We start from the raw sequence: 57,671 nt of genomic DNA on the forward strand, positions 1-57,671 counted from the left end.
CCCCGCCACCCGCCCCCAATGGCCCGCGCAAGCGGCGACTGTGGCGGCCGATGCTGATCATGATCGTGGTGGTGCTGGTGATTGTCGCGATCATTGCCGGGGTGAAGTTCGTGCAGATTTCGGCACTGATCGCCCAGTCCAAACAGCCCTTGCCGGCTGCTGTGGTGACGGCCATGCAGGTGCCATTTAGCGAATGGCAACCCAGTGTGTCGGCGGTGGGCTCGATGAAGGCCGTGCGCGGCGTGGATGTGACCACGGAAGTGGGCGGCATCGTGCGCACCATCGGGTTCAAACCTGGCCAGGAAGTCGAAGCCCAGGCACTGCTGGTGCAGTTGAATGCCGACTCGGATATCGCGCAACTGCACTCGCTGGAGGCCACCGCCGACCTGGCAGTGATCGTGCTCAAGCGCGACAAGGCGCAACTGGCGGTCAACGCCATCTCCCAAGCACAAGTGGACACCGATACTGCCGACTTGAAGGCCAAGCTTGCCGCCGCCGAGCAGCAGCGCGCGCTGGTGGCGAAAAAGACCATTCGCGCACCCTTTGCCGGGCGCATCGGTATCACCAGCGTCAACCCCGGTCAGTACCTCAACCCCGGCGACAAAATCGCCACGTTGCAGACCTTTGATCCCATCTACATCGACTTCAGCGTGCCGCAGACGCAGATGGAGGCGATCGCCATTGGCCAGGGCGTCGCAGTAACGGCTGACGGCCTGTCCAACCAGACGTTCAAGGGCCGCATCAGCACCATCGACACCCAGTTCGATGCCACCACGCGCAACGTCACCGTCGAAGCAACCGTGGAGAACCCCAAGCAAAACCTGGTGCCCGGCATGTTTGCGCGTGCAGTGGTCAGCTCGGGCGCCACCCAACGCTACCTCACCGTGCCGCAAACGTCGGTGACCTACAACCCGTATGGCACCACGGTATTCATTGCCACCTCGAGCAAGAACGACAAGGGTGACGAGGTGCTCACCGCGCAACAGACCTTTATCAAGACCGGGCCGACCCGTGGCGATCAGGTCGCGATCCTGTCCGGGGTCAAAGAAGGCGACCTGTTGATCACCAGCGGCCAGATGAAGCTCAAGAACGGCTCGCCGGTGAAGGTCGATAACAGCGCCGCGCCGCTGAACGACCCGGCGCCGACTCCCCAAGAACATTAAAGGTGTCCCATGAAGCTTACCGATACCTTTATTCAGCGACCGGTGTGGGCCATCGTCGTCTCGCTGTTCATTTTGATCCTGGGGCTGCGCTCGATCTTTGAATTGCCGGTGAACCAGTGGCCGCGCACGGAAAATACCGTGGTCACCATCACCACCTCCTACTACGGTGCCGACGCCTCCACCGTCGCCGGTTTTATTACCCAGCCTCTGGAGTCAGCGATTGCCCAGGCCCAAGGCATCGATTACCTGGCCTCGTCGAGCATCACCGGCATCTCGACCATCACCGCCACGCTGCGGCTGAACTATGACGCCAGCAAAGCCCTGACCGAGATCAACACCCAGGTCAACTCGGTCAAGAACCAGTTGCCGGCGCAAGCCCAGGAACCGGTGCTGACCATCGCCGTGGGGCAAACCACGGACGCCATGTACCTGGGTTTCTACAGCGACACGCTGCCGACCAATAACATCACCGACTACCTGGTGCGGGTGGTCAAGCCCAAGCTGGATTCGATCCAGGGCGTACAAACCGCCGAGATCCTCGGCGGGCGCCAATTCGCCCTGCGCGCCTGGCTGGCCCCGGACAAACTGGCGGCGCATAACGTCACCGCGCAAGACGTGTCGACGGCGCTGGCCAACAACAACTACCTGTCGGCCGTTGGCTCGACACGCGGGCAAACCGTGACCGTTGACCTCACCGCCGGCACCGATTTGCACACGGTGGATGAGTTCAAGCGGCTGGTGATCAAGCAAAAAGGCGATGCACTGGTGTACCTGGACGATGTGGCCACTGTCACCCTCGGCGCCGAAAGCTATGACAGCAGCGTGGCGTTCTCCGGCAAGCGCTCGGTGTTTATCGGCATCAAGGCGGCGCCCACCGCCAATATTCTTACCGTCGCCAGCAGCGTGCGCGAGGCCTTCCCCGAGTTGCAATCGCAACTGCCGGCCGGTGTGCGCGGCGAAATCGTGTATGACTCCACCGCGTTCATCAACACCTCGATTTACGAGGTGGTGAAGACCCTGGTCGAGGCCATGATCATTGTGTCGGTGGTGATCTATCTGTTCCTCGGCTCTTTCCGCGCGGTGATCGTGCCCTTGGTGGCGATCCCGTTGTCGCTGGTCGGCACTTTCTTTGTGATGTACCTGCTGGGGTACTCGATCAACCTGCTGACCTTATTGGCATTGGTATTGGCCATCGGCCTGGTGGTGGACGACGCGATTATCGTGGTGGAAAACGTCGACCGGCATATCAAGGAAGAAGGTAAAAGCGTGCTGGAGGCCGCGCTGGTGGCGGCGCGGGAGTTGGGCGGGCCGATCATCGCGATGACCGTGGTACTGATTGCCGCCTATGTGCCGATCGGGCTGCGCAGCGGGCTGACGGGCGCATTGTTCAAGGAGTTCTGTTTCTCGCTGGCGGGCGCTGTGACCGTGTCGGCCGTGGTGGCGTTGACGCTGTCACCGATGATGACCTCCAAGCTGTTCAAGTCCGGGCAGGAGGAAGGTCGTTTCGCGCGCAAGCTCGATGACTATTTTGATTGGTTGCGCAAGCGTTACCACCGTGTGCTGGCGGGCGGCCTGAATATCTGGCCGGTGCTAGTGACTTTTGGCTTCGTACTGTTCTTGCTGGTGGCCGCCAGTGGCATGACCGCCAAGAGTGAGCTGTCGCCCACCGAGGACCAGGGTCTGGTGTTTATGCAGATCAAAGGCCCGCCGACCGCCTCGCCGCAGCAGATGGAGCGGATTGCCGACCAAGCGTTCCAGATCGCCAATAAAGAGCCGGAATACGCGCAGATGTTCCAGCTCACCGGCCTGCCCGCGCTCAACCAGGGCCTGGGCGGCGTGTTGCTTAAAACCTGGGACGACCGCACACGCTCCCAGGCCCAACTGATTCTGGATTTGCAGCAGAAGTGGAACCAGGTGCCGGGCGCCACCATTGCCGCGTTCCCGTTGCCCTCGCTGCCAGGCGCTCAAGGGCTGCCGGTGCAGTTTGTGATCACCACCACCGACTCGGTGGAGAACCTCAATGAAGTAGCACAGGCGGTGATGGCCGAGGCACAGAAACAGCAGCTGTTCTATTTCTCCGACATGGATTTGAAGCTCGACAAACCTCAAGCCAAGCTGGTGGTGGACCGCGAAAAAATCGCCGCGCTGGGCATGACCCAAGCCGACGTGGGCGCGGCGCTGTCCGCAGCGCTGGGCGGCAACTATGTGAACTACTTCTCCACCGCCGGGCGCTCCTACAAAGTCATTCCCCAGGTGCTGCAAGTCGACCGCCTCAACCCGGACCAGATCCTCGACTACTACATCCGTACGCCCTCGGGCAGCATGATCCAGGCGCGCACCGTGGCGCATATCGAGACCTTGACCCAACCGGAATCGATCAACCACTTCCAGCAACTCAACTCGGCAACGCTGTCGGGCGTCAGCGGCGTGGCCCAGGGTGAGTTGCTGGCCAAACTCAATACCATCCTCACCAATGTGGCGCCTTCGGGCTACACCTCGGATTTCTCCGGCGAGTCGCGCCAGTTTATCCAGGAGTCTGGCGGCTTCGTCGGCTTGTTGCTGTTCTCGATACTGATTGTCTACCTGGCGTTGGCGTTCCAGTTCGAGAGCTTTCGCGACCCGGTGGTGATTCTGTTCTCGGTGCCCCCGGCGCTGTTCGGTGCACTGGCGTTTATCACCATGGGCTACGCCTCGATCAACGTGTACACCCAGGTCGGTTTGGTGACGTTGCTGGGGTTGATCACCAAGCACGGCATCCTGATCGTGCAGTTTGCCAACGAGTTGCAGCGCGCCGGTCACAGCAAGCGTGAGGCAATTGAAGAAGCGGCGGCGGTGCGGCTGCGGCCAATCCTGATGACCACCGCCGCCATGGTGCTGGGCGTGGTGCCCTTAGTGTGGGCTTCGGGCGCAGGCGCTGCGGGGCGGCATGATATGGGCCTGGTGATTTTCAGCGGGTTATCGATCGGCACGTTGCTGACGCTGTTTATGGTGCCGGCGATGTATATGTTTATTGGCGAGACGCATCACAAGGACGTCGAACAACCGGGACCCGTGCCCGTGGCGGTGCCTGACCACAGCCGGTAACCTGAGCGCTCACCCACGCTGACCACCGAGGCGGCACTTGGATTATTTCGCTGCACTCACCGCCTTTGTCGAAGCCGCCGAAGGCAATAATTTCTCCCGGGCGGCCGAACGGCTGGGCATCAAGGCGTCCACGGTGTCGCGCTATGTGAAGGATCTTGAGCAGGATTTGGGCATCGCCCTGTTCAATCGCTCGACCCGCACGCTGCACCTGACCGAAGGCGGCCAGACGTTCCTGCTGCACGCCCGTCGTGTGCTGGATGAGTTGGAGCAAGCCAAGGCGGCGACCTCGGCGCTCAACCAGCAACCGCGTGGGGTGCTCAAGCTTAATTTGCCGCCGGCATTTGCCCGTCACCATATCCTGCCGGTGTTGAACGTTTTCCTGGCGCGCTACCCGCAAATCAAGCTGGAATTGGTGCTGGATAACGCCCAGGTCAATCTGATTCACTCAGGGGTAGACCTGGCCATAAGGATTGGCGCCCTGCCTGACTCTACGCTCAAGGCGCGCAAGATCTGCGCCGGAAAGTACTTGCTGGTGGCCAGCCCGGCGCTTTGTGCGCAGCACCCGGCGCCGGCGACTCCGGCGGACCTTGCCGGCCTGCCAGCCATCCTGGGTACGCATGATGTTGCCTTCGAGGCTGGTGGTGAAGTGGTGCCGCTGGTCTATGGCGACTGTATTCGTATCAACGACCTGGACGCGCAGCTGCTGGCTGCACGCCAAGGTCTGGGCTTTGCGTTGCTGCCTGATTGGCTGGTGAGCAAAAGCATTCAGGCGGGTGAGCTGCAGGTCTGGCTGCCTCACTGGCACATCCTGGGGGCTGAACAGGCGTTTGCGGTGTGGTTTGTCTACCCGCCCAAGCGAATCGTGTCGTCCAAGGTGCGGTGTTTTATCGACTTTATCGTCGAGCAGTTGGGCGAAACGCCGTATTGGAAATAGGGTGTTTCTGTGGGGGTTGGCTTGCCTGCTATGGCGGTTTGTCGGTGTACATATCCGTTGCTGCGGTAATGGCCGCCTATGGTTCCGCTCTTACAGCGGGTCACTTTTGGCAAACGCCCCAAAAGTAACCAAAAGGTCTGTGCCCCACCACTCGGTGCCTCGCTTAGGCTCGGCATGCCCTCACTCCGGCTTGAATCCGTGGGCCGCCGCGATGGGCCATCCTTGGCCCAGCGCGGCTAACCCGGCGTCCTGCCGGGTTACCCACGGATTCAAGCCTGCGTTCGGCCATCGTGGTTAACGGGGCGTCTCAGATCAAAATCGAGATCAAGATCTACAGCACGGCGGCCTGAAAGCCGACCTGAGTGGTTGAAGCAAGAGCCAGATCAAGTGCTAAGCAAAAGCCTCTCTAACTGATGCAACGCAGTTAAAATGTGGGAGCGGGCTTGCTCGCGAATGCGGTGTATCAGTTACAGATAAATTGACTGACCCACCGCATTCGCGAGCAAGCCCGCTCCCACAATTGACCGCATGCAGTTCAGAACATGTGCTTTTCTGTGGGAGCTGGCTTGCCTGCGATGCAGACACCTCGGTACATCAGCCACACCGAGTTGATGCTATCGCAGGCAAGCCAGCTCCCACCTTTGACCGAGTATGGCTCTGCTGTTGCTGTTGCTGTTGCTCCGGCTCTTACATCCTTTTCGATGACGAAGTCAGCGGTCTTTTGATCTGCGCTTTTGATTGTGATCTTGATCTGAAATCGCCCCGTCAAACACGATGGCCGGAATCTGACAGGGATTTGGGGGGTAAACCGGCAGGGATGCCGGTTTAGCCGCGCTGGGCCAAGGATGGCCCATCGCGGCGGCCCCCCAAATCACTGGCGGATTGCGGGCATGCCGAGCCTAAGCGAGGCACCGAGTGTTGGGGCGAGGACTTTTTGGTTACTTTTGCGTCCTTGCAAAAGTGACCCGCCGTAAGGGCGGAACCCTAAGTAGCCATCACAAAAACAACGGATATGTACACCACCAACAAGCCGCCATCGCAGGCAAACCGTCTGCCACATTTTGACCGACTACTGTCAGCTAAAGCGGATATCCAACGCCCGCAGGTAAGTTTGCAACCCGGCATCCTGAATCGGGATCAAAAATGCCTCGGTGTCCGATTCATTGAAATGCGCATGCCAGTAACCCGGCGGCGTCACGAACGCCAGCCCCGGCGACCAGTCCACCCGCACCGGATTACGGATCTGGCCATCAGCGTCCAGCTCCGTGCCCACCAGCGAATAGCAACCCTTGGGGCAGTCGATAATGAAGTCCAGCGCAATCGACTGGTGCCGGTGCGGCTTCTGGATCGAACCCGCCGGCAGAATGCCGTACATGGCCCAGAGCACATGCGTGACGGTTCGGGTCTGGGGGAAATTGCGGTTGCCGAGCAAAATACTGATGCGACTGCGGTCCTGGGCGCGTGGGTCATCCGCCGCTTCACGCAGTTTCTGGTTGGCCAGCGCGGCGGGATACAACGTTGGCACAAAGCGGTCACTGCTGCGGGTCACCCCCAGGTAACGCAACAGCGGTTCATCATGCACGTAGTACAGGCGCGCATCCTGTGAGGCACTGAAACGCGCGGGCTGCAGGCCCGGCAGCGCGATAAAGCAACCGCTGGACCATTGAATGTCATGTTCGCCCTGAACCACGCGGCCCTCGCCTGCGATGACATAAAATACCTGGGAGGTCGCATTGGGGTGCAGCTCCAAGGCATCACCGGCGTTCAACCGGATAAAGTTGGCGCACAACCCCGGCCCGGTCGCCGGACCTTCACAGCCCAGCGCATGGCTGAGGTCCAGCGCAACCACCCGTGAGGCGCCGCTGTCGTACAGCGAGGCCGGGAAGCTGTGGTAAGGAATCCGGGTAATCAGGTTGGCGCTGATCGGGTTGGCCGCCTTGCTGTACTCGAAGTACTCGGCGTCCACTTGCTCACTTGGCACTGCATCGGTCAGGTCGGGTTTGAATTCGCTGTTCATGATTCACCTCAGGCTGGGCGGGTTTGAATCCACTATAGGCAGTGCGCTTGCAGGGATTAAGCACTCAGCCGGCACAGCAGTTGTGCGGGATGGGGCGGCTTTGCCCTGTGACGGTGCAAACGGCCTGTCCAGTGCCTGAGCGTGAACCGATGATCCATGCGTTCGGCGTGTATCTCATGCTCAAACGTCATAATCCCCGGTTCGTGTGCGTGGTAATCTTGGCGCCACCACGAATAGACATTGATCGTCACATGACGATGACCAAAGCCAGGAAAGAACATGCCAAAGATTTCTCACTCAGCGTTGCGCCGCAACTTCCGTGAACTGCTTGCAAAACAAATCTGCGTTGAAACCGCTTCCGTCTTCGACCCCATGTCCGCGCGCATCGCCGCCGACCTGGGGTTTGAAGTCGGTATCCTCGGTGGTTCGGTCGCCTCGCTGCAGGTACTGGCAGCCCCCGATTTTGCGTTGATCACACTGAGTGAGTTCGTTGAACAGGCCACCCGTATCGGCCGCGTCGCCCAACTGCCGTTTATTGCCGACGCCGATCACGGTTACGGCAACGCCTTGAACGTCATGCGCACCGTCGAAGAGCTTGAGCGTGCCGGTGTGGCCGCGCTGACCATTGAAGACACGCTGTTGCCGGCGCAGTTCGGGCGCAAGTCCACCGACCTGATTTCCGTCGAGGAAGGCATCGGCAAAGTGAAGGCAGCGCTTGAAGCGCGTGTCGACCCTGAACTGTCGATCATCGCGCGCACCAACGCCGGTGTGCTGCCCACCGAAGATGTCATCGCCCGCACCAAGGCCTACGAGAAAGCCGGCGCGGACGGCATCTGCATGGTTGGCGTCAAAGACTTCGACCACCTTGAGCAAATCGCCGCCAACCTGACGGTGCCGTTGATGCTCGTGACCTACGGCAACCCGCAGCTCAATGACAGCGAGCGTCTGGCGGCCCTGGGCGTGCGCATTGTGGTGGCCGGCCACGGCGCTTACTTTGCGTCGATCAAGGCCACTTACGACAGCCTGCGCGCCCAGCGCAAGCTGACCAGCAGCACGTCCAACCTCAGTGCTACGGAGCTGACCCACACCTACACGTTGCCGGAAAGCTATGTGGCGTGGGCTGAAGAGTTCATGGACGTTAAAGAGTAATTGCCGCGACGGTGCTGATTGTTGCAATCAGCACCGGATGCACGCGGTGCGGGCTGCTTCAATCAAGCCTCCAGCGTTCCCCGCGATTATTGCCCGTGCCTTTGTAGCCGCCGTCTCCATCTGGCTCCCAGCCGCCTCCCGCATTCAAGCCCGTGCCGATAAAGCCACCGCGACCATCGGATTCAAGCCCCCTGCCCTCGTTCTTGCCGGTGCCTATATAGCCGCCGCGACCATCGGACTTGTACCCACGCTTGCGGTACTCGCCGGTGCCTTCATACCCGCCGTTACCATCGGAGCGCCAACTGGCGCCTGAGGCCTTGCCGTCGCCACGGAAATAGCCTTTGCCGTCCGACCGATAATCCTCACCGGCGTTAAAACCTGTGCCCTTGTACCCGCCCGATCCGTCCGGGCTGAACCCTCGGCCATTGTTGTAGCCGATGCCTTTGAGGCCACCGTCATCGGCGGGAATGTACCCTTTGCCGTTATTTTTACCGGTGCCTCTGAGAGAACCATCCTTTTGCAACTCATAGTCACCGCCCAGGTTTCCCCCGGTGCCTTTAAGGCCGCCACGGCCGTCCGGCTCATAGCCGTTGCCCGTGTTGATGCCAGTGCCGATAAAACCTTCGGCCGCCAGCGCTGAGGCACTAAGCCCGAATAAAACACCAGCGAGCAGGATGTATGACGCTTTTTTCATGAGGCCTCTGGTCCTTTCAGAGAGGATGATGGGCGCCATGATAGGGCATGGGTTTTGCGCCGCAACTGCAACGCAAGTAAAACAGGCAACCAATAACTTGTGGCGAGGGAGCTTGCTCCCGCTGGGGCGCGAAGCGTCCCTGAAAAACGGGCCTGCTGCGCAGTCCAGCGGGAGCAAGCTCCCTCGCCACGGTGATGGTGTTGCGCCTTGAGTCAGTCATTGGCGTTGGGATTTCCCACGTCCACCTTCTCGCAGTGTGTCTTTCACGTCACTCTGGAAAAGATTATTGGAGCGCAAGTGCAACCGTCTTGTTACAAACAAATAATTAGGCGCGCGCAAGCATATCGCCACTATTGATGGCGACTTAGAAGTATCAATATGGATATATATTTATTGATATCAGCTTAAAAAATCCGCCGCAGAGCCTGCGGCGGCAAACCAAAGGTTTTTGTCGAAGCAGAGCGGCTAAGACCTGATCAACGCTACACCCGTCGAAAATTAAAAGAGGTGAAGTTTAATTAATCGAGTTTAATCCTCGACGCCGCTGCAGGCCGCGAAAAATATGATAAAAATCAGCCTCGACAACCACGTCGAGCAGAATAAAAACAGCACTACGCTCACCTGAAACATCTGCCATAAAACCTTAAACGCTCTTCAAGCCTGCGGTGTTTCTGTGCACGCGTTAATTATTCCGGGGAAGTAATAACATGATCAAACAGTGGAGCCTGTTAACACTGGCGGTGTGCGCCAGTATCAGCCAAGTGGCCCTCGCCGAGTCGGTCAGCGACCAGGCCGATTCCAAAGGCTTTATCGACGGCAGTAGCATTACCGGGCTGTTGCGCAACTATTACTTCGACCGCGACCGCCAAAGTGGCAAGGCCGACAACCGCGACTGGACCCAAGGCGCGATGCTCAACTACGCCTCGGGCTTTACCCAGGGCACCATCGGTTTTGGCGTAGACGCTTACGCCTACGGCGCGATGAAACTCGACGCCACCCACGCCGATGCCGGCACCGGTGAGTTGCCAACCAACCGCAACGGCGACCCGGAAAATGGCTATGGCTCCGTGGGCGCTGCGGTGAAGATCAAGGTCTCCAAGACCCAGCTCAAATTCGGTGACATGCAACCCACCGCGCCGGTATTCGCCACCGGCGGCACGCGCATTCTGCCGCAGACCGCCACCGGCTTTGACCTGACCAGCAGCGAAATCGCAGGCCTGGACCTGGAAGCCGGGCACTTCACCAGCACCAACAGCGGCATGACCAGCAACCATGACCACGATATCTACGCGACCTACGCCAACGTGGCGGCCAACAGCGCAAGTTTTGTCGGCGGCAAATACACCTTTACGCCATCGTTGAGTGCAACCCTGTATGCGGGCGAGCTGGAAGACATCTGGCGCCAGTACTACACCAACCTCAACTACGTGATCCCGCTGGGGCATGACCAGTCACTCGCGCTGGACGGCAACCTGTACCGCACCCTCGACACCGGCAGCGCCAAGGCCGGGGCCATCAACAACACCACCTACTCGGTGGCGGCGGCCTACTCGTTCCTGGCGGCGCATACGCTGACGCTGTCGTTCCAGAAAGTCCATGGCGACACGCCGTTCGACTACATCGGCACCGGCAACAATGGCGCGGGCGAAGGCGGCGACTCGGTGTTCCTGGCCAACTCGATCCAGTGGGGCGACTTCAACGGGCCGGGCGAGCAATCGTGGGGCATTCGTTATGACCTGAACATGGCCAGTTATGGCGTACCGGGCCTGAGCTTCATGACCCGCTACGTCAACGGCTCGGACATCAACGGCACCCACACACCCACCAACAGTGCCTATGCCGGCGACTATGGCGCCGACGGCGACCACCACGAGACCGATGTGGAGGCCAAATACGTGCTGCAAAGCGGTCCGGCGAAAAACCTGTCGTTTCGTGTGCGTGACGCCATGGTTTCATCCAACGCCGACCAACGCGACGGCAAGTTGAATGAGCTGCGGGTGATCGTCGACTATCCGTTTACCCTGTTGTAATCAGTCTCGGCTCAGCCGCTCGCGCATCCCTGCGCTGGCGGCTGAACCGGCCTGCACCACGCAGCGCTCCCACCCCACCACCGCGCCTTCGGCGGTTGCCATCATCGGCTCCAGCAACTCCCCGGTCTCGCGCTCCACGACCTCCACGCTGCGGCCGTCTTCGGCGTAATGCCGATTGCCCCATGCCACCAATGCCATCAGCACCATGCGAAAGTCCTCGCCCTTGGCCGTCGGTACGTATTCGTAACGTGGCGGCCGCTCGCTGTAGGCGCGGCGCTCGAGCATGCCGGCCTCCACCAAGCCATTGAGGCGGCGCGTCAGCATGTTCGGCGCGATGCCCAGGCTGCGCGAGAACTCATCAAACCGCCGCAAGCCATGCAGCGCGTCGCGCATGATCAACATGCTCCACCACTCCCCTACCCGTTCAAGGCTGCGGGCGATGGGGCATTCGTCGCTGATAAGGGATTTGCGTTGCATGGACGTTCCTGTGTGCGGGTGCAAAGTTGTGTGGCACCATGTTACTTTCATGTTGATAGTGACGTCCACAGCTGTGTATCCCTCAAGCAACAGGAGTCGATTGATCATGAGTAAACGTATCGTCGTGACCGGTATGGGCGCGCTGACGCCGCTGGGGTCGAGTGTGGAATCCACCTGGCAACGCCTGTTGAATGGGCAATCGGGGATTCGTCGTCTACCCGAAGAATTGATCGGTGACTTGGCCATCAGCATCGGCGGCCAGGTGCAAACTGTGCTGCAAGACCCCGAAGCCGGGTTTGACCCCGATCGACTGCTGGCCGCCAAGGAACAGCGCAAGATGGACCGCTTTATCCTGTTTGCCCTGGCGGCAGCGGATGAAGCCTTGAAGCAAGCCGGTTGGGCGCCAAAAACGCCGGAAAAGCAGGAACGCACAGCCACCATCATTGCCTCCGGCGTCGGTGGCTTCCCGGCGATTGCCGAGGCGGTGCGCACCACCGACAGCAAAGGCCCACGGCGGTTGTCGCCGTTTACCATTCCGTCATTTCTGAGCAACATGGCCGCCGGGCATGTGTCGATCAACTATGGCTTGAAAGGCCCGCTGGGCGCGCCGGTGACCGCCTGCGCCGCAGGTGTACAGGCCATCGGTGACGCGGCGCGGATGATCCGCGCCGGAGAAATCGACGTGGCGGTGTGCGGCGGCGCTGAAGCGGCGATTCATCGAGTCAGCCTCGCCGGCTTTGCAGCCGCACGGGCATTGTCCAGCGACTTCAATGCCACGCCGGAGCGTGCTTCGCGGCCGTTCGACCAGGCGCGTGATGGTTTTGTGATGGGTGAAGGCGCCGGCATCCTGGTGATCGAAGCGCTTGAACACGCCCTGGCACGCGGCGCGCAGCCCATTGCCGAACTGGTGGGTTATGGCACCAGTGCCGATGCCTATCACATGACCGCAGGCCCCGAAGACGGCGATGGTGCACGCCGGGCGATGGCGCAGGCGTTGCGTCAGGCCGGTATCGAGGCGTCACAGGTGCAGTATTTGAATGCGCACGCAACGTCGACACCCGTGGGTGACAAAGGCGAGCTGGCAGCCATCAAGACTGTGTTCGGCGCCAGTGGCCACCCGGCCATCAGCTCGACCAAATCCGCCACCGGCCACCTGTTGGGCGCCGCCGGCGGCATTGAAGCGATCTTCACCGTCCTCGCCCTGCGCGATCAGATTGCGCCGATGACACTTAACCTCGACAACCCCGATGCGCTGGCGGACGGGCTGGACATGGTGCGCGGTGAGGCGCGGCCCATGCCGATTGAATACGCGCTGTCCAATGGCTTTGGTTTTGGCGGCGTGAATGCCAGCGTGCTGTTCCGGCGCTGGGTGTAGTTTGCCCCTGCCGTAGATTTCGGGGACCATGGGCGCCTTTCTGTAACCGCCAACAAGAGGCGCCCATGGCCAACCACGACCTGTCTTTCACCCCCGACCCGGATGCCGACTCCATCTCCAGCGACGTCATCGGCTTCAATGGCATCCTGGTTTCCACCCAAATCCCGACGCACGCCGATGGCAGCCTGGAACTGGGCGATATCACCCTGCAAAGCGAATGCACCCTGCAAGCGCTGAAGGTCGCGCTGGAGAAGGCCGGCAGCTCCATGGATCGGGTGATGCACCTGACCATCTACCTCACCGACATGGCTGATCGCGCAGCATTCAACGAAGTCTACAAGCGCTTTTTCGCCAAGCCCTGGCCCGTTCGCGCCGCCGTTGGCGTGGCTGCCTTGGCGGTAGAAGGCATGCGCGTGGAAGTCACCGCGATGGCCGCCAAGGCCTGAGTTATCACCCGAAATACACATCTAATGTGGGAGCAGGCAAGCCAGCTCCTACATGGCAGCCCTGTGGTAGATGCCGGTCAGGCATTTCACAGCTACAATGCGCGCCTCAACCGTGACAAGCCTGACTAAAAAAACTATGTCCTTGCCCAAGCACCACCTGGAATTGCTCAGCCCTGCCCGTGATGTCGCCATCGCGCGCGAGGCTATCTTGCATGGCGCCGACGCCATCTATATCGGCGGCCCAAGCTTCGGCGCACGCCATAATGCGTGTAACGAGGTGAGCGATATCGCTCAACTGGTCGAATTCGCCCGCCGTTACCACGCCCGCGTGTTCACCACCATCAACACCATCCTGCATGACAACGAGCTGGAACCTGCGCGCAAGCTGATCCATCAGCTCTACGACGCCGGTGTCGATGCCTTGATCGTGCAAGACCTGGGCGTGATGGAGCTGGATATTCCGCCGATCGAGCTGCACGCCAGCACCCAGACCGATATCCGCACCCTGGCCCGCGCCAAGTTTCTCGACCAGGCCGGTTTTTCGCAGTTGGTATTGGCCCGTGAGCTGAACCTGCAGGAAATCCGCGCGATCGCCGATGAAACCGATGCCGCCATCGAGTTCTTCATCCACGGTGCGCTGTGTGTGGCGTTCTCCGGGCAGTGCAACATCTCCCACGCGCAAAATGGCCGCAGCGCCAACCGTGGCGACTGCTCCCAGGCCTGCCGCCTGCCGTACACCTTGAAAGATGACCAGGGCCGCGTCGTGGCCTTTGAAAAGCACCTGCTGTCGATGAAAGACAACAACCAGAGCGCCAACATCCGCGCGCTGGTCGAAGCCGGTGTGCGCTCGTTCAAGATCGAAGGCCGCTACAAGGACATGGGCTATGTGAAGAACATCACCGCCTATTACCGCCAGCGCCTTGATGACGTGCTCGAAGACCGCACGGACCTGGCCCGTGCCTCCAGCGGCCGTACCGCGCACTTCTTCCTGCCTGACCCGGAAAAAACCTTCCACCGTGGCAGCACCGATTATTTCGTCAGCGACCGCAAGATCGACATCGGCGCCTTCGACACCCCAACCTTCACCGGCCTGCCGGTGGGTGTGGTGGAAAAAGCCGGCAAGCGCGACTTGCAGGTGGTCACCCATGAGCCGCTGTCCAATGGCGACGGCCTCAATGTGCTGATCAAACGTGAAGTGGTGGGCTTTCGTGCCAACATCGCCGAAGCCAAAGGTGAGTTCGAGGAAGATGGCCAGAAGCGCTATCGCTACCGCGTCGAGCCGAATGAAATGCCGGCCGGCCTGCATCAGTTGCGCCCCAATCATCCGCTGAACCGCAACCTCGACCATAACTGGCAACAAGCGCTGCTCAAAACCTCCGCCGAACGCCGCATCGGCCTGGCCTGGGTGGCACGCCTGCGTGAAGACCAGCTTGAAGTCACCGCCACCAGCGAAGAAGGCATCAGCGCCAGCGTCACCCTGCCCGGCCCGTTTGGCGTGGCCAACAAGCCGGAACAGGCGCTCGACACCCTGCGTGATCTGCTTGGCCAACTCGGCACCACCGAATACCACGCCACACACGTCGAGCTGGATGCGCCGCAGGCGTTCTTCATCCCCAACTCGCAGCTCAAGGCGTTGCGCCGCGAAGTGATCGAAGCGCTGACCGCCGCACGCGTTGCCGCGCACCCGCGTGGCGGGCGCAAGGCCGAAACCTCACCGCCACCGGTGTACCCGGAAGCGCATTTGTCGTTCCTGGCCAACGTTTACAACCAGAAGGCCCGCGACTTCTACCACCGTCACGGCGTCAAGCTGATCGACGCCGCCTTCGAAGCCCACGAAGAAACCGGCGAAGTGCCGGTGATGATCACCAAGCACTGCCTGCGTTTTTCGTTCAACCTGTGCCCCAAACAGGCCAAGGGCGTGACCGGCGTGAAAACCAAGGTGGCGCCGATGCAGTTGATTCACGGCGACGAAGTGCTGACCCTCAAGTTCGACTGCAAACCGTGCGAGATGCACGTGGTGGGCAAGATCAAGGGGCATATCCTTGGGCTGCCGCAGCCGGGCAGTAAGGTGGAGCACTTCAACCCGGAAAACATCATCTTTCAGGGCACGCACTAGCCCTTGAGGCGCGGGGCCACCACCAGCCCCGCTGCAACCCCGCTGCCGCCAGCAGGATTGCGGCCACACCCAGCCATTGCAGCCAACCCAGGCGATGGCCGAACGCAATCCAGTCGACAAAAATCGCCGCAATCGGATAGATAAACGACAGTGCACCGGTAATGGCGGTGGGCAGTTTCTGGATCGCGCCGTACAACAACACGTACATCAAACCGGTGTGTACCACGCCAAGTGTCACCAGTGCAGCCCACGCATTGGTTGACACCGGCAGGCTGTTCCAAGGCACCAGCGGCGCGAGTAACAGAGCGCCGGTTGTCACTTGGATCAACGCCATCAAATGCGGCGGTACTTCCTTCAGGCGTTTGATGATCAGTGCAGCAACCGCATACAAAAATGCCGCACCCAGCGCCAGTGCAATGCCTGTCAGGTAACCAGCGCCACCGCTTTGCTGCTCGCCATGGGCCGTGACAATCGCCAACATGCCGAGGAACGCCACACTCAACCACGCCATTTTCTGCACGGTGATTTTTTCACCGAGAAACACCGCAGCCAACATCACCAACATAAACGGCTGCACGTTATACACCGCCGTGCTGATGGCAATTGACGCGTGGGAATAGGAGTCGAACAACAGCAACCAATTGCCGACGATGGCCACACCGCTGAGCATCGCCAGGCCGAACTTGGCCCAGGTGAGCAATTCCAGTCGCAAGTAACCCAGCAGTGCGCAGACCAGCAATAGGGCCAGTGCGCCGATGACGCAACGCCAGAACACCACTTCGATCACCGACACGCCCGACACCAGCACAAACCAGCCGATAGTCCCCGAAATCAGCATGGCGGCGACCATTTCCCACGACCCGCGACGGATAGATGTGTCCACGATGAAAGCTCCTCAAGTGAGGCGCAATTATGGCAATCTGCTGGTCAGCGGCTCCAGCGACTAAAAAAGGCAAAAACCTTTATTCACCTTTTGTTATTAGGCAGACAGCATGATTGACACCATCGACCAGCAACTGATCGGCGCCTTGATGGACGACTCGCGCCTATCGCTCAAGGCCTTGGCGGGTATTACCGGGCTGTCCTCGCCCAGCGTCGGCGAACGCTTGCGGCGGCTGGAGGAGCGCGGCGTACTCACCCACTACACCGTTGATATCGACCCCAAACACTTCGGTTACCTGCTGCAAGCCATCGTGCGCATTCGCCCCTTGCCCGGCAAGTTGCAGGAGGTGGAGCGCCAGATCCAGGCGATACCCGAATTCACCGAATGCGACAAGGTCACCGGTGACGACTGCTTTATCGCGCGCCTGCATGTGCGCACCATGGACCAGCTAGACAGCCTGCTCGACCGCCTCAACGCCTATGCCGAAACCAACACCGCCATCGTCAAGAAAACCCCGGTAAAACGCCGTTTGCCGCCTCTCGCCGATTAGTGATTTTGCGTCATTAAAGCAGTGACGCAATCGCTATTCTGTCATCACTGGCCGATCTTTATGCTGGGCTCCACTCAATGGAAACCACAGGTATAAAGCTCATGTATGTGATTACGGGTATTACCGGCAAAGTCGGCGGCGCACTCGCGCGCAACCTCATCAACGCCGGCCAGCCGGTGCGCGCGGTGATTCGCGATGCGGGCAAAGCAGCTTTTTGGGCCGATCAAGGTTGCGAAGTAGTGTTTGCGCAAATGGATGACGCACAGGCATTAACCGAAGCGTTCAAGGGCGCCACCGGCGTGTTTATCCTGCCCCCACCTGGGTTTGATCCGCAGCCTGGTTTTCCCGAAGCCCGTGCGGTAATTGCCGCAGTCAGCCAAGCGCTACAGGCGGCTGCGCCGAACAAGGTGCTGTGCCTCTCGACCATCGGCGCCCAGGCTACTGAGGTCAACCTGCTCACCCAACGCACCCTGATGGAACAAGCCCTGAGCGCCCTGGACATTCCGGTCACCTTCCTGCGCCCCGCCTGGTTTATGGAAAACACGCTATACGACGTGATCGCCGCACGGGAAACTGGCGTGATCAATAGCTTCCTGCAACCGCTGGACAAGGCGGTACCGATGATCGCCACGGCGGACATCGGCACCCTCGCCGCGCAGCTGTTGCAACAGGAGTGGGCTGGCCATCGGGTGGTTGAACTGGAAGGCCAGTGGGTCAGCCCCAACGACATAGCCCAAGGCTTGTCGCAGGTGCTCGGCCGCGACGTGCACGCTGAAGCGGTAGCGCGTGAGACGTGGGAAGACTTACTGCGTGCCCAGGGCGCTCAGAACCCATTGCCACGCATGCGCATGGTGGACGGGTTCAACGAAGGCTGGATCTGTTTTGAGCATGAGCAGGTGCTTAAGGGAGGAACATCGTTGCTGACGGTGCTGCGTGAACTGGCGGACCAAACCCACTAATTGTGGGAAACAGGCTTGTTGGGGAAATAGGCTTCCTGGGGCAAACAGGCTTTTTGTGGCGAGCAGGCTTGCCCTGCGCTGGGCTGCGCAGCAGCCCCAAAACAGTCACCGCATATTTCCAGGTGTATTGCATGGTCAGGTACAGGGGCCGCTGCGCGCCCCAACGCAGGGCAAGTCTGCTCGCCACAGTGGGATTGGTCGACGGGTTTATAGCGTGAGCTGGCCGATAGCACTGCTGATTTTCGCAAACCGGCTCCCTGTGGCGAGCAGGCTTGCCCTGCGTTGGGCTGCGCAGCAGCCCCAAAACAGTCACCGCGTATTTCCAGGTGTATTGCATGGTCAGGTACAGGGGCCGCTGCGCGCCCCAACGCAGGGCAAGCCTGCTCGCCACAGTAGGCCTGTTCGCAACAGGAAATCGGTTCAACACGGGGATGGGCTTAGAAATATCGGGACACGCAAGTGTTCCAGGCTGGGCCGATTGCGCTGCTAGCGTCAAAGCTTCTTATTCAAGCAAGGAACAACGGATTGTCTCCTCAACCCAACTCCCATCTGTTACGTCGTGGTCGCTATTCAGAAACCGGTCGAGCTTATTTGGTCACTGCCGTGGTGCATCAGCGACTGCCCTTGTTTCGGAATTTCCAGCTAGGCCGTTTGTTGGTCACAGAATTTAAACGAACTCACCAAGCCGGCCTGGTCAACTCACTGGCGTGGGTGGTGATGCCGGATCATTTTCATTGGTTGTTCGACCTGAACAACTCAACATTGCGCGATGTGATGCGCCAGACCAAATCGCGCAGCACACTCAGCATCAATCGAGCGCGTGGCAGTCGGGAAAGGTTCTGGCAGCGTGGTTACCATGACCGCGCCGTTCGGGCTGATGAAGATGTTCTGAAGATGGCCCGTTATGTCATCGCCAACCCTCTGCGAGCCGGGCTGGTTGAGCACATTGGTGATTATCCGTTATGGGATGCGGCCTGGTTATAAAAACTTACTGGATGCACCGACCTGTTCTAGCAAGCAGGCTCCCTGTGGCGAGCAGGCTTGTTGTGGCGAGCAGGCTTGCCCTGCGCTGGGCTGCGCAGCAGCCCCAAAACAGTCACCGCGTATTTCCAGGTGTATTGCGTCGTCAGTTATAGGGGCCGCTTCGCGCCCCAGCGCAGGGCAAGCCTGCTCGCCACAACAAGCCTGCTCGCCACAAGAGCTGTGTTCGTCGTGTTAGTCGTGCAGCGCTTTTGCAGCAGCCAGCAGGCCTTGGAACTTGCAGTACCGAGCCTTCAGCGTCGTCTGTTGCCGAGCATCTGGCAAGTAGCGCATCTTCACCGTCATGCCCGCCGCCAACAGGTCTATGCCAATCGCCATAAACCCCAGCTTCGCCGCCCCTACACACGCACTCAATTCACTGCCGTGCAGCGTAAAGATCTCCCGCTGGAGGATATTGGCCAGCAACTGCGCCCAATACTCACTCCGTGCCCCGCCGCCGACCAAGGCGCAGTCGGTCACGTCGGCACCGGTCGATTGCACCGCTCGCAGTGCATCGAGCAAACCGAAACCCACGCCTTCCATCACGGCGTAACCGAGCATCGCCGGGGTGCAGTCATGCCCCAGGTTCATAAACCCACCGCGCAATAACGGGTCGTTGTGCGGCGTGCGCTCACCGGCCAGGTACGGCAGAAACAACGGCGTCGACAGCGGCACCGGCTGCTCGATGGGCAACTGCGCCTGCACCTGATCCAGCAATGCGTGTTCATCCGGCTGGCCGGTCAAGCGCGTCACCCAGCGCAAACAACTGGCACCGGCGAGCATCGCACCCATGGTGTACCAGCGGTTGGGTAAAGCGTGGCAGAAGCTGTGCACGGCACTGGCCGGGTTGCCGGCAGCGTGGTCGGTGATGGCGACGATGGCCGCGCTGGTGCCCAAGGTAATAAAGCCGTCACCGGCATTGACCGCACCGATGCCGACCGCCGCCACCGGGTTATCGCCACCGCCGCCGGCAATCACCACCGTGGGCGACAGGCCTAACCCATCTACATTCAGTACGCCACTGGCTGCACCGCCTTCCACCAGCCGGGGCATGTGGGCCAGCGTCAGGCCGGTGGCGTGGAGCATCGGCGCAAACCATTCGCGCTGCGCGACGTCCAGCCACAGGGTGCCGGCGGCATCCGACATATCGCTGATGCGCTCGCCGGTCAGGCGTAACCGCAGGTAATCCTTGGGCGACAGCACACACTCAATCGCCTTGAACACCTCGGGTTCATGCTGTTGCAGCCACAACAGTTTGGGCGCCGTCAGCCCGGCCATTGGCAGGCTGCCGGTGACGTCGGCAAACCGACTGCCCAACTGTTCGGCCTGGGCCACTGCGCGCGCGTCATCCCACAGAATGGCCGGGTACAGCACGCGATCATCCTTGCCCAGCAACACCGCGCCGTGCATTTGCCCGGACAGGCCGATGCACGCCACACGCGCAAACGCCGCATGCTCGCGTAGCTGCGCCAGCGCTTGCAAACAGGCCTGCCACCAGTCTTCGGGGGCCTGTTCGGACCAGCCGCTGTGGCGCCGTGAAACGCTAAGGCGCACACCGACGTGGGCCAGCACGCTGCCTTCGACGTCCATCAGGATCGCCTTGAGTTCTGAAGTGCCGAGGTCTATGCCGAGGGAAACAGGGTTGTGCATACGTAGGTTATTCCACTTCAATACAGCCACAGGAGTCACGCCGTTGCAGGCTCGGCGCCAGGCGCACGCTTTGGGTAGGTGCGCCGGGCGTGGCCATGCGTTGCAACAGCATATGCACCGCGCGGGCCCCCAGTTCCTTGACCGGCTGGGCGATCAGGGTAAGGCGCGGCACGAACAAATCCGCCCAGTCAAAATCATCAAAACCCACCAGGGCCATTTGGTTTGGCACTGCAATGCGCGCATCCCGCAGGGCGTGCATGGCGCCCAGCGTCATCAGGTTATTGCCGGCCATGATTGCCGTGGGTGGCGTTGGTAACGCCAACAACTGCGCGGTTGCGTGCCGCGCCGGTTCGCTGTTGGAATCGCCGTTGACCACTAACTGCGGGTCATACACCAGCCCCGCCACCTGTAACGCCGCACGGTAACCCGCCACGCGTTCATCGGTAGTGCCCAACCCTTCGCGCCCGGCAATAAAGCCGATGCGCCGGTGCCCATGTTCAATCAAGTGTGCGACCAGCGCCTGGGTGGACTGGGTGTTCTCCACCCCGACCTGATCAAACTGCTCGCTCATCATGCGGTCCACCAGCACCGTCGGCATCTCGTTGGCCTGCAGATACTCCAGCGCCTTGGAGCCGGTTGACGGCGCCAATAGAATCCCATCGACACGCCGGTGATGCAGCGCGGTGACCACCCGCAACTCCTGTTCCGGGTCGTCGTGCGGGTCGGCAAACAGCATCATGTAGCCGTGGCGGGCGCACTCGGCTTCAATCGCGTGCACGGTTTCGCTGAAGTAATGGTTGGACAGCGCCGAGATCGCTACGCCAATGGTATTGGTGCTGGAACGCGCCAGCGAGCGCGCCAGGGTATTGGGGATATAGCCCAGTTCCTGAATCGCGCGCTGCACGGCCTGCACCGTGACCGGACTGACCTTGCGAGTGCCGTTCAACACGTGGGACACGGTCGAGGTGGACACCCCGGCCCGGCTTGCCACGTCATCCATGGTGACCACGACGTTTTCCCCTTTAACTCAATGTTTACTCGACCAGCCGCTGTACGTCGCAACGTTGTCGCGGGTGATCAGTTTTGGCGTGAGCAGGGTAACCGCTTCAGCCGGGGCTTTGTCATTGAGGATGTCATTGCCGACGTTGACCGCGGTCTGGGCCATGGCCCATGGGTCCTGGCTGGCGGAGGCCTGGATCTGGGTGTCGGTCTTCAGCGCGTTTTCAATATCCGGCGCGCCGTCCACCGAGGTAATAATGATGCCGCTGCGCTTGAGCTGTTTGGCCGCCAGGTCGCTGCCGATGGCTTGCGGGTCATTGATCGCGAACAGGCCGTCGATTTTCGGGAAGCGCGTGAGGTAACCCTGCATCACATTCAAGCCACCTTCGCGTGAGCCTTTGCCGTCCTGGTCATCGGACAGCACCTTGATGTCCGGTGCAGCGGCCAATGCCGCCTTGCAGCCTTTGACGCGGTCGGTCACGGCGGTCACTTGCGGGCCGTTCTGGATAATCACATTGCCCTTGCCCGCCAGCTTGTCCACCAGGAACTGGCAGGCCAGCTTGCCGGCTTCGACGTTGTCGGTTTGTACCGTGGCGTTTACGCCCTTGGCGTCGACATCCACCGCCACCACCACAATGCCGGCATCCCTGGCTTTCTTGATCGCCGAGGCCATGGCTGACGGGTCGACGGCATTCAGCAGGATCAGGTCGACCTTGGAGGATATGAAATTATCGATCTGGGAAAACTGCTTGCTCAAGTCATAGTCAGCCGACACCGAGGTGACTTTTACAGCGGGGTTCAGCTCTTTGGCCCGCGCAGTGGCGCCGTCGGCCAGGGTCACGAAATACGGGTTGCCCAGCGAGCCCATGCTGATACCCAGGGCTTTGAGTTCGCGGGCCTCCACGCCATGGGACATCAGGGCAGCCAAGGCCATAACGGGAAAGATACGTTTGAAGTTCATACCGGTCTCTCTTGTGATTGTTGTTGAGGTGAATTCAGGTACGTGCGCCGGACTGGCGATAGCGATCCAGCGCCACTGCGCCGATGATCACAATGCCCTTGATGATGTACTGCCAGATATCCGATACCCCCAGCAGCACCAGGCCGTTGGTGAGCACCGCGATGATCAGTGCGCCGATCAGCGTGCCGCCAATGGTGCCCACGCCGCCGGTAAAACTGGTGCCACCAAGGATCACCGCCGCAATCGCATCCAGCTCATAGGATTGCCCCAGTTGCAGGCCGTTGGCGGCGAACAGGCGCGACGCGCTCATCACGGCGCCAAGCCCGGCCAGCGCGCCGGACATGGCGTAGACAAACAGCAGCACTTTCCACACCTTGATGCCCGACAGCCGCGCGGCCTCCGGGTTGCCGCCCACCGAATAGATCTGCACGCCCATCACGGTGCGGCGCAATATGAACCACGACAGCAGCACCACGGCCACGGCGATGATCACCAGCCACGGCACGCCGAGCACGGAGTCATTGCCGATAAATGCAAACGGCAGGTCAGGGTTGAACACGGTTTTGTCATCGGCCAACAAACGCGCCAGCCCACGCATCGCAGTCAGAGCGCCAAGGGTGACGATAAACGGCGGCAGCCGCATAAAGGCGATCAGGCCACCATTGACCAAGCCCAGCAACAGACCAAAACCAATGCCCGCCGCAATCCCGAACATGCCGAACTGCGGCGACATCGATGCCTGCAAGGCCACCACCGCAGACGCCGCCAGAATCGCGCCCACCGACAGGTCAATGCCCGCCGTCAGAATCACAAAGGTCATGCCCGCCGCCAACACCACATTCACCGAGGCCTGCTGGGTGATGATCGATAGGTTCTGCACCGTGAGGAAGTTTTCGCTGGCCAGGGCAAATCCCACCAGCAGCAAGACCAGCACGGGCAGCATGCCAACGGTGCGCATCAGTTCACGCACGCGCTCGGCCTTGCCGGTTGTCGCAATCATTGAATCAGCCATGGGCAGCCACCTGATCGCCACCGGTGGCGAGGTCGATAATACGTTCCTGGGAAATGACGTGGCCTGAAGCCCCGCCGACTTCGGCCACTAATTGGCCTTCGCGCATGATCAGCACACGGTCGCAGGTGCCGATGATTTCCGGCAACTCGCTGGAGATCACCACAATGCCGACACCGGCCAGCGCCAGTTGATTGATGATGCGGTAGATCTCGGACTTGGAGCCAATGTCCACGCCGCGAGTCGGTTCGTCGAGGATCAGCACGTGCGGCTTGACCTCCAGCAGCCGCGCCAACAGCACCTTTTGCTGATTACCGCCGGACAGCGCGCCGACATTGACCTTGCCCGACGCCACGCGAATCGACAGCGACTTGATCGCATCATGGGCGCGTTGCGCTGCGTGCCCACGGTCCAGCACACCACCGGCATGTGCATCCGGCACACAGGCGCAGACGTTGATGTTGTCGGCCACGCTCATGTCCAGGAACAGGCCTTGAGCCTTGCGGTCTTCGGTGAGGTACACAACGCCTGCGCGAATCGCATCTGCCGGGTTTCGCAGTTGGGTGACGGTCTTGCCGACCACTTCCAGGGTGCCGGAGGTGCGCGAGTCGGCGCCGAAGATCAGCCGCGCCAGTTCCGTGCGCCCTGCGCCGACCAGCCCGGCAATGCCCAGCACTTCACCGGCATGCAGGTCAAAACTGCAATTGCGCACGCGCTTGCCGTCGGCCATATCGCGCACGCGCATGACCACGTTGCCGGGGTTGTACGCGGCGTGTTCCTTCTTGTAGAAGCCAGACAGATCGCGGCCGACCATCATCTTCACCAGCACTTCGGCCGACAACGCATCGCGGGTCAATTCGCCGATGTATTGGCCGTCGCGCAGTACCGAGACTCGGTCCGACAATTCGTAGATCTCGGCCATGCGGTGGCTGATGTAGATGATCGCCAGGCCCTGGCTGCGCAGTTGTTTGATCAAGGCGAACAGGCGGTCGGTTTCACGCGACGACAGCGGCGTGGTCGGCTCGTCCATCACCAGGATGCGGGCATGGGCATGCAGGGCGCGGGCGATTTCGACTAATTGGCGCTCGGCAATCGACAGGCTGCTGACGGGCGTTGCGGGTTTGAACTCGGCGCCCAGGCGTTGCAGCACTTCAATGCAGCCTGCCTGCATGCCTTTGCGGTCGATGGTCCAGCCACGCCGCAGTTCGCGGCCCAGGTAGATGTTCTCGGCCACGCTTAGGTTGGGGCACAGGCTCAGTTCCTGGTAGATCACGGCGATGCCGAGGGTCTTGGCAGTGGCGGGGTCGAAGGTGGCGACGGGCTGGCCGTCGATGCGGATTTCGCCGCCGGGATCGGCCTGGTAAGCGCCGGAAAGGATTTTCATCAAGGTTGACTTACCGGCGCCGTTCTCACCCATCAAGGCGTGGATTTCACCGGGGTAAACCTTCAGGCCGACATTCTTGAGCACGCGCAAACCATTGAAGGTTTTGCTGATGCCCTGCATCTCCAGCAAGGGTTCAAGGCTCATGGATGAGCTCCTGGATTTATTATTTTTGTAATCGAGTGTTGCCGACTCTATGTCAGAAGCATTTTCGTACGCAAGCGCTTGCGTGTGCCTTTTGTCGTTTGATTAAACGTTTCATCAAGCGCAAAACGGTGAAATGCGTGCCAGGCGGTTGCAGATGAAATGAATTTTAAACGCCACCCGGAATAAAACTGCCGCCCTGCCCGTTCTGCCCATAGGCACTCGAACAAATCAGGATGGGTCATGACCGCCAATGCAAGCGTTGTTGTTTACATCTGGTACCCCCATGGGGCGGACGTCGGCCATGCCGCGATGTACATCGGCGATCCGGTGATCGGCAAGATGATCGAAGTGCGTTATGACCGTTACCGCAACAACGGCGAACGTGATCGCGACCGGGCCTTTATCGAGCAATTCAACACCGCGTATGTGAGTTGGTGGCCCGAGGGCCGCGCTGCTTTGACTGGCAAGCAGCCTCAGGAACGTAACCTGTTCCTGGAGTCGGACATCAGCGCAGAAGGCTGTAGACCGCATGTGGTGTATACGATTTCGGGGTTGAATATGCAGGCCATGCAGGCCGAGTGGTACGCCATTCGCAGCAAGCCCAACGCCAATTACCAGATGTTGCGCAAGAGCTGTTCGACCGTGGTGCTGCGGGTGCTCAAGGCCGGTGGCGCGCTGAACAGATTGCCTGCGGTGAAGCGGGCGTGGTTTGCCAGCAACTTGTATGTGACGCCCAAGAACATTGCGCAGATTTGCAATGAACTGCGTGATGCGGGGTTGGCGACTAAGGCCAAGAGCGCCAATTGCCCGGAGAAAGGCTCGTTTATGTTTGGGCTTCGGTAGCGGCCTGGATCTGGTTGGGTTTTGTGGTGGTTGTGGGGTTGCTGGGTACATATCCGTTGCTGCGGTAACGGCCGCTTAGGGTTCCGCTCTTACAGCGGGTCACTTTTGTAAAGACACAAAAGTAACCAAAAAGTCTTCGCCCCAACACTCGGTGCCTCGCTTAGGCTCGGCATGCCCGCAATCCGCCAGTGATTTGGGGGGTCGCCGCGATGGGCCATCCTTGGCCCAGCGCGGCTAAACCGGCATCCCTGCCGGTTTACCCCCCAAATCCCTGACAGATTCCGGCCATCGTGTTTGACGGGGCGATTTCAGATCAAGATCAAGATCAAAAGCGCAGATCAAAAGACCGCTGACTTCATCATCGAAAAGGATGTAAGGGCCGGAGCAACAGCAAAGCAACAGCAAAGCAACAGCAAAGCAACAGCAAAGCAACAGCAGAGCCATACTCGGTCAAAGGTGGGAGCTGGCTTGCCTGCGATGGCATCAACTCAGTGTGCCTGATGTACCGAGGTGTCTGCATCGCAGGCAAGCCAGCTCCCACAGAAAAGCAGTTCTTCAGTGTATTCAGATAGGCTTTTGCTTCGCACTTGATCTGGCTTTTGCTTCAACCACTCAGGTCGGCTTTCAGGCCGCCGTGCTGTAGATCTTGATCTTGATTTTGATCTGAGGCGCCCCGTTAACCACGATGGCCGAACGCAGGCTTGAATCCGTGGGTAACCCGGCAGGACGCCGGGTTAGCCGCGCTGGGCCAAGGATGGCCCATCGCGGCGGCCCACGGATTCAAGCCGGAGTGAGGGCACACCGAGCCTAAGCGAGGGGCCGAGTGGTGGGGCACAGACCTTTTGGTTACTTTTGGGGCGTTTGCCAAAAGTGACCCGCTGTAAGAGCGGAACCAATAGAAGCCGTTACCTAAATAACGGATATACACCCAGCCAAATCAGCCCCTATAACCAAACCAAATAGTACGAATAACCAAATACCCCTTCCCCACCGTCAAGCCACAGTAAATGATCCACTGAAAATTCCTCCCACCACCCGCAGGTCGCACCATGAGTACAAACCAGAACTACACGCTACTGCTTGGCCGTGCCCTACTGGTCGCGCTGTTTTTATACAGCGGGATCGGTAAGCTCATGGCGCCCGACGCCACCATCAGCTACATCGCCGCCTCCGGCGCGCCCTTCCCTACATTGGCCTACGCCATTGCGCTGATCGCCGAATTAGGGCTGTCCTCGGCCTTGCTGCTCGGTTATCGCGTGCGCCCAGTGGCGCTGCTGATGGCGGCGTTCACCCTGCTGACCGCACTCCTGTTCCACACGCACTTCGGTGACAAGGGCCAGACGATCAACTTCCTCAAAAACCTGGCGATCTGCGGCGGCTTCCTGCAAATCGCGGTGTTTGGCGCCGGCGATTTCAGCCTCGATCATCTGCGCTTGCGGCGCCCAGCCCTGAGCTGATCTATCCGTTTGAGGGCTGAAAGTTTCCGGGGGGACGCTTTCAGCCTTCAAATCGCCATAATCTCTGCTATTGTCCAAAGACCTCATCTCCTCCTCATCGCTTCAACGCGATTTTCTGTGAGCATGCTCTGCGACACCGCTGCACCGGTGTCGGGCCTGAATGTCACGGAAACCATGCGATGGACTCAGCCTTACCCGACCCGCCGCAATCGCGCGCTGAAAAGATCGTCGAATTCAAACGCCAGAAAACCCTGCTAAAAACCGGCGCGCTGCAAGATGCCATTTTCAACAGCGCCTACTTCTCCAGCATCGCCACTGACGAAAAAGGCGTGATCCAGATCTTCAACGTTGGCGCTGAACGCATGCTCGGCTATGCCGCCGTTGACGTGGTCAACCGCATTACTCCCGCCGACATTTCCGACCCCGCCGAATTGATCACCCGCGCCGCCGCCCTCAGCCAGGAACTCGACACGCCCATCACCCCAGGCTTCGAAGCCTTGGTGTTCAAGGCTTCGCGGGGCATCGAAGACATCTATGAACTGACCTATATCCGCAAGGACGGCAGTCGCCTGTCGGCCATGGTCTCGGTCACGGCCTTGCGCAATCGCCACGACACGATCATCGGCTACCTGTTGATCGGCACCGACAACACCGCACGCAAGCAGGAAGAACTCGAGCGCAAAGGCTTTGAACGCGCCCTCGAGGAAAAGAACCTGGAGCTGGAACACGCCAACCATATGAAGTCCGAGTTCCTCGCCACCATGTCCCACGAATTGCGCACCCCGCTGAATGCGGTGATCGGTTTTTCCGAGGCACTCAAGGACGGCCTGGTGGGCGACATGAGCGATATCCAGCGCGAATACATCGGCGATATTTTCACCAGCGGCCAGCACTTGCTGTCGCTGATCAACGACATTCTCGACCTGTCCAAAGTCGAAGCCGGGATGATGGACCTGGAACTGGAGCCGGTTGAACTCGCAGGTTTGCTGGCCAACAGTTTGCTGATCGTGCGCGAAAAAGCCGCGTTGCAACGCATCCAGCTGAAACTCGACAGCCAGGGTGATTTCGGCACCCTGGCGCTGGACCTGCGCAAGACCAAACAGATCATCTACAACCTGCTGGCCAATGCGGTCAAGTTCAGTGCACACGGCAGTTGCGTAACCCTGGCGGTGCGTGAGGTCAGCCGCGATCAGGTCGGGCTGATCGCCGGCGACTGGCCGGTGCACAGCTTCGCCCTGCCACCCAGTGCGCAGCAGCAGTTCCTTGAATTGAGCGTGAGCGATACCGGCATCGGCATTGCCGTGGACAACATGGGCAAACTGTTCAAGGCCTTCAGCCAGATCGACAGCAGCCTGGCGCGCAAATTCGAAGGCACAGGCCTGGGCCTGGCCATGGTCAAGCAATTGACCGAGCTGCAGGGCGGCAGCGTGGCGGTGGCCAGCCAGCCCGAGCTGGGCGCACGCTTTGTGGTGTGGTTGCCATTGCATCGCGCCAAGGAGGCAAGCCTATGGCCGACATCCTGATCGTCGAGGATAACGAGGCGAACATGCGCCTGGCACGCCTGTTGCTGGTCAATGCCGGATACAGCGTACTGTGGGCCGCCGACGCCGAAACCGGCTTGACCCTGGCCCGCGAACAACAACCGGCGCTGATCCTGATGGATATCCAATTGCCCGGCATGGATGGCCTGGCGGCCACGCGTTTGCTTAAACAAGACCCGCACACCGCACACATCCCGGTGATCGCCCTGACCGCCATGGCCATGAAGGAAGACCGCGAAAAAACCCGTTTGGCCGGCTGCGACGCGTATGTGAGCAAGCCCCTGAGCTACAAAGAACTGTACCGCGTGATCGATACCCTGCTGCCCCCACACACCACACCCTTTGCATGAGTCCTCTCCATGGCCAGCTCACCCGCAACGCTGTTGATCGTTGATGACGAACCCCAGGTTCGCAAGCTGCTGGAAACCCTGCTGCAGCATGAGGGCTACCAGACCCTGACCGCCAGCAGCGGCGAGGAAGCCTTGCAGCTGGTGGCGCAGCAGCCGCCCGATTTGATCCTGCTGGACATCATGATGCCGGGCATGGATGGCTATGAAGTCGCCAGCCAACTCAAAGGCAATGCCGCCACGGCGAATATCCCGATCATTATGCTCACGGCGCTCAGCGAGTCCGAGGCGCGGATCAGTGGCTTGGAAACCGGTGCCGAAGAGTTCCTCAGCAAGCCGGTGGAGCACATCGAGTTATGGCTGCGGGTGCGCAACCTGCTGCGGCTCAAGGCCCATGGTGATCAATTGAAGACCCATGGCCAGATGCTCGAACAGCAACTGCAGAATCAAATCCGCGAAACCGTGCATGACCTGCCCCGTGAGGCGCTGGAAAACGACCTGCGCCTGGCGGTCGAACGCAGCGATTTCACCCTGCATTACCAACCCAAGGTCGAGCTGGCCAGTGGCGCTGTGTGTGCCCTTGAAGCCCTGCTGCGCTGGGACCGCCCTGGCCACGGCGCAGTATCACCAGCGGTGTTTGTGCCGTTGCTGGAAACCCTGGGTTTGATCGTGCCTGTCGGCCGCTGGGTCATCGACACTGTGTGCCGGCAGATCGCCGCGTGGCAGCGCAGTGACATTGGTGCGGTGGAGGTCTCGGTGAACGTCTCCGGGCATCAGTTGATCGAGGGCGACCTGATTGCCGATATCGCCGCCAGCCTGGCAAAGACCGGCGTTGCGGCCCATTGGCTGGAGGTGGAATTGACCGAAAGCTCACTGATGGAAAACACCCAGCACACCATCGCCAGCCTGCAACGCCTGCGCGCGATGGGCGTGAAAATCTCCATCGACGATTTTGGCACCGGCTATTCCAGCCTCGCCTACCTGCGCCGCTTCCCCATCGATACGCTGAAAATCGACATTGCGTTTATCCGCGAAGTCACCAGCAACCCGCAGGACGCAGCCATTACCCGCACCATCATTGAACTGGCGCACAGCCTGGAACTGCGCGTGGTCGCCGAAGGCGTCGAGTCGCAGGCACAGCTGGCGTTTCTGAAGGCGGCCGGCTGCGATCAGATTCAGGGGTATTTGTTCAGCCGGCCCTTACCGATGCAGGAGCTTGAGCGTTTGCTGCTGGAAAAACGCAGCCTGGAACGCGGCTGATGATGCCGTTGTGGCGAGCAGGCTTGCCCTGCGTTGGGCTGCGAAGCGGCCCTAAAACCAGGCGCTGAGTTGTTTCAGGAAAAACTGCGGTGCCTTGATTGGGGCTGCTGCGCAGCCCAACGCAGGGCTAGCCTGCTCGCCACAATAGGCTCGCTCGCCACAGACTCTGTGTTAACACTTATTCAAGAGGTGCCCCCATACCGCTTGAACACTCCCCTCGCCCGCGATGGCGGTGTATCAGTGAACGATGAGCTGGCTGACCTGCTGCTATCGCGGGCAAGCCCGCTCCCACAAGGGTTGTGTGTGTATCTGGGAATCTAAGGGTCCAGCACCCCGCCGCTGTAGCTGTCCGACAACCGCGTCCCAGTAAATTTGGCCACCACCGAACCCTGGGCCACCAGGCGTTCGCGGTGGCCTGTCACCATCCGCCCGGTTTGTGCCGCGCGTAAAATCACTTCCGAAGACGGGTCGCCAGGGCGGCCGATAATCCGGGCGAAACGCTCGCCCTCTTCAACCGGGTCGCCCAGGTTTCTTTCAAACACCAGCACACCGGCGCAGGGCGCGAGCACGGTTTCCATGCAGCCCATGTCCACCACCTCGCCCTGCCATTCGCGGATGTCGGCGACTTCATCAATCACACCATTAATGCACAGCCACGCCCACAACCCGTCGGCGTCTTGTTGCGCCAGGGCATCGCTGACATCGGCCTGCCCGCGCAATTCGACAGTCGCAGCCAAGCGCGGCGCGCCATGGTTGATGAGGGTTTCTTCAAAGGAGCCGTCACCGCCTTCATCCCACACAATCACCACCTCGACCTGCAACGCGGCCGCCAGTGCCAGGCCTTGTTCGGGCCAGAAACTATGATGAATGTAGAGGTACGGCAGGGCCTCATCGTCGGTGTGCAGGTCGAGCACCAGATCGGCGTCGGCCGCCAACTGCACTAAACTTTTTTGCCATTGCGCCAGGTTGCTCGCCGGGCGTTCCATGGCCAGGGAATGGTCGAACGCACGGTTGAAGTTTTGCCCGGTGGCCTCATGGAAACGCCCGAGCAATTTGCCCTGGCGAAACTGGCCAATGCCAAAGGGGTTGGCCTGGGGCACCACGGTCACACTGCCGCGCAGGCGGCCCTGGGCCTGGCACGCCTGCAAGCGCGGCAGCAGGTGGTGCAGCACCAGCATCCCGGCGATTTCATCGGCGTGTACGCCGGCTTGCAGGTGCACCTTGGGGCCACTGCCGTCGCCTTCAAACCGCCAGGCGCCGATGTGCAGCGCGTTGCCCGCATCGCCTGGCACCTGCCACGAAAGGTCTTTTGCCATGCCTTGCCCTCCTCTGATGATTTAATCGCTAGAGATTGAACACACGTTCAATTAACCTGAGCACTCTGGTCTTTTATCAAAGGCATGCCCGTGACCATCGACCCTCCCAAACTGCGCCGCGCCGACCCCGATGAACGCCGCGACTTATTGGTTGCCGCGACTCTTACCTGCCTGGCCCGCGACGGCCACGCCGGGATTTCCGTGCGCCGCATCGCCGCCCAAGCCGGGGTGTCGGTGGGTTTGCTCAACCACCATTTCGGCAGCATCGACGCGTTGATCGCCGAGACTTACCACAAGCTCGCCAATGAGCTGACCAGCGCGTTATGGGCGCAAGTCGAGTTAGCCGAAGGCGCCGCCGCGCGCCTGGACACGTTTCTGCGCGCCTCGTTTTCGCCACGGGTGATGGACCCCGACCTGCTCGGCGTGTGGGTGGTGTTCTGGAGCCTGATCCGCCACTCGCCCCACGTAAACCAATCCCACGAAAACAGTTATCGCGCCTACCTGGCGCTGATCCAACAGCTGCTGGACGACCTGGCCCGCAGCGAAAACCTGAAGATCCACGACAGCCACCTGGCCGCCATTGGCCTATCGGCGATGCTCGACGGGCTTTGGCTCGAGGGGTGTCTGAACCCCGGCACTTTCAGCCCCGCCAACGGGCTGCACATCTGTCGCTGCTGGGTACAGGGGTTGCGTCACGGCGCATTCGGCGCCGACCACATCCTGTGATTCCGGGTGGCGGGCGCTGAGCATGGCCAGGGTGCCGCTGACCGCGATCAACACCGCACCGATGATCAGCGACACATCCATCGACGTGCCCCAGATCAGGCTTGAAAGCAAAAACGCCCAGATCAACCCGGTGTATTCGAACGGCGCCAGCAAGGTCGCCGTGGCCCGGCGGAAACTCGCAAACAACAGGAACTGACCGATGCCGCCGACCAGACCTGCGGCCAGCATGCCCAGCCAGGCCGGGGTCGGCGCTGGGGTGTTGGTCCAGGGCAAAGTCACCGCCATGCATATAACAAAGACCACGTTGGTGATCAGCATCTGTTCCAGCACCGAGGTTGACGGGTCTACCTGGCGCAGCTGGATATAGGTGAACGCCCAGCACAACGCGGCCGCCAGGGTCAGCGCGATAGGCACCGGATCGACCATGTTGCTGGGGCGGCAGGCGATCACCACACCGACAAACCCGATGATCAGCGCCACCCATTGCCCACGGCTCGCACGTTCCTTGAGGATCAGCGCAGCCAGCAGCGTGACCATGATCGGCGCGGAGAAATACAAGGTGGTCATTTCCGCCAGGGTCAGGTCCTTGGCGGCGGTGTAATACAGCAACCACGCCAGCAGCGAGAGCAGCCCGCGAATGATCAGCAGCGTGCGGCTCACCGAGGTCCATGCCCGGCGCAACAAACCCATGCGCCCGGCGATCACACAGGCACCGACCACCACCAGGCTGCGCCAGAACAAAATGCTGAACACCGAATAATCGGCCACCAGCCATTTGATCGCCGCGTCCTGCAGCGCCAGAAACGCATACGCCAGTGAGCACAGGGCAATCCCTTGCAGCGCGCGGTCCTGTTTCATCCCGCTGACCTGCGCAGCGGCGTGCCGCGCCGTTCGGCGATGGCGTAGACGCCCTCGATCAGGAAGGTCAGGCACAGGTAAACACTGGCCACCAACAACAACGGTTGATAGATCTGCAAGGTCTGCGCGCGCACCACATTGGCCGCGCCCAGCAGATCGACCACGGCAATGGTCGACGCCAGCGCGGTGGATTTGAGCAGCATCACCGTCTCACCGGCCAGGGTCGGCAACAGCAGGCGCATCGCCCGTGGCAAGCGCACTCGCAGCAGCGCCTGGCGCGGGGTCATGCCGAACGCCGCAGCGGCCTCCATCTCGCCCTTGGGCACCGCCAGCAAGCCACCGCGAATCACCTCACCGACATAGGCGCCCACCGACAGCACCAGGGCAAACACGATGTACCAGTAGCCGTCACGCAGGAACGGCCACAAAAAGCTGCCACGGATCATCGGGAACTGCGCGAACAGGCTGCCCAGGCCGTAGTAGAAAATGTAGATCTGGATCAGCAGCGGCGTACCGCGCAGCACACTGGTGTAGGCCAGCGCACTGCGCGCCAGCCATTTGCGCCGGGACAACCGCGCCAACGCCACCAGCACCGCCAGGGCAAACCCCAGCACCGCGCTGATCAACAGCAACGACAAGGTGGTCTGCAAGCCCTTGGCGATCAGCCCCGCGTAGTAACTTATCCACTCAGGCATGCGCGCCTCACTCGACAACCGGCATCCAGCGACGAATACGTCGCTCCAGGCGCCCGGACAGGTAGTTGGAAGCCAGCGTCACCAGGTAATACAAGGCGGCGGCCGTGAGGTAGAACAGCAAGTAATGACGCGTGGAACCCGCCGCCTGCTTGGCGGTGTACAGCAGCTCGTTGGTGCCGACCACGCTGATCAAGGCGCTGTCCTTGATCAGGTTGATCCATAGGTTGGACATGCCCGCCAACGCATACGGCGCCATGATCGGCAAGGTCACCCGGCGAAACAGGCCAAAGCCGCTCAAGCCAAAGGCCCGCGCCGCTTCGATCTGGCCGTGGGGAATCGCCAGGATCGCCGCGCGGAAAATCTCCGACGCGTAGGCACCCTGCACCAGCCCCAATACCAGGATCGCCACCAACGGCCCGCTGATATTGACCTGGGCAAAACCCAGCCACAGCATCAACACGTTAAGGCCCATGGAGCCTGCGTAATACAGCAGCAGGATCAGCAGCAGTTCCGGCACCGCGCGAAACACCGTGGTGTAACCGCGCATCAGCAGCGCAATCGGGCGCGGCGCACTGAGCTTGGCGCAGGCCACCACCAGGCCGATCAGCAAGCCCACGGCAAATGCGCCAACGGAAATTTGCAGGGTCATCCATAACCCGTTGAGCAGTGCGTTGCCCCATCCTTGTTCACCAAAGCTGAGGAGATCGAGCATTATTCGGTCTTCTGGGCGATTTGCTGATAGGGGCTGTCACAGGTCTTGCTCACATAGGCCGGCGTGTCGGCGCGCTTGCACGGGCTGACCGACAGGCCGAAATAGTGCTGGGACAAGTCGTCAAAGTCCTTGCTCACCAGCAGCTCGCCGATGGCTTTGTCGAGGCGGGCCTTGAGCGCGGTGTCTTCCTTGCGCAAACCGGCGCCGACGCCACGCCCGATGATCGGGTCGTAGGGCACGCTGGCGATATGCGCCAGGCCGCTGGCTTCCGGGGTCTTGACCATCATGGCAATGGCGGTGTCGTCGGCCATCATGTAGTCGATACGCCCGGCGATCAGGTCGGCGTTGGCCGATTCCTGAGTGTCGTAGTACTTGAGGTCAGCAATGTTCTCGTAGTACTTCTTCAGGTAGTTGGCGCTGACCGTGGAGATCTGCACGCCGATCAACTTGCCCTTGAGGCCTTCGGGGGTGATGTCCACCGTAGCGCCTTTGGGGCCTGCCACGCCCAGCAGTGAATCGTAATAGGCGCGGCTGAAGGCGATCTGTTTTTCACGTTCATCGGTGACCGACATCGAGGAGAAAATCACGTCGATTTTCTTCGCCAGCAACGACGGAATGATGCCGTCCCACGCCACTTCCTTGATCTGACACTCGGCTTTCATGCCTTCACACAGCTTGTGGATCAGGTCGACTTCAAAGCCCGACCACTGGCCGTTCCCACCTTTTACGGTGAACGGCGGATAGGGTTCGGCCGCCACCGCGAACACGATGGGTTTTTCTGCCGCCAGGGTAAAACCTGCGGTCAACATCAACACTGCACTGCCCAACCACGTTGCCATGCGCTTGCATTTCATGATTTGCCCCGTCTTTGTCTGGAGTTAGCGAGTTTGATGCGCGTTGACGAACTGCCGGCAACGCTCACTGCGTGGGTCGAGGAACACCGCGTCCGGCGTACCGGTTTCTTCGATCAAGCCTTGATGCAGAAAAGCCACTTTGGAGGACACATCCCGGGCGAAGGCCATTTCATGGGTGACCAGGATCATGGTGCGGCCTTCTTCGGCCAGGGAGCGGATCACACGCAGCACTTCGCCCACCAGTTCGGGGTCGAGGGCTGAGGTGGGTTCGTCGAACAGCATGACTTTGGGGCGCATGGCCAGCGCGCGGGCAATCGCCACGCGCTGCTGTTGGCCGCCGGACAGGAACGCCGGGAACTCATTGCGTTTGGCGGCCAGGCCAACGCGGTCGAGCAAGGCTTCGGCGCGCTCGATGGCTTCGGCACGGCTTTCGCGCAGCACCTGGGTGGGCGCTTCGATAAGGTTTTCGAGCACGGTGCGGTGCGGCCACAGGTTGAAGTTCTGGAACACCATGCCCAGGGTCGAGCGGATGCGCACCAACTGCTTGGCATCGGCCACCAGTGGCGCGCCGGGCATGCCGTAATTAAGCTTGATGCTTTCACCGTCGACATGGATGCTGCCCTGGTCGGGCACTTCGAGCATATTGATGCAGCGCAGCAAGGTGCTTTTGCCCGAGCCGCTGGCACCGATCAGCGAGATCACTTCACCTTCGTTGGCCGTAAGCGAGATGCCCTTGAGCACCTCAATATTGCCGAAGCGCTTATGCAGGTCGATCACCTCAATCATCTTGCGCGCCTCGACGGGCGGCAGCACTTCGATCTTTGGCGTTGGCGCCACACGCGGCTCGCCGGCGAGCTTGGCGACAAACCCGGCGATACGCTCGCAGGCTTGCGCCAGGCGTGCTTCGCCCAAGGTGAACGACAGCCGCACAAACCCTTGCGCCGGCTCGCCAAACGCCGCGGCATCCAGCACCGAGACGCCGGCCTCGCGGAACAGCCGCCAGGCAAATTCCAATGAGCCCAGGCCCGTGCCGCGCACGTCCACCAGCACAAACATCCCGGCTTGCGGTGCCTGCACTTTAATGCCCGGGCAAGCACTCAGGCCGGCCACGACCAAATCACGGCGGCGCCGGTAGATGTCGCGCATGCCTACCGTCACTTCATCATGGGCCAGCACCGCCGCCGTGGCGGCTTCCATCACAAAACCCGGCAAGCCGTAGAGCATGCTCAGCACCAGGGTTTCGGCGTGGGCGATCATTGCTGCTGAGGCGATCAGCCAGCCGGTTCGCCAGCCGGTCATGGCGTGGGACTTGGACAGGCTGCCGATCACGATGCAGCGCTCGGCCATGCCGGGCAAGGCGGCTAGGCTGTGGTATTGGCCGTCGAACACCAGGCTTTCGTAGACCTCATCCACCACCACCCACAGGTCGTGGGCGATCGCCAGGTCGGCTATTGCTTGCAGTTCCTGTGGGTTGAGCACTACGCCGGTGGGGTTGTTGGGGTTGGAGAAGAAGATGGCGCGGCTGCGCGGGGTGATGGCGGCGGCGAGCAAGCGTGCATCCAGGCGAAACCTGGACTCCGGCGAGCATGGCACGCGCACCAGCGTGGCGCCGCTGGCTTTGAGCGTGGCTTCGTAGGTGACGTACATCGGGTCGAGCACCAGTACTTCATCACCGGCTTGCAGCAGGCACAACGAACTGATGAACAACGCGTTTTGTGCGCCGGGCACGATGATCACGTTGTCGGCATTCAGTGAGCGTGCAAGGGTCTTGCTGTAGCGCGCTGCGACGGCTTCGCGCAGCGCGCTGCGGCCGGGGATTTCGGTGTAGTGGGTGTCACCGCTGTGCAGTGCGCTGACAGCGGCGTCGGTGATAAACGACGGCGTGGCGAAATCGGGGTCGCCGACGCTGAGGATGATGATGTCTTCGCCTTGGCTGGCGGCCTGGAACGCGGCGTGGTGGATGTCCCAGGCGGCGACGCCCTGCCCAGCAATACGTTCGACGAAGGGGGAAAACCGCATGCCAGAGCCTCTCGTTCAAGACTAAAAAGCGCGAACCCGGTTGTGTGCAAACGGGTGGATGCGGTCAACATAGTGCAAACTGAACAGTCGTTCAATGGGTATGTTTGGGGGGGTGTCGTTTATCGAGTGAACAGGTCGTGAATGACTTTTTCCTGGGGCTTTTGGGTGCATATCCGTTGCTGCGGTCACGGCTGAGTAGGGTTCCGCTCTTACAGCGGGTCACTTTTGGCAAACGCCCCAAAAGTAACCAAAAGGTCTGTGCCCCACCACTCGGCACCTCGCTTAGGCTCGGTGTGCCCTCACTCCGGCTTGAATCCGTGGGCCGCCGCGATGGGCCATCCTTGGCCCAGCGCGGCTAACCCGGCGTCCTGCCGGGTTACCCACGGATTCAAGCCTGCGTTCGGCCATCGTGGTTAACGGGGTGTCTCAGATCAAAAGCAGATCAAGATCAAAATCTACAGCACGGCGGCCTGAAAGCCGACCTGAGTGGTTGAATCAAAAGCTAAAGCGGATTTACATGCACTGAAGAGCTGCTTTTCTGTGGGAGCTGGCTTGCCTGCGATGCAGACACCTCGGTACATCAGGCACACCGAGTTGATGCCATCGCAGCGGTGCGACGATTCGACAAGCCAGCTCCCACCTTTGACCGAGTATGGCTTTGCTGTTGCTGTTGCTCTTACATCCTTTTCGATGACGAAGTCAGCGGTCTTTTGATCTGCGCTTGTGATCTTGATCTTGATCTGAAATCGCCCCCCAAATCACTGTCGGATTGCGGGCATGCCGAGCCAGAGCGAGGCACCGAGTGTTGGGGCGAAGACCTTTTGGTTACTTTTGGCTGGGCCGGCATTCCGGTCTTTACAAAAGTGACCCGCCGTAAGGGCGGAACCCTACTCAGCCGTTATCGCAGAAATGGATATGTACACCGCCGAGAAAAATCACCGCGACTTCAAGCCAATCACCCCAGCCCCTTGGTCATACAACACCGCGTTATCAAAGTAAGTCAGCAACCCCGCATTAATACCGTGAAAGTTATGCTCCCCCTGCGCCGTGATATAGCGCACATACCGCCCACCGCCGTTATCCACCTTAAAGTGCTGCCCCAACTGGCTCCCATCCGCCATGCTCAGGCTGAAATGCGCCGGCGTGCCCACCGGCCAATTGCCTTGCAAGGCATCGGCGTAGATATGAAACCCCGCCGCGCCGGTGTCCAGAATGCTGTCACCGCAGACCTGCTGCGCATTGTCCAAACGTTTCAGACACCCCTGCACCCCATGATCCTTCCAGTACGCACTGACATCCCCAGGCTTAACCGCAAAACGCTGCAAGCTGATGGTGCGAAAGCCCTGGGTTTCGGCCGTCGTCGGGTTGATGATCAACTCACCCGTGCTCTGCCCCGGCCGTGGCAACACCACCAACCACCGCCCGCCCATGGCCACCAATGGATTGCTCGCCGGGTTACGCAACATGCCAACACCGAGGATTGCCTTGTAGCCCTCACCGCGTAGCGGGTTGCCGCCCATCAGGAAATCCTTGGCCGCCACCTTGGACGCCGGGCATTTGGGGCGTGCATCACTGCAACTGATGCTATCGACCAATTGCATCGGCACACGCACGCTGGTGTTGCCCAAGCTAACGTTAGCCAGCGCGAGCGTGCCATTCAGGCGTACACCGCTGCCGTACTGGACCCCCGCAGGCGTGCCCTGCGCCACCGCGTCCTGGGGTTTGAGCACGCCGGGCAATACACGCAACCCGACCGAGCCGGTGTCGAACTGGGTTTCCACCGAGGTGCCGCCAATCTTCAACGTTACGCTGTAGCGCAAGTCACCATTGGCCATGGTGCTGCTATGGATCGGGACGACTTCACGGGTCGCCGCATGGACGACACCGGTAAACAGGAACAGCGAGGCCAACACGGTCAAGCGCATGGAGAGGATCCGAATCAGGTTGATAGAGGCTTACAGTTGAGTCATCAGGTCACAGCGAGGGTCTTGCAACTCCTCGGCCGACCCCAGGTTCAGCTCGGTCAAGGTCACGTGGGTGCTGAGCAACACAAAGCTGCCATCATCGCGGGGTGCCATCAGCAGGCTGTACTGGCTCATGCTGCCGCCCTGGGCATCCACGTATTCACGCAACACCGCCAGGGGATCGAGCGCATCAGCGTCCGCCGCCGACAGGGTACGGGCACTGTAGGTGTGCCCCATCAGGCGCGTGGGCAGTACGCGCCACTGTTCATCGAGGCTGTCGCCTTGCTGGTTGAGGAAGGCGAAGGTATACGGGCGCAGGCAGGCGATGTGCAGGTGCAACTGGTTCTGCGAGCGGCCATAGCGGGAGTTGATCGCCACCGACACAAACGCATCGGGGATCGGTTTGGTCAAGCCCGCAGACAACAACGCACGGTGCCGCCAGGCCTGGGTAAAGTAATGCGGCAGCAGGTGCCGCCCCAAGGCCGGGTCTTCGATGCCGGTAACTTTATCCACGGGAATCAACAGGTCCTGGAACGGGCCGTTGCGGTCTTTGAACAGGGTGTAGCCACGGTCCAGATCCACCGCCAGGCACGGGCTGGGGTTTTGATGCTGTTGCTGGTCGGGCACACACTGCTGGCTGACGATATGCCACAACGCGTCAGGATTGCCTCGCCATTGCCAAGCCCCCACCAGCGCCAGCACAGCGAGCAAACCACCAGCGATCTTGAATACGGTACCGCGCTTCATGCAAAAACCTCGACGAACAGGGATGTTGTTTGTGTGCCGACATCCCTGTCGTTAAGGCTAACGTTTGGCGGGGGCCATAAATTCCGGCCCGATTGGATCTTTTATCGTGCTGGCAAGAATACGGTCGATATGTGTCAGGTCATCGGCGCTCAGGTGCCAGCCAAATACCTCTTCAAAGCCCTTCAATTGTTCCGGGCGGCGCGCGCCCCACAGTGCAATGGTCGGGCCTTGGTCGAGCACCCAGCGCATGGCCAGCGCTAGCACCGATTTGCCATGGCATTCGCGCGCATAGCTGTCCAGCGCCGCCACCGCCGCCAGGTATTGCTCGAAACGCGGCGCCTTGAATTTGGGATCAAGCTTGCGCACATCGTCCCCGGCAAAGCTGGTGGCCGAGTGCATGCTGCCGGTCAGCAAGCCACGGCACAGCGGGCCATAGGCCAACAGCACCAACGAGTGCTGGCGGGCATAGGGCAGGATGTCGCTGTCGATGGCGCGCTCGAAGAGGTTGTAGGGCGGCTGCACGGTGGCCAGCGCCGTGTGCCGACTGAAGTCGTCCATTTGCGCGCAGGAATAGTTGCTCACGCCGACGGCGAGGATCTTGCCTTCACGGCGCAGGCGCTCCAGCTCTTCGGCGGTTTCTTGCTGGGCCACCAGCGGGTCGGGCCAGTGCACTTGGTATAGGTCGATATAGTCAGTGTCCAGGCGCACCAACGAATCTTCGACCTCTTTGCGAATGCGCCGCGCCGTGGCATTGCGCCGGGTGGTGCCGTCGTCCCATTGCAGGCCGGCCTTGGTGGCAATCACCGCGCTGTGGCGCATGCCGCGCACGGCCTTGCCGATCAGTTCTTCGGACAGCCCAAGGCCATACACCGGCGCGGTGTCGATCAGGTTGATACCGCAGTTCAGCGCATGGCGAATGGTCTTGATTGACTGCTCGTCGTCCGCACCGCCCCACAAATGCCCACCCATGGACCAGGTGCCGAGGGCAATCCGCGAGACGGCCTTGTCGATGCCGGCAATCCGGATGGTCTCGATGCGCATAAAAAATTCCTCGAACCGCAAAAATACGTAGAAAAACAATTACTCTAGATCATCCGAGGTTGAATAGGGCTCAACGCCCCATGGAACCGAACTCCTAGTAAAGAGGCTTGATATGGCGGCTTTTAATCGTTCCGAACTGGCCGATCTGAATGTGTTCATGGCGATCATCCGACGCCGCAGTTTTCGCCATGCCGCCCATGAGCTGGGCGTGACCACCTCGGCGCTGAGCCACACCATGCGTAACCTGGAAACGCGCCTGGGAGTCAAGCTGCTGTACCGCACCAGCCGCGCCGTAGAACCGACTGACGCCGGCACCCTGCTGGCAGAAAAACTCACCCAGGGCTTTGCCACCATCCAGGATGGCCTCGACACCCTTGAGCTGCACCGCGAAGCGCCCATTGGCCGCCTGCGCATCAACGTGCCGCGGGATGCGGCCGTGCTGCTGTTGGCGCCGATCCTCGGCGCCTTCACCGACGCCTATCCGCAGCTGCGCCTGGACCTGATCGTCGAAGACCACATGCTCGACATCATTGCCGAAGGCTACGACGCGGGGATCCGCTATGGCGCCACCGTGCCCCAGGACATGGTCGCGGTGCCGCTGACCGGTGCGTTGCGCTGGATCATGGTCGCCTCCCCCGCCTACCTCGCTCGGCGCGGTACACCGCAAGCGCCCAAGGACCTGCTGGAGCATGCGTGCATCCGCATGTACCTGGGCGACAAGACCACTTACAAATGGGAATTGGGCAACGGTGCGCGCCAGCAACGCATCGACGTGCCGGGCAACTTCAGCGCGGCCGACACCGAAACCATCGTCAATGCTGCGCTGCAAGGCGTGGGGATTGCCTACTGCCTGTCCGACCGCGTACAGCAGCAGCTTGCCGACGGCCGCCTGGTGGAGGTCATGCCGGACTGGGCCTGCATGGGCGAACCGCTGTGCATGTACTACCCGAGCCGCCGCCAGTCGCAGCCGGGGTTGCGCCAGTTGATGGACATGATCCGTATGAAAACCATCGGTTCGCAGTTAATGGAAACCCATTGAGACTGGGCCGGCCAGGCTGACCTGGACGGGGGCGAAATATAGGGCAACGATTGAATCGGCGTAAGCGGGGAATCAAACCGAAGCAACTGTTACGTAAAGGAAATGCCTCGTTAGTTTGCACGTCGAGGCTTCTATTCCCGCACGCATACGGACAGCCCACTATGAACAGTGTTTCCAATCAGATCATCGCACGCCCTCTACCTGTGCCCTCGTTGCCTCTACTCCCACCGCTCGCAAGGCAAAAGCGTGACACAGCTTCTGCGCCGCAAGAGCCAGTCACCACGCGTGCCGGGGGAGACAGCGAACTGGCAATGCAATACGCGATCGCACTGAACCTGGCTGGCCGCCGTACTCCCGTTGAAGACTTCGATCACATTCCTCCCCACTCCACCTTTGGCCAATGGTGGAGGCACTTGCATGATGCCTTCCAAGCGCCCGATGTTCAGCAGTGGATGCAGGCCTTGGGCGTTGATACCAGCTCGGTAAAAATCGATCCCAAATCAGGTCAGATATCCTTTTACCTTGAGCGCTTTCTTGACCCGCTACGCACGTTGCACACGCTGGGCCAGGACGACAGCCAGTGGGCGGCTGTGAGCGGGCCTATCCTGCGTGCCGCGAGCGTCATAGACGGCGAATTTCCTTTTGCACCTCCCGTCGATAGCCCGGACGCACCTGTACCCTGGCAGCAAGTCGGTCGATTTTATCAGGAGCCACAGAACCTCACGCTGTCTGGCATGCTCAAGCGAGCAAAACAAATCAGCCACCAGACCTATAACTTCAAGACCCTCGACCCGGGCCGCTTTGCGCACAAGATCCAGGCGCGCAGTGAAGAAACACTGCAAGACCAGAAAGCGCTGCTGGGTGACATCCGCAACTGGCACCGTGCGGGCGCTGCACTGCAACGCCTAGCGATGGCCCTGGAAGATGGCAGTAAAAAGATCGAGGAACTCCAGACCGAACTAGGAAAGCCGCTCCCTCTGTCTGCCGACAGCACCTCCCGGCCAACGGGCATTGGCGCCCCACATGAGGTCAGCCTGCAGCAGTTTCTGCAGGATCATGGCTGGGACATCCCCACCCACTCCGAGCAACTTGAGAACCTGGCCAGCGCCCTCCTCGCGCCGAATTTCAAGTCCGCCACCCATGGCAATCTAGGGGGCGCGCTAACATGGCCCGAACCCCTTGCGCCTGACGACCAGGCACGACTGAGGATGTCTATCAGCGAGGGAACATTCGGCGACGTCAGCTTAAAACCATTCAAGAATGTCCTGGACTATCTGCTTAATGGCAGGCCTATCTCGGCTGAGGAACAGCTCAATCCGCGAGCTCTGATCGACAGTTTGGTCAGCTCACCCAGAGGCACGGTACTGGGCGAGGCCATTCAGGCCACATTCGAAGCACGCTCGGTGAAAGGCAGTGCCACCGACTTTCTGCTGGCGGCCTTGGGGGTGGGCAAATACCGCGACGGCGACGGTCAAAGGAGTATCGAAGGCTACACACTGATATCGGCCGCCAACAGCCACAATTCGGCCTCGGCGGTGGTCAAGGAGCTGGAGGAACATCTGCTCGCCGGCAGCCTCGCGGACTCCGCGCCCACAGCATCAGTACAGGCCTACCTCATGCTCGCCAGTCGCGCGCCGCAGTTTCTGGTCAAGGGTATCCCCAAACAAGTGACGGTGGGTTCCCACAGCTGGGTCAGCTTCACCACCGCGGTTGCGCGCGTGGAAGCAAAAGCGCCGGGCGCAACCAGCAGAATGAACTATGCGCAAATCATGCTGGCGGCCAACACTGCACCCATCTCGGACGAGGGGCGCAAGGTTGAATATGCCGCCCAGAACGACGCGATCAAAACATGGGCGCTTGCCAATGGCCTGGGCTATCCGACAACCGATACCGCCCTGTCCGAAGTACGCACGGCGTTCGACCAGCATGTCAGAGAAATGAGCGCAGCCGCCGCGCTGCCGCCCCTCGAGACACCGACCACTCAAGCCATTGCGATCGAGTACCTGAAGCAAGCGTACCCGAACATGGACCCAGCGCTGTTCGAGCAAAAGTGTATTACCTCGCAACCCTCCACGGGCGTATTCCCCGGCCCCTACTCACTGCTGGACCTGCTCATTGATGGCAGAGCACTTAAATCCCCACCACCGGATTCCGACGACGGAGAGCCTGGGGTATGGGTTTCATCATCAGACCAAATCAATATCAGCGAGCTGCTGCCAACCCTCAAAACCCTGCCGGATCCAATCGAGCAATTTAATCAAGACTTTGGCACATACTCTGACGCCGTCAAAAAGGCCACGTCGGCGCAGCTCAAGGTTCTGATTTCGAGATTGCCACTGGAGGACCGGCAGAACCTGGAGTTCGGCGAAATCGTCGTGCGCAGAGAAATTGACTACGATAGCCCCAGTCATCCTCTGCGCACTGAACAAGGCGTGCTGTTGATCGAGACCCGACGCACCGTCGACGGCCAAAGCAGTGTCATGACCTACGCCATCGACCGACTGAAGGGCACTGTCACCCGGCGACCGGGCAAGGTTTATAAAGAAAACCAGCCGTCTGAGGGTTGGTATTCTGCCCGAGGCAAACGATACGACCGGATAAAACCCGAGGGTGAGTACCCCGAAGGGATAACGCAAGCACGCGAAGGCGCCACAGGTGTACCGAAGAGCTTTGCCAGCGCCAGAACCCAGTACCTGGTCGATGCCATGGTCGAGGACATGGAGTTGCCGGCGTTGGGCGCCTATTCCCGAGGAACAACGACCTTTCAGACTGAACACCGCACTATCGAAGCTGTTCGCGAGGTCATACTCGGGCTGATTCCGTTCCGGTCGGCGATCAAGAACTTCAGCGAGGGCAAGCATAGCGAAGGCGCTGTCGACTTGGCATTCGATATCTTTGGTTTCCTGCTCGGTGCCGGTGTCGCTGCAAAGGCCGCGAAAGCGTCCTTTGTCGGTGCTTCGGTGCTGTCAAAAACTGCCCAAGTGCTCAAGATTGTCGGACGGGCAGCCGTGGGCGCGCTCAATCCGTTGGGCGGTATTGATGACCTCGCGCGTGGGGCTATAAAGGGCGTCAAGTTTGTAGCCGGCAAAGCCTATAACGGTGTCAATTACCTGCGCGGTGCGTACCGCCGTGTCAACCTGCTGGAATTGGCCAAAAAGGCCGATATCGCTGAAGGCACATTCAGTGCCGCCAACAGCGCTCGCAGCACAAAAGCCCTGGCTAAGTTCGATGAGGCAACCCATAAGTGGTACGCCTTGGATCCGCGCACGAAGCAGGCCTACGGCAAGCCATTGGAGAACTTCGTCCCAGACGTGACCAAGCCGGGCGACTCGAACAGTTTGCGAGCAATCGCCAGTGACGACGCAATCCAGAACGTCAGCAGGCAGCACGGCCTGGCAGCAACCGGGACGATCCAGGTGGGGCAGGAAACAGTCGAGCGCCAGGCGGTGATGTTCCAGGGCAATTGGCATGAATACGATGCCTTGAAGCAACGCGCTATTGGCCCACCCTTGAAAGACTTCAAACCTAACCGCGTTGCTGCCAGTGGAGAAGTACGCTCACTGGACGATCTGCACGGCTATGAAACGCGCTACATCGCCGCAGACGAGTTATCGACCACGGGTTTGCAGAACAACGTGTTTGTGGGCAGCAGTAACCGCGAATACGTGAAGGTTGATGGCAGGCTCTTTGCGTCCCGGGTTAAAGACGGTCAGCGCGTCATTCTCCATCCGAACGGTACGGCCGCCGATATTCCTATCAAGGATCTTGGCTCTTCAGGGTGGGCACCCTTATCCCGACCCGAACGTTTGCTGGCCGGCGCAGGTGCTCCACCGACGCCTTTCAGATTGGGCGATGCAACCTACGTAGTGCCGATGGACGATATTAAAATCGTGGAAACTTCAGGCAATCCATTCAGGATCAATTACCAAAACGTCGATCAGGAAGTGTCTTTCGATAGCACGGCGGGCGCATGGAGAAGTACCCACGGACACGACCAGCACTATTATTGGCGAAGTGCCAAAGGCCAATGGAAACGGGGAACACTTGCAGAATCCAGAAAGGCCAAAAAGCTCGGCGACCACCACTATAATTTTGTTGAAGTTTCGTCGATCCCCGGCATTCCCAAGCAACTGGCTCCCGTGCCCAAAACACTGAATTATTTTTGGGCGGGCCAGGAAATACCTGCCCACCTGGTCGATAACATCGCCAAAAACGCCCTGCGCACCCCCGGGTATAAATCAGTCCTGCACGTGGACGCCGACAGCCCTGCTGTTTTCAAACAAATAGAAAGCGGGCTGAAAGAAAAAGTACCTGGCATTACGGTGGTCAACCTCAATGAAGACCCAGCGTTCAAGCAGTTGAAAGACGGCGAAATGTACAGCTACTTCCGACAAGGGCAAGGGAAAAATCTGGCCGCTGCTTCGGATGTAGCCCGCTACCCGATCATGAATAAGCACGGTGGTTTTTATCTGGATACCGACGATCTCATCCAAAACAACGTCGATGCCGCACAAATAGCAGCAGGCGCCGACGATGTGCTGCTCGGTTTGCCAGTGTCGCATCAAGTGTCCGGCTATAAAACGTTCTATAACACTAGCAACTTCGCTACTCGACCTGGCAACCCAGTGATTGAGGAGATGATCAAGGAGATGAATAAGCGGTTTGCAACGAATAAATCCTACTTTGCGAATAATCGACCGACTGTCACTCGAGGCGCTGACGGCAAGGTCATGTACACCCCGGAGTTCAAGGATTATGAGGCGAAAATATTCGATACCGTGGGGCCAAATATGTTTAATGACATTCTTAAAACAAAAAGATCCGACATGTACGAATTGGGTTTCGATAACCTCGCTCAAGAAGCCATATTGGTCGATGGCCAGCTCGTGTCGCACGGTCCAGTCGTCAAAGTACAAGAAAGCGTGAATCAGGCTTACGCGCGCCAGGGCCTGGTGCCGCCGATAACAGTGCCACTGCAGATTCAGAAGACCAAAGAGCATTACTTCCCGCTGCGCTTCAAGTTCAGGGTGAACGTTGGGGCTGACCACTCCTGGATCAATACCTGATCGAACCGGATTGAACCTGCACCGGGCCGTGCCCCTCCAACCGAGATAGACCACGGCCCGGTACACGCTCGATGACGTTTATTCTATGGATGGCCGTACTCGGCGCCGTACTGCTCACCCTCGCCCTCACCTCCTCCTACCTGCGCTGGATGCCGGTGACCACCTCGGCGGTGTGCCTGTTGCTGGGCATCGCCATCGGCCCGCTGGGCGTGGACCTTTTGGGCTTGGATATCAAAGGCTCGGCGCGCTGGATGGAGCACCTCACCGAAGTCGCAGTGCTGTTTTCGCTGTTCGTCAGCGGCTTGAAACTGCGCCTGCCGCTCAAGCATCGCACCTGGCGCGTGGCGTTTGGCATGGCCGGGCCGGTGATGCTGCTGACCATCCTCGGCGTGTGCCTGGCGCTGCATTATGTGTTTGCGTTGTCTTGGGGCGTGTCGTTGCTGGTCGGCGCGATACTGGCGCCGACCGACCCGGTGCTGGCTGGGCTGGTGCAAGTCAATAATGCCCAGGACTATGACGCGCTACGGTTCGGCTTGTCCGGTGAGGCCGGTTTGAATGACGGTACGGCCTTCCCGTTTGTGATCTTTGCCCTGCTGTTTATGCAACACGGCGGGTTTGATGGCGACTGGTTCGGTGGCTGGGTCCTGAAAAACCTGCTGTGGGCGGTGCCCGCCGGGTTGTTGATCGGCTACTGGATGGGCCGTGGTATCGGCCGTGTGACCCTGTGGTTGCGTATCACCCATGCGGACAGCACCTTGTCACCCAACGACTACCTGACCCTGGCGCTGATTGCCCTGGCCTATGTGGCCGCCGAGGCCGTGGGCGGTTACGGCTTTTTGTCGGTGTTCGCCGCCGGGCTGGGCTTGCGTCAGGCGGAGGTCCGCTCCACGGGGCACTCGCAAACGCCCTCGGAGCATTTGGCGTTGCCGGTGGTGGGCCATCTGGAAGTAGAACCTGAGCGAGCCCTGCAAGGCGATGTCAGCGAACTGCAAGATACGCAGATTGCCGCCGGGGTGATGATGGGTGACATGCTGTCGTTTGGCAGTTTGGTGGAACGCTCAATGGAAGTGTTCCTGGTGACCGTGCTCGGCATTGTGCTGGTCAGCCACTGGGATTGGCGTTCGCTGCCCGTGGCTGCGCTGCTGTTCTGCGTGATCCGCCCGTTCAGCGTGCTGGTAATACCTTGGGGCAAGCTGATCAGTAAGCGACAACGCGGCTTGATGGGCTGGTTCGGCATTCGCGGTATCGGCAGCATTTACTACCTGTTTTACGCGCTGAACCACGGGCTGGTCGGCACCAGCAGCGCGTTGGCGGTGGACCTGACGATATCGGTGATTGCCTTGAGCATCGTCGTTCATGGCCTGAGCACCCAACCGATGCTGGCGTGGTATGAACGACGAGCCAAGGCGAAGGCTCAGTCCTGATGTTCGGCGTTGCCGACATCCGCTGCATCATCGAGGTCGTTGAGCGGTACTTCTGCATCATCCATCAATGAACCCGGGTCTTCATTGCCCGGGTCATTGAGCTCTTCGTCATCATCGAGTTCCTGGGACATAACCGTCTCCTCTAACCGCCTTGGGTATCGATATCAGCATCGGTTTCAGGCTTGGGCGTGCGCGTGGGCTTGAAGTCTGGACTGTAGTCGTTTTCCCGGGCTTTGGGGTCGGTGGCGGGCTTCGGGTCTTTTGGCGCATCGGCCGCAGTGCCGGGCGCCGGCTCGCCGCGATCGATGGCCGGGTCGTTACGGTTGCTGGTTTGGGGGTCGTTGCTGGTGTTCATAGGTCACCTCTTGAGTAAAACGCAGCCTGCGTAAAGTTAAGGGTGCGCGCAGCGCCACGAAGTTCAAATTGCTGAAGTTCAAATTGCTTAAGAGACCGGGTTATCCACCTGGATATAAAACGCGTAGGCACCCAGCAGCACCCAGAACACCATAAACAACCACGGCGCACGCATGGAGAACAGCAGCGACTTGCGATAGCCCTTGTGGGATGACTCGGTCTCGCAGAACAGCGGCGAATCGTCATAGGCCAGGCCCATTACCGGCTCGCTACGCAGCAACTCGCTCTGCTTGTAGTGCCAGTGGTCGATGATCTCGTAGGCGGCGCGAATCCCCGGCCAGGCGTTCAGTGAGCTGAGAATGCCGAGGAAGGCCAAAAACGCCGGCACGATCAAGGTGAAAAACTTGCCCCATTCGGGGTTCAGGTTGCCCATGCCCGAGACAAACGCGATCACCAGGAACGACTGCGCCGTGAGGTAGGCGTCGGTTCGGTTGGCCAGGATGCTGGTTTCGTATTGGATTTCGCGGCGATAGAAGTCCAGGCGATCCTTGGGTGAACCGAAGATCTTGGCGTTGTGTTCACTGTGATCGTCCAAGGCCGCGGCCGGGGTGTTGGGCGAGATGATTCTGGGCACGGCGGTGCTCCACAAAGGTGACGAAACTGGTTAGAAGAATCGGGGTGGGGTGAAGTTCAAGTTTGTTCATGCACCAATTCGATGCACAGGTCGCCCCCTGCAGGAGCGCATTTTTTGTGGTGAGCGAGCTTTTATAGTGATCAGGCCAGTGTGGCGAGCGCTTTTGTGGCCAGCGAGCTTGCTCGCGCTGGAGTGCGCAGCGCTCCCGCTTTTTTGGGGCCGCTACGCAGCCCAGCGCGAGCAAGCTCGCTCGCCACAAAAGCACTCGCCACAACAAGCTCACTTGCCACAAAAAGCCTGCTCAGCACCACAAGCTCGCTCGCCACAAGGGAATAACTGCCTTGAACACCGTTCCGGCACAGGCATTGCTTAATGCATTCATCTGCCCGGATACAGGAGCATTCGTTACCCCCCGACCCAGAGCCGACCCCATAAGAAAGTAAGGACCAGGCCCGTTGGCACCCTCAGCCACAGGCTCATAAAAATATGCGTTTTTTTAAGCGGCAGTGCCACCCAAGGCAACCCTGGGCACTGACAAGGTACTGGAATGGCTCGATCTTTCTTTGATGAAATGAATGACGCAAACGGCGCCTGCCGTGCGCACTATCAGGATTTCTCCCGCTGGCTGGCCAATACGCCGCCGGAACTGTTGGCCCAACGGCGTCGCGAGGCCGATTTGCTCTTCCACCGCGCCGGGATCACCTTCACCCTCTATGGCGACGAGCAAGACACCGAGCGCCTGATCCCCTTCGACATCATCCCCCGCAGCATCCCCGCCAGTGAATGGGCCGTGATCGAACGCGGCTGCATCCAGCGCGTCAATGCGCTGAACATGTTCCTTGCCGACATCTATCACGACCAGCGCATCATCAAGGCCGGGATCATCCCGGCGGACCAGGTACTGGGCAACGAGGGTTATCAGAAGGCCATGGTCGGCCTGGACCTGCACCGCGATATCTATTCGCATATTTCCGGGGTGGACCTGGTACGCGACGGCGACGGCACCTACTACGTGCTCGAAGACAACCTGCGCACCCCCAGCGGCGTGAGCTACATGCTCGAAGACCGCAAGATGATGATGCGCCTGTTCCCGGAAGTGTTCGCCAAGCAGCGCATCGCGCCGGTGGACCACTACCCCAACCTGCTGCTCAAGACCCTTAAAAGCTCCAGCCGGCTCGACAACCCCAATGTGGTGGTGCTGACGCCGGGGCGTTTTAACAGCGCGTTCTTCGAGCATGCGTTCCTCGCTCGAGAAATGGGCGTGGAGCTGGTCGAAGGCGCCGACCTGTTCGTGCACGACCTTAAAGTGTTCATGCGCACCACTGACGGCCCCAAACCGGTAGACGTGATCTACCGGCGCATCGACGACGCCTTCCTCGACCCCAAAGCCTTCAACCCGGATTCCATGCTCGGCGTGCCCGGCTTGGTCGCCGCCTACTGCGCCGGCAATGTGGTGCTGGCCAACGCGATCGGCACCGGCGTGGCCGATGACAAGTCGATCTACCCCTATGTGCCGGAAATGATCCGCTTCTACCTGGACGAAGAACCGGTGCTGCAAAACGTGCCGACCTTCCAGTGCCGCAAACCGGATGAACTGTCCCACGTGCTGGCGCATTTGCCCGAACTGGTGGTCAAGGAAACCCAAGGTTCCGGCGGCTACGGCATGCTGGTCGGCCCGGCTTCAACGGCTGCTGAAATCGAGGACTTCCGCCAACGCATCAAGGCGCGCCCTCACGCCTACATCGCCCAGCCGACCCTGAGCCTGTCCACCTGCCCTACCTTTGTCGAAAACGGCATCGCCCCCCGGCACATCGACCTGCGCCCGTTCGTGCTCTCGGGCAAGGAAACCCGCCTGGTGCCTGGCGGGCTGACCCGTGTGGCGTTGAAGGAAGGCTCGTTGATCGTCAACTCGTCGCAAGGCGGCGGAACCAAGGACACCTGGGTGGTGGAGGACTGAGTATGTTGAGTAGAACCGCCGCAGATCTGTACTGGATGTCCCGTTACCTGGAACGTGCCGAGAACCTGGCGCGCATGCTGGAGGTCAGTTATTCGCTGTCGTTGATGCCCCAGGCCGGGCGCAGTGACGGGCTGGATGAGTTGGCCATGTCGTTGCTTAGCAGCGGCACACTGGAGAGCTACCTCGAACGCCACAAACAGCTGGACGCCGAACGTATGCTGCACTTCTTCGCCCTCGACGAAGAAAACCCCGCCAGCATCTACAACTGCCTGCGTGCCGCCCGTGGCAATGCCCACGCCGTGCGCGGGCGCATCACCGCCGACATGTGGGAAAACCTCAACGCCACGTGGCTGGAAATGCGCAGCATCGCCGCCGGCGGCCTGGCGCGCCATGGCATCAGCCACTTCTGCGACTGGGTCAAACAGCGCTCGCACCTGTTTCGCGGAGCCACCTCCGGCACCATTATGCGTAATGACGCCTACCGGTTTATTCGCCTGGGCACCTTTGTCGAGCGTGCGGACAACACCTTGCGTCTGCTGGACGCGCGGTATGAAATGTTCGGCGAGGAATCGGAGGAAGTCAGCGACCTTTCGGCACGCGGCTATTACCAGTGGAGCGCGCTGCTCCGTGCGCTGTCATCGTTCGAAGCCTATACCGAGCTGTACCCGAATGCGCTGAATGCGCGCTCGGTCTCGGAGTTGCTGCTATTGCGCAGTGATGTACCGCGCTCACTGCATGCGTGCATCGAGGAGTTGAGCCATATCCTCGCCGACTTGCCAGGCAGCTACGGGCGCACGGCCCAGCGCCTGGCCGCCGAGTTCGAAGCACGCCTGCGTTATACCGGCATCGATGAGATCCTGGAGGACGGCTTGCACAGCCGGCTCACGGACTTTATCGACACCGTGCGCGAACTGGCGCGGGCGATTCACAGCTCGTACCTGGAAGTGGTGTGAGTGCATTCGGGTTACTTATCTGTCAATTCGGGTGATTGACCCTGCTTGAGTGCCGCTCTTATGTTGGGCAGGTGAACCACCTTCCCGACATAAGAACAGGTACAGCCCATGTCCGAACTCCACCTGAACCCCGCCGCCGCCCACAGCCTGCAACGCTGGCACGCCATGCTGGCCGCACGCGACCTCAACGCCCTGCCCGAACTGCTCGCACCCGACGCGGTGTTCCGCTCGCCCATGGCCCACACGCCTTACCCCGGTGCGCCGGTAGTGTCGATGATCCTCAACACGGTGATCAAGGTGTTCGAAGACTTCGCCTATCACCGTGAACTGGCGAGTGCCGATGGGCTTAACGTGGTGCTGGAGTTCAGCGCGCGCGTGGGTGAAAAGCAGCTCAAGGGTATCGATATGATTCGCTTCAACGAACAGGGGCAGATCGTCGAGTTTGAAGTGATGGTGCGCCCCCTGAGCGGGTTGCAAGCGCTGGGTGAAGAGATGGGCCGCCAGCTGGCGCCGTACCTGGCCAAGGCCAAATCCTGATGCCGATCGTTCCCACGCTCCGCGTGGGAATGCCTCCTGTGACGCTCCGCGTCACGCGTTCAAGCGTGGGCGCGGAGCGTCCTGGGCTGCGTTCCCACGCAGAGCGTCGGAACGAGCAGGTCTGAGGGTTATTGGTTTTTGACTAACACCGGCTCTGCGCGGTACTGGTCGGGGAACAGTTTTTTGAGCTGCGCCACCTTGGGCAAATCATTGATCACGATGTAGGGGTAAGACGGGTTCTCGGTCAGAAAGTCCTGATGATAGGACTCCGCCGGGTAAAACGCCTTGCCCATCTCCACCTTGGTCACGATCGGCTTGTCGAAGGCCTTGGCGGCGTTCAACTGGGTGATATAAGCCTGTGCGACTTTTTGCTGCTCGGCGTTCTGCGCAAAGATTTCCGAGCGATACTGGGTGCCGCTGTCCGGGCCTTGGCGGTTCAATTCGGTGGGGTTGTGGGCCACCGAAAAGTAGATCTGCAACAGCTTGCCGTAGCTGACTTTGCTCGGGTCGTAAGTCACCGACACCGATTCGGCGTGGCCGGTATCGCCGTCGCTGACCGACTCGTACTGGGCCGTGTTTGCCGCGCCGCCGTCATACCCGGATAGCGCATTTTTAACGCCTTGCACATGTTGGAACACGCCCTGGACACCCCAGAAGCAACCACCGGCGAACACCGCAGTTTGCAGGTTGCCGGGCTCGGCGGGCAGGTCCATAGCCGGCGGCGCGATCATCACGGCGTCATCGGCGCCACCGAAGGAGAACGCCGAGCTTTGGCCGACGAAAGCGGCGAAGGCCAGTGCGGGTAAAATCTTGAGAAGCTTCATAAAACTCACTCCAGTATGCGGTCAAGTGTGGGAGCTGGCTTGCCTGCGATGGCGGTTTGTCAGTGCCAGATGAGGTGGCTGACAGGTCGCCATCGCAGGCAAGCCAGCTCCCACATGGATCAGGTTTTCACTTCAACCGAAAGTGAAGGCATACGCCGACACATGCGGGTCGAGAAATTCGATGCTGAACGTGCGGTCCTTAACGCCGGCGGGCTGACGCACCAGCTGGTACAGACGCTGCTCGGTCACGTTACCGCTGCCATCCGGCGCCACATCGGTGCCATGGGCATCGCCGGGTGCCTGGCCATCAATCGTCACCTTGAAGCGCACCGGTTTGCCATCGGCTCCAGGCCCCAACACCAGGTGCAGGTCACGGGCATGAAAGCGGTACACCACACGCCCACCGGCCTGGTCGAGGGTCGCTTGCTGGCCGCCGACATTCCATTGGCCTTCCAGGGTCCAGTTGTTCAGGGCCAGGTGGCCGGCCGCCGGGTAATTCACCACTTTGTCGGTGCCCAACTCGCCGGTGGTGACGAAGTTTTCCGCACGCTGGAAGCCCAGGTAAGTTTCCGGCGATTGCACCTCGTTCATGTCCGGCGCTTGCTGCACACCCTTGGCGTCGGCCTCGATCAAGCCACCGGCGACGTTGCTCGCGCCGGCCTCACGCAGCAATTGCTGAATCACGCGCTCCGACTCGGCATAGTCGCCTTCACCGAAGTGGTGGTAACGAATCTGGCCCTTGGCATCGGCAAAGTAATGCGCCGGCCAGTATTGGTTGTTGAAGGCGCGCCAGATCTTGTAGTTGTTGTCGATCGCCACCGGGTAGGTGATGCCCAGGTTTTTCATGGCCTTGGTGACGTTGTTCACGTCGCGTTCAAAGGCAAACTCCGGGGCGTGTACGCCGATCACTACCAAGCCCTGGTCTTTGTATTTCTCGGCCCAGGCTTTGACGTATGGCAAGGTGCGCAGGCAGTTGATGCAGGAGTAGGTCCAGAAATCCACCAGCACCACTTTGCCCTTGAGTGCTTCGGCGCTCAGCGGCGGGCTGTTGAGCCATTGCACCGCGCCATCCAGCGGCGGCAGCGTGCCTTCGATCGGCAATGTGTCGCTGTGGTTGGCCGCCGCCATCATGGCGCCACCGGCCATCATCGCCCCGCTCTTCTGTGCAGGCTTGGCGCTCAGTTGGTCCACCAGGCTTTGTTCCAGGCCGCCGGTTGAGGCGGTCGACAAGCGCGACAGCACACCCGTATCCAGGCCCAAGGCGATAGCCGCCACACCGGCCAGCATCAGCGCACCCAGGCCACGGCGCAGCCATTCACCGGCGCCCAGGGATTTTTTCATCAAGCCAAAGACTTTACCGCCGACCAGCAAGGCCAGGGCCAGGGAGGTGGCAGCCCCGGCCGCGTAAGCCAGCAAGAGCAAGGTAGTACCGATGCTGGCCCCTTGCAGCGCCGCGCCGGTCAACACCAGCCCGAGGATTGGCCCGGCGCAAGGCGCCCAGAGCAAACCGCTGGCCACGCCGATCAGGAACGACGCGCCCGGACGCGGTTTGGCATCGGCCCCGGCGGCTTCCGACAAGCGGCTGCCGGCGGCCACCAATGGCCGCGTCAGTCGCTCCGACAGCTGTGGCAGCAACAGCGTGAGCCCGAACAGGGCAACGCACAGCAACGCGAGCCAACGCCCGTATTGATTGACTTGCACCACCCAACCGCCGCCCACCGCAGCCAGTGAGGCCACCAGGGCGAATGTCACCGCCATCCCCGCTAACAGCGGCAAGCCACTGCGCATAAACGGCTGCCCGGTGCGAGCGAAGACAAAAGGCAGAACAGGCAGGATGCACGGGCTGACAATTGTCAGCACGCCGCCCAGATACGCGAGAACCAGCAGCCACATGGGATCGACCCTTATACGAATTAAAAATAGACATCGGCTTAAGCCGCCGTGAACGTCATGGCGGCGCCATTCATGCAATAGCGCAGGCCGGTAGGCGCCGGGCCGTCGTCAAATACGTGGCCTTGGTGGCCACCGCAACGGCGGCAGTGGATTTCCTTGCGCACCACGCCATACGAGGTGTCGACATGGCTGGCGACCGCGTTGTCCAGCGGCTGCCAGAAACTTGGCCAGCCGGTATGGCTGTCAAACTTGGTGGTCGAGGAGAACAGCGGTAATGCGCAACCGGCACAGGCAAAGGTGCCGGCGCGGTGTTCATCATTGAGTGTGCTGCTGTAAGGCCGCTCGGTGCCCTCCTCGCGCAGTACGTCAAATTGCTCAGCCGTCAGCAGGCTGCGCCACTCGGCTTCGGTGTGGTTGACCTCAAAGGTCTCGGCCGCTTCGACTTCGGTGATCATGTTGAGCTGTTTCAGCAGGCCCCCGGCCAGGACGGCGACGCCCAGGCCACCACCGGCCAGCAGCATTTGTCGACGTGAGTACATACGATTCTCCTCAACCCATAAGCATTCATGGCGCGTGTGCAACTGTGGCGAGCGAGCCTGTTGTGGCGAGCGAGCGAGCTTGCTCGCGCTGGGCTGCGTACCGGCCCCCAAAAAGCGGGAGCGCTGCGCACTCCAACGCGAGCAAGCTCGCTCGCCACGACAGCGCACTTGCAATATCGCCATCCTGAGCCTTGGACGGTCGCGAAATCCTCACGCAGAGTTAAACAATTCGTGATAACTACACTGTGGCAAAAGCCGCACAATGCGCGAACTACAAGCGAAGGTTTTGTTTTATGGATCAGCCCAAACGTGTCCTGGTGGTCGAGGACGATGCCCATATTGCCGACTTGATCTGCCTGCACCTGCGCGATGAGCAGTTCGAGGTGGTGCACAGCGCCGACGGCACCGAAGGCCTTGGCCTGCTCGAACAAGGTGGCTGGGATGCACTGATCCTCGACCTGATGCTGCCCGGCGTCGACGGCCTAGAGATCTGCCGCCGTGCCCGCGCCATGGCGCGCTACACACCGATCATCATCACCAGCGCGCGTTCCAGCGAATTGCACCGCATTCTCGGCCTGGAACTGGGCGCCGACGACTATCTGGCCAAGCCGTTCTCGATGCCGGAGCTGGTGGCACGGGTCAAGGCCCTGTTGCGTCGGGTGGACGCGATGGCACGCAACCTGAAAATGGACGCCGGCAGCCTTGAGCTGGGCGCATTGTTCATCAACCCGCTGACCCGTGACGCCACCCTGCAAGGCCAGCGCCTGGACCTGACGCCGCGCGAATTCGACCTGCTGTACTTCTTTGCCCGTCAGCCCGGCAAAGTCTTCTCGCGCATGGACCTGCTCAACGCCGTGTGGGGCTACAGCCACGAAGGCTACGAGCACACCGTGAACACCCATATCAACCGGCTGCGCGCCAAGGTCGAGGTCGACCCGGCCAACCCGGCACGCATCCTCACGGTGTGGGGCCGTGGCTACAAATTCGCCGAGAATGCCACATGAAGTTGACCCTGACGCAACGCCTG

At 60.4% G+C, this 57,671-nt stretch carries 48 protein-coding genes and 1 pseudogene (1 of these 49 cut by a window edge); 25 read left to right on the plus strand and 24 right to left on the minus strand.

What is annotated here, in order from left to right:
• Positions 1-50 precede the first annotated feature (50 nt).
• The 3 genes from P5706_RS16200 to P5706_RS16210 are packed head-to-tail and all read left to right on the plus strand — an operon-like array spanning position 51 to position 5,181.
• Complete coding sequence (locus tag P5706_RS16200; protein WP_200432973.1) at positions 51-1,163, plus strand: efflux RND transporter periplasmic adaptor subunit; 1,113 nt, start codon at positions 51-53, stop codon at positions 1,161-1,163.
• Between the two features lie 9 nt (positions 1,164-1,172).
• Positions 1,173-4,247, plus strand: coding sequence for an efflux RND transporter permease subunit (locus P5706_RS16205; RefSeq protein WP_285680112.1), 3,075 nt, complete (start codon positions 1,173-1,175; stop codon positions 4,245-4,247).
• Positions 4,248-4,284: 37 nt separating this feature from the next.
• On the plus strand, positions 4,285-5,181 hold the full coding sequence (locus P5706_RS16210; protein ID WP_285680114.1) for a LysR family transcriptional regulator: 897 nt from the start codon (positions 4,285-4,287) through the stop codon (positions 5,179-5,181).
• A gap of 1,075 nt (positions 5,182-6,256) precedes the next feature.
• On the opposite strand, the gene P5706_RS16215 is transcribed toward P5706_RS16210, so the two are convergent.
• Complete coding sequence (locus P5706_RS16215; protein ID WP_200434421.1) at positions 6,257-7,198, minus strand: cupin domain-containing protein; 942 nt, start codon at positions 7,196-7,198, stop codon at positions 6,257-6,259.
• A gap of 279 nt (positions 7,199-7,477) precedes the next feature.
• Between P5706_RS16215 and P5706_RS16220 the strand changes: the two genes are divergently transcribed.
• The gene (locus tag P5706_RS16220; RefSeq protein WP_017135623.1) at positions 7,478-8,347 is read left to right on the plus strand and encodes an oxaloacetate decarboxylase; all 870 of its coding nucleotides are present in this window, start codon (positions 7,478-7,480) and stop codon (positions 8,345-8,347) included.
• A 58-nt stretch (positions 8,348-8,405) separates the two neighbouring features.
• On the opposite strand, the gene P5706_RS16225 is transcribed toward P5706_RS16220, so the two are convergent.
• Positions 8,406-9,041: a hypothetical protein gene (locus P5706_RS16225; RefSeq protein WP_200434422.1), complete on the minus strand. Its 636-nt coding sequence runs from the start codon at positions 9,039-9,041 to the stop codon at positions 8,406-8,408.
• A 707-nt stretch (positions 9,042-9,748) separates the two neighbouring features.
• Between P5706_RS16225 and P5706_RS16230 the strand changes: the two genes are divergently transcribed.
• Positions 9,749-11,071, plus strand: a complete 1,323-nt coding sequence (locus P5706_RS16230) for an OprD family porin (protein WP_200434423.1) — start codon at positions 9,749-9,751, stop codon at positions 11,069-11,071.
• On the opposite strand, the gene P5706_RS16235 is transcribed toward P5706_RS16230, so the two are convergent.
• Entirely contained in the window at positions 11,072-11,548 is a 477-nt protein-coding gene (locus P5706_RS16235; RefSeq protein ID WP_200434424.1) for a winged helix-turn-helix transcriptional regulator, read from the minus strand.
• Positions 11,549-11,654: 106 nt separating this feature from the next.
• Here P5706_RS16235 and fabF point away from each other — a divergent pair, with 106 nt between their 5' ends.
• From fabF to P5706_RS16250, 3 genes are all read left to right on the plus strand, one after another.
• Positions 11,655-12,923 (plus strand): beta-ketoacyl-ACP synthase II, encoded by a 1,269-nt coding sequence (gene fabF, locus P5706_RS16240; RefSeq protein WP_285680119.1) that lies wholly within the window; start codon positions 11,655-11,657, stop codon positions 12,921-12,923.
• A 65-nt stretch (positions 12,924-12,988) separates the two neighbouring features.
• Positions 12,989-13,369 carry a RidA family protein gene (locus P5706_RS16245; protein WP_017135617.1) on the plus strand — a complete coding sequence of 127 codons (381 nt, stop codon included), beginning with the start codon at positions 12,989-12,991 and terminating at the stop codon, positions 13,367-13,369.
• Positions 13,370-13,505: 136 nt separating this feature from the next.
• On the plus strand, positions 13,506-15,485 hold the full coding sequence (locus P5706_RS16250; protein ID WP_285680123.1) for a peptidase U32 family protein: 1,980 nt from the start codon (positions 13,506-13,508) through the stop codon (positions 15,483-15,485).
• On the opposite strand, the gene P5706_RS16255 is transcribed toward P5706_RS16250, so the two are convergent.
• Positions 15,463-16,368 (minus strand): DMT family transporter, encoded by a 906-nt coding sequence (locus P5706_RS16255; protein ID WP_285680125.1) that lies wholly within the window; start codon positions 16,366-16,368, stop codon positions 15,463-15,465. The genes P5706_RS16250 and P5706_RS16255 overlap by 23 nt on opposite strands.
• 109 nt (positions 16,369-16,477) lie before the next feature.
• On the opposite strand from P5706_RS16255, the gene P5706_RS16260 reads away from it, so the two are divergent.
• The 3 genes from P5706_RS16260 to P5706_RS16270 all read left to right on the plus strand — a co-directional run bounded on the left by P5706_RS16260 (position 16,478) and on the right by P5706_RS16270 (position 18,861).
• Positions 16,478-16,918, plus strand: a complete 441-nt coding sequence (locus P5706_RS16260; RefSeq protein ID WP_200434428.1) for an Lrp/AsnC family transcriptional regulator — start codon at positions 16,478-16,480, stop codon at positions 16,916-16,918.
• Between the two features lie 101 nt (positions 16,919-17,019).
• Complete coding sequence (locus P5706_RS16265; protein WP_285680128.1) at positions 17,020-17,877, plus strand: NmrA family NAD(P)-binding protein; 858 nt, start codon at positions 17,020-17,022, stop codon at positions 17,875-17,877.
• Positions 17,878-18,402: 525 nt separating this feature from the next.
• Positions 18,403-18,861, plus strand: a complete 459-nt coding sequence (locus P5706_RS16270; protein ID WP_285680130.1) for an REP-associated tyrosine transposase — start codon at positions 18,403-18,405, stop codon at positions 18,859-18,861.
• A 231-nt stretch (positions 18,862-19,092) separates the two neighbouring features.
• Here the strand turns inward: P5706_RS16270 and xylB are convergent, their stop codons facing one another.
• The 5 genes from xylB to P5706_RS16295 are packed head-to-tail and all read right to left on the minus strand — an operon-like array spanning position 19,093 to position 25,044.
• On the minus strand, positions 19,093-20,547 hold the full coding sequence (gene xylB / locus P5706_RS16275) for a xylulokinase (protein WP_285680132.1): 1,455 nt from the start codon (positions 20,545-20,547) through the stop codon (positions 19,093-19,095).
• 7 nt (positions 20,548-20,554) lie between these two features.
• Entirely contained in the window at positions 20,555-21,556 is a 1,002-nt protein-coding gene (locus P5706_RS16280; protein WP_285680134.1) for a LacI family DNA-binding transcriptional regulator, read from the minus strand.
• A gap of 18 nt (positions 21,557-21,574) precedes the next feature.
• Positions 21,575-22,507: an ABC transporter substrate-binding protein gene (locus tag P5706_RS16285; protein ID WP_186616902.1), complete on the minus strand. Its 933-nt coding sequence runs from the start codon at positions 22,505-22,507 to the stop codon at positions 21,575-21,577.
• A 34-nt stretch (positions 22,508-22,541) separates the two neighbouring features.
• Complete coding sequence (locus P5706_RS16290) at positions 22,542-23,519, minus strand: ABC transporter permease subunit (protein WP_017135608.1); 978 nt, start codon at positions 23,517-23,519, stop codon at positions 22,542-22,544.
• Positions 23,512-25,044, minus strand: a complete 1,533-nt coding sequence (locus P5706_RS16295) for a sugar ABC transporter ATP-binding protein (RefSeq protein ID WP_200434433.1) — start codon at positions 25,042-25,044, stop codon at positions 23,512-23,514. The genes P5706_RS16290 and P5706_RS16295 overlap by 8 nt, the downstream gene beginning before the upstream one ends.
• A gap of 240 nt (positions 25,045-25,284) precedes the next feature.
• Between P5706_RS16295 and P5706_RS16300 the strand changes: the two genes are divergently transcribed.
• The 5 genes from P5706_RS16300 to P5706_RS16320 all read left to right on the plus strand — a co-directional run bounded on the left by P5706_RS16300 (position 25,285) and on the right by P5706_RS16320 (position 30,492).
• The gene (locus P5706_RS16300; protein ID WP_244657913.1) at positions 25,285-25,887 is read left to right on the plus strand and encodes a hypothetical protein; all 603 of its coding nucleotides are present in this window, start codon (positions 25,285-25,287) and stop codon (positions 25,885-25,887) included.
• Positions 25,888-26,936: 1,049 nt separating this feature from the next.
• Complete coding sequence (locus P5706_RS16305; protein WP_285680171.1) at positions 26,937-27,344, plus strand: DoxX family protein; 408 nt, start codon at positions 26,937-26,939, stop codon at positions 27,342-27,344.
• Between the two features lie 179 nt (positions 27,345-27,523).
• A complete protein-coding gene (locus tag P5706_RS16310) occupies positions 27,524-28,867 on the plus strand; it encodes a sensor histidine kinase (RefSeq protein ID WP_200434768.1) in 1,344 nt (447 codons plus the stop codon).
• Positions 28,852-29,235 carry a response regulator gene (locus P5706_RS16315; RefSeq protein ID WP_200434767.1) on the plus strand — a complete coding sequence of 128 codons (384 nt, stop codon included), beginning with the start codon at positions 28,852-28,854 and terminating at the stop codon, positions 29,233-29,235. Before P5706_RS16310 ends, P5706_RS16315 begins: the two co-directional genes overlap by 16 nt.
• Positions 29,236-29,244: 9 nt before the next feature.
• Positions 29,245-30,492, plus strand: coding sequence for an EAL domain-containing response regulator (locus P5706_RS16320; RefSeq protein WP_285680174.1), 1,248 nt, complete (start codon positions 29,245-29,247; stop codon positions 30,490-30,492).
• A gap of 317 nt (positions 30,493-30,809) precedes the next feature.
• On the opposite strand, the gene P5706_RS16325 is transcribed toward P5706_RS16320, so the two are convergent.
• Entirely contained in the window at positions 30,810-31,808 is a 999-nt protein-coding gene (locus tag P5706_RS16325; RefSeq protein WP_285680177.1) for a M14 family metallopeptidase, read from the minus strand.
• An 84-nt stretch (positions 31,809-31,892) separates the two neighbouring features.
• Here P5706_RS16325 and P5706_RS16330 point away from each other — a divergent pair.
• Positions 31,893-32,438: pseudogene (locus P5706_RS16330) on the plus strand (TetR/AcrR family transcriptional regulator); the annotation flags it as partial.
• Here P5706_RS16330 and P5706_RS16335 read toward each other — a convergent pair.
• The 8 genes from P5706_RS16335 to P5706_RS16370 all read right to left on the minus strand — a co-directional run bounded on the left by P5706_RS16335 (position 32,394) and on the right by P5706_RS16370 (position 41,424).
• The gene (locus P5706_RS16335) at positions 32,394-33,392 is read right to left on the minus strand and encodes a DMT family transporter (protein WP_285680179.1); all 999 of its coding nucleotides are present in this window, start codon (positions 33,390-33,392) and stop codon (positions 32,394-32,396) included. The pseudogene P5706_RS16330 and the gene P5706_RS16335 sit on opposite strands and share 45 nt — an antisense overlap.
• Positions 33,389-34,087, minus strand: coding sequence for an ABC transporter permease (locus tag P5706_RS16340; RefSeq protein WP_285680180.1), 699 nt, complete (start codon positions 34,085-34,087; stop codon positions 33,389-33,391). The genes P5706_RS16335 and P5706_RS16340 overlap by 4 nt, the downstream gene beginning before the upstream one ends.
• Positions 34,088-34,094: 7 nt before the next feature.
• Positions 34,095-34,799, minus strand: coding sequence for an ABC transporter permease (locus tag P5706_RS16345; protein WP_200434762.1), 705 nt, complete (start codon positions 34,797-34,799; stop codon positions 34,095-34,097).
• A complete protein-coding gene (locus tag P5706_RS16350; protein WP_178112670.1) occupies positions 34,799-35,653 on the minus strand; it encodes a transporter substrate-binding domain-containing protein in 855 nt (284 codons plus the stop codon). Before P5706_RS16350 ends, P5706_RS16345 begins: the two co-directional genes overlap by 1 nt.
• Before the next feature lie 24 nt (positions 35,654-35,677).
• Positions 35,678-37,672 (minus strand): aminotransferase class I/II-fold pyridoxal phosphate-dependent enzyme, encoded by a 1,995-nt coding sequence (locus tag P5706_RS16355; protein ID WP_285680183.1) that lies wholly within the window; start codon positions 37,670-37,672, stop codon positions 35,678-35,680.
• Positions 37,673-38,607: 935 nt separating this feature from the next.
• Positions 38,608-39,597, minus strand: a complete 990-nt coding sequence (locus tag P5706_RS16360; RefSeq protein ID WP_285680185.1) for a hypothetical protein — start codon at positions 39,595-39,597, stop codon at positions 38,608-38,610.
• A 30-nt stretch (positions 39,598-39,627) separates the two neighbouring features.
• A complete protein-coding gene (locus tag P5706_RS16365) occupies positions 39,628-40,383 on the minus strand; it encodes a CDP-diacylglycerol diphosphatase (protein ID WP_200432656.1) in 756 nt (251 codons plus the stop codon).
• A 57-nt stretch (positions 40,384-40,440) separates the two neighbouring features.
• Positions 40,441-41,424 carry an aldo/keto reductase gene (locus P5706_RS16370; protein ID WP_200432657.1) on the minus strand — a complete coding sequence of 328 codons (984 nt, stop codon included), beginning with the start codon at positions 41,422-41,424 and terminating at the stop codon, positions 40,441-40,443.
• Positions 41,425-41,536: 112 nt separating this feature from the next.
• Between P5706_RS16370 and P5706_RS16375 the strand changes: the two genes are divergently transcribed.
• From P5706_RS16375 to P5706_RS16385, 3 genes are all read left to right on the plus strand, one after another.
• Positions 41,537-42,463, plus strand: a complete 927-nt coding sequence (locus tag P5706_RS16375) for a LysR family transcriptional regulator (RefSeq protein ID WP_200432658.1) — start codon at positions 41,537-41,539, stop codon at positions 42,461-42,463.
• 311 nt (positions 42,464-42,774) lie between these two features.
• Positions 42,775-47,529, plus strand: a complete 4,755-nt coding sequence (locus P5706_RS16380) for a glycosyltransferase (RefSeq protein ID WP_285680189.1) — start codon at positions 42,775-42,777, stop codon at positions 47,527-47,529.
• A 71-nt stretch (positions 47,530-47,600) separates the two neighbouring features.
• The gene (locus tag P5706_RS16385; RefSeq protein ID WP_285680191.1) at positions 47,601-48,953 is read left to right on the plus strand and encodes a cation:proton antiporter; all 1,353 of its coding nucleotides are present in this window, start codon (positions 47,601-47,603) and stop codon (positions 48,951-48,953) included.
• Here the strand turns inward: P5706_RS16385 and P5706_RS16390 are convergent.
• The 3 genes from P5706_RS16390 to P5706_RS16400 form a co-directional block, all read right to left on the minus strand.
• A complete protein-coding gene (locus P5706_RS16390; protein ID WP_285680193.1) occupies positions 48,944-49,084 on the minus strand; it encodes a hypothetical protein in 141 nt (46 codons plus the stop codon). The genes P5706_RS16385 and P5706_RS16390 overlap by 10 nt on opposite strands.
• An 11-nt stretch (positions 49,085-49,095) precedes the next feature.
• On the minus strand, positions 49,096-49,308 hold the full coding sequence (locus P5706_RS16395; protein WP_200432661.1) for a hypothetical protein: 213 nt from the start codon (positions 49,306-49,308) through the stop codon (positions 49,096-49,098).
• An 87-nt stretch (positions 49,309-49,395) separates the two neighbouring features.
• Complete coding sequence (locus P5706_RS16400) at positions 49,396-49,941, minus strand: hypothetical protein (RefSeq protein ID WP_200432662.1); 546 nt, start codon at positions 49,939-49,941, stop codon at positions 49,396-49,398.
• Positions 49,942-50,488: 547 nt separating this feature from the next.
• On the opposite strand from P5706_RS16400, the gene P5706_RS16405 reads away from it, so the two are divergent.
• The 3 genes from P5706_RS16405 (at position 50,489) to P5706_RS16415 (ending at position 53,388) form a co-directional block, all read left to right on the plus strand.
• Complete coding sequence (locus P5706_RS16405) at positions 50,489-51,898, plus strand: circularly permuted type 2 ATP-grasp protein (protein WP_285680196.1); 1,410 nt, start codon at positions 50,489-50,491, stop codon at positions 51,896-51,898.
• Positions 51,899-51,900: 2 nt separating this feature from the next.
• Positions 51,901-52,851 (plus strand): alpha-E domain-containing protein, encoded by a 951-nt coding sequence (locus P5706_RS16410; RefSeq protein ID WP_078742360.1) that lies wholly within the window; start codon positions 51,901-51,903, stop codon positions 52,849-52,851.
• Positions 52,852-52,959: 108 nt separating this feature from the next.
• The gene (locus P5706_RS16415) at positions 52,960-53,388 is read left to right on the plus strand and encodes a nuclear transport factor 2 family protein (RefSeq protein WP_285680201.1); all 429 of its coding nucleotides are present in this window, start codon (positions 52,960-52,962) and stop codon (positions 53,386-53,388) included.
• A 128-nt stretch (positions 53,389-53,516) separates the two neighbouring features.
• Here P5706_RS16415 and msrA read toward each other — a convergent pair whose 3' ends face one another.
• The 3 genes from msrA to msrB form a co-directional block, all read right to left on the minus strand.
• The gene (gene msrA, locus P5706_RS16420; protein WP_285680203.1) at positions 53,517-54,212 is read right to left on the minus strand and encodes a peptide-methionine (S)-S-oxide reductase MsrA; all 696 of its coding nucleotides are present in this window, start codon (positions 54,210-54,212) and stop codon (positions 53,517-53,519) included.
• 132 nt (positions 54,213-54,344) lie between these two features.
• Positions 54,345-56,105, minus strand: a complete 1,761-nt coding sequence (locus tag P5706_RS16425) for a cytochrome c biogenesis protein DipZ (RefSeq protein WP_285680205.1) — start codon at positions 56,103-56,105, stop codon at positions 54,345-54,347.
• A 38-nt stretch (positions 56,106-56,143) separates the two neighbouring features.
• On the minus strand, positions 56,144-56,644 hold the full coding sequence (gene msrB / locus P5706_RS16430) for a peptide-methionine (R)-S-oxide reductase MsrB (RefSeq protein WP_200432668.1): 501 nt from the start codon (positions 56,642-56,644) through the stop codon (positions 56,144-56,146).
• 293 nt (positions 56,645-56,937) lie between these two features.
• On the opposite strand from msrB, the gene P5706_RS16435 reads away from it, so the two are divergent.
• Positions 56,938-57,648 carry a response regulator transcription factor gene (locus P5706_RS16435; RefSeq protein WP_138817733.1) on the plus strand — a complete coding sequence of 237 codons (711 nt, stop codon included), beginning with the start codon at positions 56,938-56,940 and terminating at the stop codon, positions 57,646-57,648.
• Positions 57,645-57,671, plus strand: partial view of a sensor histidine kinase gene (locus tag P5706_RS16440; RefSeq protein ID WP_200432669.1) — the start only. The gene runs 1,440 nt beyond the window's last position; the window shows 27 of its 1,467 coding nt (coding positions 1-27); the start codon lies at positions 57,645-57,647; its stop codon lies beyond the right edge, outside the window. The genes P5706_RS16435 and P5706_RS16440 overlap by 4 nt, the downstream gene beginning before the upstream one ends.

Source organism: Pseudomonas sp. ChxA (assembly GCF_030263855.1).
In the GTDB taxonomy this organism is placed as follows: domain Bacteria; phylum Pseudomonadota; class Gammaproteobacteria; order Pseudomonadales; family Pseudomonadaceae; genus Aquipseudomonas; species Aquipseudomonas fluorescens_CB.

What these genes read in the sequence shown, in the direction of transcription:
- P5706_RS16410 (WP_078742360.1), top strand. Translation starts at nt 51,901, where the DNA reads ATGTTGAGTAGAACCGCCGCAGATCTGTACTGGATGTCCCGTTACCTG.
- msrB (WP_200432668.1), bottom strand. Translation starts at nt 56,644, where the DNA reads ATGTACTCACGTCGACAAATGCTGCTGGCCGGTGGTGGCCTGGGCGTC.
- P5706_RS16285 (WP_186616902.1), bottom strand. Translation starts at nt 22,507, where the DNA reads ATGAACTTCAAACGTATCTTTCCCGTTATGGCCTTGGCTGCCCTGATG.
- P5706_RS16310 (WP_200434768.1), top strand. Translation starts at nt 27,524, where the DNA reads ATGGACTCAGCCTTACCCGACCCGCCGCAATCGCGCGCTGAAAAGATC.
- P5706_RS16225 (WP_200434422.1), bottom strand. Translation starts at nt 9,041, where the DNA reads ATGAAAAAAGCGTCATACATCCTGCTCGCTGGTGTTTTATTCGGGCTT.
- P5706_RS16405 (WP_285680196.1), top strand. Translation starts at nt 50,489, where the DNA reads ATGGCTCGATCTTTCTTTGATGAAATGAATGACGCAAACGGCGCCTGC.
- P5706_RS16230 (WP_200434423.1), top strand. Translation starts at nt 9,749, where the DNA reads ATGATCAAACAGTGGAGCCTGTTAACACTGGCGGTGTGCGCCAGTATC.
- P5706_RS16205 (WP_285680112.1), top strand. Translation starts at nt 1,173, where the DNA reads ATGAAGCTTACCGATACCTTTATTCAGCGACCGGTGTGGGCCATCGTC.
- P5706_RS16375 (WP_200432658.1), top strand. Translation starts at nt 41,537, where the DNA reads ATGGCGGCTTTTAATCGTTCCGAACTGGCCGATCTGAATGTGTTCATG.
- P5706_RS16305 (WP_285680171.1), top strand. Translation starts at nt 26,937, where the DNA reads ATGAGTACAAACCAGAACTACACGCTACTGCTTGGCCGTGCCCTACTG.
- xylB (WP_285680132.1), bottom strand. Translation starts at nt 20,547, where the DNA reads ATGCACAACCCTGTTTCCCTCGGCATAGACCTCGGCACTTCAGAACTC.
- P5706_RS16385 (WP_285680191.1), top strand. Translation starts at nt 47,601, where the DNA reads ATGACGTTTATTCTATGGATGGCCGTACTCGGCGCCGTACTGCTCACC.
- P5706_RS16345 (WP_200434762.1), bottom strand. Translation starts at nt 34,799, where the DNA reads ATGCTCGATCTCCTCAGCTTTGGTGAACAAGGATGGGGCAACGCACTG.
- P5706_RS16355 (WP_285680183.1), bottom strand. Translation starts at nt 37,672, where the DNA reads ATGCGGTTTTCCCCCTTCGTCGAACGTATTGCTGGGCAGGGCGTCGCC.
- P5706_RS16325 (WP_285680177.1), bottom strand. Translation starts at nt 31,808, where the DNA reads ATGGCAAAAGACCTTTCGTGGCAGGTGCCAGGCGATGCGGGCAACGCG.
- P5706_RS16245 (WP_017135617.1), top strand. Translation starts at nt 12,989, where the DNA reads ATGGCCAACCACGACCTGTCTTTCACCCCCGACCCGGATGCCGACTCC.
- P5706_RS16290 (WP_017135608.1), bottom strand. Translation starts at nt 23,519, where the DNA reads ATGGCTGATTCAATGATTGCGACAACCGGCAAGGCCGAGCGCGTGCGT.
- P5706_RS16315 (WP_200434767.1), top strand. Translation starts at nt 28,852, where the DNA reads ATGGCCGACATCCTGATCGTCGAGGATAACGAGGCGAACATGCGCCTG.
- P5706_RS16300 (WP_244657913.1), top strand. Translation starts at nt 25,285, where the DNA reads ATGACCGCCAATGCAAGCGTTGTTGTTTACATCTGGTACCCCCATGGG.
- P5706_RS16295 (WP_200434433.1), bottom strand. Translation starts at nt 25,044, where the DNA reads ATGAGCCTTGAACCCTTGCTGGAGATGCAGGGCATCAGCAAAACCTTC.
- P5706_RS16265 (WP_285680128.1), top strand. Translation starts at nt 17,020, where the DNA reads ATGTATGTGATTACGGGTATTACCGGCAAAGTCGGCGGCGCACTCGCG.
- P5706_RS16415 (WP_285680201.1), top strand. Translation starts at nt 52,960, where the DNA reads ATGTCCGAACTCCACCTGAACCCCGCCGCCGCCCACAGCCTGCAACGC.
- P5706_RS16435 (WP_138817733.1), top strand. Translation starts at nt 56,938, where the DNA reads ATGGATCAGCCCAAACGTGTCCTGGTGGTCGAGGACGATGCCCATATT.
- fabF (WP_285680119.1), top strand. Translation starts at nt 11,655, where the DNA reads ATGAGTAAACGTATCGTCGTGACCGGTATGGGCGCGCTGACGCCGCTG.
- P5706_RS16425 (WP_285680205.1), bottom strand. Translation starts at nt 56,105, where the DNA reads ATGTGGCTGCTGGTTCTCGCGTATCTGGGCGGCGTGCTGACAATTGTC.
- P5706_RS16235 (WP_200434424.1), bottom strand. Translation starts at nt 11,548, where the DNA reads ATGCAACGCAAATCCCTTATCAGCGACGAATGCCCCATCGCCCGCAGC.
- P5706_RS16365 (WP_200432656.1), bottom strand. Translation starts at nt 40,383, where the DNA reads ATGAAGCGCGGTACCGTATTCAAGATCGCTGGTGGTTTGCTCGCTGTG.
- P5706_RS16350 (WP_178112670.1), bottom strand. Translation starts at nt 35,653, where the DNA reads ATGAAATGCAAGCGCATGGCAACGTGGTTGGGCAGTGCAGTGTTGATG.
- P5706_RS16260 (WP_200434428.1), top strand. Translation starts at nt 16,478, where the DNA reads ATGATTGACACCATCGACCAGCAACTGATCGGCGCCTTGATGGACGAC.
- P5706_RS16200 (WP_200432973.1), top strand. Translation starts at nt 51, where the DNA reads ATGCTGATCATGATCGTGGTGGTGCTGGTGATTGTCGCGATCATTGCC.
- msrA (WP_285680203.1), bottom strand. Translation starts at nt 54,212, where the DNA reads ATGAAGCTTCTCAAGATTTTACCCGCACTGGCCTTCGCCGCTTTCGTC.
- P5706_RS16250 (WP_285680123.1), top strand. Translation starts at nt 13,506, where the DNA reads ATGTCCTTGCCCAAGCACCACCTGGAATTGCTCAGCCCTGCCCGTGAT.
- P5706_RS16395 (WP_200432661.1), bottom strand. Translation starts at nt 49,308, where the DNA reads ATGAACACCAGCAACGACCCCCAAACCAGCAACCGTAACGACCCGGCC.
- P5706_RS16360 (WP_285680185.1), bottom strand. Translation starts at nt 39,597, where the DNA reads ATGCGCTTGACCGTGTTGGCCTCGCTGTTCCTGTTTACCGGTGTCGTC.
- P5706_RS16215 (WP_200434421.1), bottom strand. Translation starts at nt 7,198, where the DNA reads ATGAACAGCGAATTCAAACCCGACCTGACCGATGCAGTGCCAAGTGAG.
- P5706_RS16370 (WP_200432657.1), bottom strand. Translation starts at nt 41,424, where the DNA reads ATGCGCATCGAGACCATCCGGATTGCCGGCATCGACAAGGCCGTCTCG.
- P5706_RS16340 (WP_285680180.1), bottom strand. Translation starts at nt 34,087, where the DNA reads ATGCCTGAGTGGATAAGTTACTACGCGGGGCTGATCGCCAAGGGCTTG.
- P5706_RS16380 (WP_285680189.1), top strand. Translation starts at nt 42,775, where the DNA reads ATGCAATACGCGATCGCACTGAACCTGGCTGGCCGCCGTACTCCCGTT.
- P5706_RS16390 (WP_285680193.1), bottom strand. Translation starts at nt 49,084, where the DNA reads ATGTCCCAGGAACTCGATGATGACGAAGAGCTCAATGACCCGGGCAAT.
- P5706_RS16220 (WP_017135623.1), top strand. Translation starts at nt 7,478, where the DNA reads ATGCCAAAGATTTCTCACTCAGCGTTGCGCCGCAACTTCCGTGAACTG.
- P5706_RS16320 (WP_285680174.1), top strand. Translation starts at nt 29,245, where the DNA reads ATGGCCAGCTCACCCGCAACGCTGTTGATCGTTGATGACGAACCCCAG.
- P5706_RS16335 (WP_285680179.1), bottom strand. Translation starts at nt 33,392, where the DNA reads ATGAAACAGGACCGCGCGCTGCAAGGGATTGCCCTGTGCTCACTGGCG.